This is a genomic window from Microbacterium ureisolvens, assembly GCF_015278315.1.
Lineage (GTDB): Bacteria > Actinomycetota > Actinomycetes > Actinomycetales > Microbacteriaceae > Microbacterium > Microbacterium ureisolvens.
Map to the genome: position 1 here is coordinate 339,888 of NZ_JADIJE010000004.1, position 56,808 is coordinate 396,695.

Here is a 56,808-nt window from a genome sequence, read left to right on the forward strand (position 1 = left end):
TGTGGGCGATGGGATCGCCCCACACCTCCAGACGCGTCCCGTGGATCGTCAGCACCCCGAGTCCGCGGTGTCGCGACACCACTGCTGCCACTGCTCGACGTATCGCTGGTGCTCGCTGTACGTGCTGGTGAAGATCGTCTCTCCGGTATGGAGGTTGACGGTGACGAAGTACAGCCAGGGACCGTCGGCCGGGTGCATGGCGGCGTCGATGGCGACGTCGCCGGGGTTGGCGATCGGCCCGACCGGGAGCCCGGTGTGGTAGTAGGTGTTCCACGGATTCGGGTCGTTGAGCGCCTCCTCGGAGGAGCTCACCGTTCCGTCGTGCATCTCGCCGTAGCCGTACTGCGCGGTGGAGTCCATCTGCAGCTTGCCGAACGTCTCCTGGTTGTTCGGGTCGAGACGGTTCTGGATGACGCGGGCCACCTTCTGCATGTCGACCTCGTAGCGCGCCTCGCGCTGGACGATCGAGGCTGTCGTGAGGATCTGCTGGCGCTGGTCGGCCGGCACGCCTGCGGCGTCGAGCGACTCGATGGTGCGATTCACGAGCGTCTGGATGGCGGACTGCGCGGTGACGCTGGGATCGAAGGTGTACGTCGCCGGGAACAGCCAGCCTTCGAGCGGCTGCCCGCCTGCCGCGACGATGGCCGGATCGACCGGCACGCCATAGGCGGCCGGGTCTGCGGCGGCCGCCTGCAGATCGGCGAGCGGGATGCCCGTGCCCTCGGAGAGTCGCTGCAGGGTCCCCTCGACCGTGAAGCCCTCCGGGATCTGCGCGGTGAACTCCTGCTTGTTCGCGGGGTCCAGGAGCATGGCCAGCGCGGCTTCGCTCGTCATCTGCTTCTGAAGCTTGTAGACGCCGGGCTGGAAAGTCGGGTTCTGCCCGCTCTTGATCAGGTAGTCGTAGAACGCGTCCGCCGTCTTGGTGACACCGGCGCTGTGCAGCGCCTCCGAGATCGGCTGGCCGGTGAAGCCGGACTCGATCGTGACGAAGGCCTCGCCGGTCGCCATTCCCGCCTCGTAGTCCTTCGGCTCCTCCCAGCCCATGACCTCGCGGATCTTGTCTTCGTACGTGGTCCACACGTACAGACCGCCGGCGGTGATGCCGCCGAGGATCAGCAGCACCACACCGAGTGCGATCCATCCGCCGATCCGGCGGCGCTTCTTGTTCTTCGGCGGGGGCACGTCTCCGATGTCCTCCGTCGAGGTGGAACCGCTGAAGAGGTCGTCGAGCGTCGCGCCCGACGCTGCGGCGGCAGGCTGCTCGTCAGCGTCGTCGAGCGGCCGGGACGTGACTGTCGCGCGGCCCGCCGACCCGGTCGCGGCGGTCGCCGCCGCGGCGGCCGAGGTTCCGCCCCGGCTGTACGGCATCGCGGGGCTCACGCCGGCGCCGGCGAAGATCCAGGGGTCGTCCTCGGTGGCGGGCTCGGGCAGGTCGATCGGCTGGGTCGGACGCGGGGTGCGCAGCGGCACCGGCTGGAAGCCGCTCCCCGGGGCGGGCTCGGCCGGTTCGGCCGGAGCGGGCGCCGCCGAAGCGGGCGCCGGAGCGGCGGGACCGCTCCCGACGATCGGCGTCGAGCCGGTGATGAGCGACTCCCACTGCGCGGAGCGGTCGACGGGCGCCTGCGGAGCGGCCGGGGCCGGAGCGGGCGCCGACGCCGTCGGCGTCTCCCCCGTCGCCGCCAGTCGGGCCGCCGCTTCGCGGGCGGCGCGACGCGACGAAGGGCGTGCTTCGCCGTCGGGCGTTGAGTCGGGCATCAGGCGGGCTCCTGGGAGACGGGGGTTCCGGGCGGTCGGCCGGTGTTCTTCTCGACGTCGAGCGCTTGCTGGAGCAGGACCACCGCGGCGACCTGGTCAACGATGCTACGCGACGATCGCTGGGATCTGCCCGAACTGCGCAATGCCGCGTGTGCTGAGACCGTCGACAGCCGCTCGTCGACGAGCCGCACGGGAAGAGCGGATGCCGCCGCCAACGCGGCCGCGAAGTCCCGCGCGTCCTGGGTCGAGGCGGTGTCCTCACCGCGCAGATTCATCGGAAGACCGACCAGCAGCTCGATCGCCGAGTGCTCCTCGGCGATGGCGACGATCCGCGCGACGGAGCCGTCGTCTCGCGGAACGGTCTCCACCGGCGTGGCCAGCAGTCCGTCGGGATCGCACTTCGCGACCCCGACGCGGGCCTTCCCCACATCGATGCCCAGCCGCGCGCCCCGGCGCCAACCGCTCATCGGCAGCTCCTGGCTCACGCGCCGAGCGCGTCCTTCACCGAGGTGAGCGCGGCAGGCAGGGCCGAGGCATCCGTCCCGCCGCCCTGCGCGACGTCGTCGCGCCCGCCGCCGCCGCCGCCGAGCACGCCCGCGGCGCCCTTGGCGAGCACACCCGCCTTGGCGCCGGCCGCGCGTGCGGCCTCGTTGGTCGCGACGATCACGACGGGGCGTTCGTTCACGACCGCGCCGAGGGCGACGACGGCCGCCTCGGAGCCCAGCCGCTCGCGCACCTGCAGCGCCAGCGAGCGGACGTCGTCGGCGGATGCCGCAGACCCGAGCGATTCGGCGACCACGAGCGTGTCCCCGACGCGGGTCGCGCCCGCCGCCAGCGCGGGCAGCCGGTCACCGAGTGCCTTCGCCTCGAACGCGGCGATCTTCTTCTCGGCCGCCTTGAGGCTGGCCTGGAGCTCGGCGATGCGCGCCGGGAGCTGCTCGCGCGGCGCCTTCAGCGAGGTCGTAAGGTGCGACACCAGTGCGCGCTCGGCGGCCAGCGACCGGAACGCGTCGAGCCCGACGAGAGCCTCGACGCGGCGGTTGGACGCGCCGACCGACGACTCGCCGACGAGGTTGATGAGGCCGACCTCGGCGCTGGTCGACACGTGGGTGCCCGCGCAGAGCTCGCGCGACCACGGACCGCCGATGTCGACCATGCGCACCGTGTCGCCGTACTTCTCGCCGAAGAGCGCCATCGCGCCGAGCGCCTTGGCCTCGTCCAGCGGCAGCACGCGCGTCGTGACCTCGAGATTGTCGCGCACCGCGTTGTTGGCGATCTCCTCGATCTCGGACTTCGTGGCGTCAGACAGTGCCTGTCCCCATGAGAAGTCGAAGCGCATGTAACCCGCGCGGTTGAGAGACCCCGCCTGCGTCGCGGTCTTGCCCAGCGTGTCGCGCAGCGCCGCGTGCACCAGGTGCGTCGCGGAGTGCGCCTGGCGGGCGGACCGCCGGTTCGCGGCGTCGACGACCGACGTCGCCGGCTGACCGATGCCCACCTCGCCGGTGGAGACCTCGACCGTGTGGCTCACCAGCCCCGGGACGGGCTTCTGCACGTCGAGCACCTCGAGCTCGAAGCCGGGGCCGACGATGACGCCCTTGTCGGCGACCTGTCCGCCGGACTCGGCGTACAGCGCGGTCTCGGCCAGGATGACCTCGGCGATCTGCCCGACGCTCGCGCGGTCGACCGAGACGCCGTCGACGAGGATGCCGAGGACGCGCGACTCCGTCTCGAGATCGGTGTAGCCGGTGAAGACGGTCTCACCCTTCGCGCGCAGGTCGCGATACACGCTGGTGTCGGCGAGCTGGCGCTTGCGCGCGCGGGCGTCGGCCTTCGCGCGGGCGCGCTGCTCCTGCATGAGCGTGTCGAACGCCGCGCGGTCGACGGTGAGGCCGGCCTCCTCGGCGATCTCGAGCGTGAGGTCGATCGGGAAGCCGTACGTGTCGTGCAGCAGGAAGGCCTCGGCGCCGGCGAGCGTCGTGCCGCCGGAGCCCTTGGTCTCGGCGAGCGACTCGTCGAGGATCGACTCGCCCGCCGCGAGCGTGCGCAGGAACGTCGACTCCTCCGCGAGCGCGTACTGCGAGATGCGCGCCCAGTCGGCCTCGACGACCGGGTAGGCGTCCTTCATGGCGTCGCGGGAGGCCGTGAACAGGACCTCGAAGGTCGGGCCGTCCACGCCGAGGAGCCGCATCGAGCGGATGGCACGGCGCATCAGGCGGCGAAGGATGTAGCCGCGGCCGTCGTTGGAGGGCGTCACGCCGTCCGACATGAGCATGAGCGAAGACCGGACGTGGTCGGCGACCACGCGGAAGCGGACGTCGTCGTCGTGGTTCGCCCCGTACGTGCGTCCCGACAGCTCCACGGCCTTGTCGAGCACCGGACGCACCTGGTCGGTCTCGTACATGTTGTCGACGCCCTGCTTGATGAACGCGATGCGCTCCAGGCCCATGCCGGTGTCGATGTTCTTGTTCGGCAGCTCGCCGACGATGTCGAAGTCGTACTTCGAGCGCACGTTGGTGATCTCGTACTGCATGAACACGAGGTTCCAGATCTCGACGTAGCGGTCGTCGTCGGTCGCGGGACCGCCGTCGATGCCGTACTCGGGACCGCGGTCGAAGAAGATCTCCGAGCAGGGGCCAGCGGGGCCCGGAAGCCCGGTGCTCCAGTAGTTCGTGTCCTTGCCGAGTCGCTGAATGCGGTCCGCGGGCAGCTCGGTGAGCTTCAGCCAGAGGTCGTGCGCCTCGTCGTCCTCTTCGTAGACGGTGACCCAGAGATCCTTCGGGTCGAAGCCGAGGCCGCCGTCCCTCTCCGGCGTGGTGAGCAGGTCCCACGCGTAGCGGATCGCGCCTTCCTTGAAGTAGTCGCCGAAAGACCAGTTTCCGAGCATCTGGAAGAACGTGCCGTGGCGCGGCGTCTTGCCGACCTCTTCGATGTCGTTGGTGCGGATGCACTTCTGGTTGTCGGCCGCCCGCGCGTACGGCGCGGGGACGTCGCCCGACAGGTAAGGGATGAACGGAACCATGCCGGCCACCGTGAACAGGAGCGCCGGGTCGTCGGTCACCAGCGATGCCGAGGGGACGATGGTGTGGCCGTTCTTCTCGAAGTAATCGAGGAAGCGCTGGGCGATCTCGGCGGTCTTCATTCGGGTCCTTGCGTGTGCGTGCGAGTGCGTGCGTGTTCGGGGTGTGTGTCGGTGAGACGGCTCGCGCCCGGCATGAGCGGGCGGGCGGGCGATCAGTCGGCGAGCTTGCGCGCGGCGTCGCCCACCGTGTCGGCGACGTTGCCGGCGGCATCGGATGCCGCGGCCAGGGCGCTCGAGGCGGCGTCGGCGGCGGCATCCCGCACATCGTCGACCAGACCCGCGAAGCGCGCCTCCTGCTCGCGATACGCGTCGCCCATGCGGTCGGTGAACTCCGTGATGCGGGCGTCGACATCGGCGAGGATTTCGTGGCCGCGCGGGTCCTTGTTGACCAGATGCGCGAGCACGAAACCGCCGGCGATGCCGAGCAGGAACCACAGGAGGTTCTTCATGTCACCACTTCCTCGCGGGCCGCCGGGGCGCGGCATCCACCCATCGTATGCGGAAACCGTGTCGATCATGCCGAACCGGGCATCCCGTCGCCGCCGGGGACGACGAAGGGCGCCGGGGTGATCCCGGCGCCCTTCGTGCGAACCGCGGCGCTTATCGCGCTGTGTTCCTCAGGACGCAGCGCTGACGCGCGTTCCTACGAACCGCGGCGCTTATCGCGCTGTGCTCTTCAGGACGCAACGCTGACGCGCGTTCTTGCGAACCGCGGCGCTTATCGCGCTGTGTTCTTCAGGACGCAGCGCTGACGCGCGTTCTTGCGAACCGCGGCGCTTATCGCGCTGCGTAGTACTCGACGACGAGCTGGACGTCGCAGACCACGGGAACCTCGGCGCGCTTGGGGCGACGCACGAGACGGGCCTGGAGCTTGTCGAGCTCGACCTCGAGGTAGGACGGAACCGGGGGCAGGACGTCGGCGTGACCGCCGGCAGCGGCCACCTGGAAGGGCTCGATGCCCTCCGACTTGGCCTTGACGTGGATGAGCTGACCCGGCTTCACGCGGAACGACGGGCGGTCGACGAGCTGGCCGTCCACGAGGATGTGGCGGTGCACGACGAGCTGACGCGCCTGCGCGGTGGTGCGGGCGAAGCCGGCGCGCAGGACGAGCGCGTCCAGGCGCATCTCGAGCTGCTCGACGAGGTTCTCACCCGTCAGGCCCTGGGTGCGGCGGGCCTCGTTGAACTGGATGCGCAGCTGCTTCTCGCGAATGCCGTACTGCTCGCGCAGACGCTGCTTCTCACGCAGGCGGACGGCGTAGTCGCTGTCGGCCTTGCGCTTGGTGCGGCCGTGCTCGCCCGGAGCGTAGGGACGCTTCTCGAGGTAGCGGGCAGCCTTGGGGGTGAGCGCGACGCCGAGGGCGCGCGACAGACGGACCTTGCGGCGGTCCTGGGACTTCGTAGCCACGAAGTGTTCCTTTCGATGACGCTGCCGTGTCTTTCACGGCTCGCGGACGTATCGCCCTGTCTTCGCCCTGTCCGGACTGCACGCCGGGGCATGCCGGAAGGTGGATGAAGAAGAGAGGGGATGCCCGAAAACTGCGTTTCGAGCCGCTCAAGTCTATCAGACCGGGGCTTTTGGCCCGACCGGGCTCACTTGCCGTCGAGGATGCGCCGGATCTTCTCGAGGCGCGCCTGCACATCGCGCTCGGCGCCGAGCGCCTTCGGCTCGTAATAGCGGCGCCCGCGCAGCTCGTCGGGCAGGTACTGCTGCGCGGCGATGCCGATGTCGGCGTCGTGGGGGTACACGTAGCCCTTGCCGTGACCGAGGCGCTTGGCACCCGGGTAGTGGGCGTCGCGCAGGTGCACCGGCACGCGTCCGAAGCCGCCGGAGCGCACGTCGGCGATCGCGGCGTCGATGGCGAGGTAGGCGGCATTGGACTTCGCGGTGGTGGCCAGGTACGCCGTCGCCTCCGCGAGCGGGATGCGGCCCTCGGGCATGCCGATGAACTGGACCGCATCGGCGGCGGCCACGGCGATGGGCAGCGCCTGGGGGTCGGCCAGGCCGATGTCTTCAGCGGCCGAGATGATCAGGCGCCGGGCGATGAAGCGCGGGTCCTCCCCTGCCTCGATCATGCGCGCCAGGTAATGCATCGCCGCATCGACGTCGGACCCGCGGATCGACTTGATGAACGCGCTGATGACGTCGTAGTGCTCGTCGCCCTGCCGGTCGTATCGCAGCAGCGCCCGGTCGACCGCCTGCGCGACGTGCTCCGACGAGATCTCGGGTGGGGCGTCGCGGGCGGTGGCGTCGTCGTCCTCATCGTCTTCGTCGTCCGCCTCGTCGGGAGTGGCGAGGGATGCCGCGGCCTCGAGCGCCGTGAGCGCTCGCCGTGCATCGCCCGAGGCCAGCCGCACGAGGGCGTCGCGGGCCTCGTCGCCGAGCACCACCGCGCCGGCCAGACCGCGTGCGTCGGAGACGGCGCGGTCGAGCAGCATCTTCAGGTCGTCGTCGGTCAGGGGCTTCAGCGTCAGCAGGAGCGATCGCGACAGCAGCGGCGAGATGACCGAGAACGACGGGTTCTCGGTGGTGGCGGCGATCAGCACGACCCAGCCGTTCTCGACGCCGGGCAGCAGCGCGTCCTGCTGGGCCTTCGTGAACCGGTGGATCTCGTCGAGGAACAGGATCGTCGACTGGCCGTACAGGTCACGCTGCGTGAGGGCCTCCTGCATGACCTCCCGCACGTCGCGGACGCCCGCCGTCACGGCCGACAGCTCCACGAACCGTCGCCCCGATGAGCGCGCGATCGCCTGTGCGAGCGTGGTCTTGCCGGTGCCGGGTGGCCCCCACAGGATGACCGAGGTCGCAGCACGGGCCGCGGCGTCCGGATTCGCGAGCGTGACCAGTGGGGAACCGGCGCGAAGCAGGTGGGATTGGCCGGCGACCTCCTCCAGAGAGGTGGGCCGCATGCGCACGGCGAGGGGCGTCAGCCCCTGGAAGAGCGCGGTCGGACTTGTCACCCCACCAGGCTATCCCGCGGTCGCGACACCGGATCGGGCGCGGGTTTTGGCCCCCGCCGTGCGGCCCCGTAGGATCAAGCCGCCCGGGCGCCGACCCGGACCGCACCGTCGCCGGCTCCTCAGCGGACCACCGTGCGCGAGGTGCAGGGTATACAGGAGGTCACGTGGCGACCGGTGGCAAGAACCGCGATGGGCGGGCCGCGCGCGAGCGCTCGCGCCTGTACGAGGCGCGACGTCGGTTCCACGACGACCAGGCACGACGCCGCACGCGGGACAACCTGATCGCGGGCATCGTCGGAGGCGTCCTGGTGCTGGGCCTCATCGGGTCGCAGACCGCCTACTTCCTCGCGGGCCCGGGCGCTCCTGCTCCGACGCCCACCTCGACGCCCGCGCCCACCGGCACGACGCCCGCGCCGAGCCCGACGGCGACCACGACGCCCGAGCCGACGGTCACGCCCACGCCCTGATATCGGCGGCTTCGCGTTCGCAAGGGCATCGGAGACGAGGCATCCGCCGTACTAGGCTGTGAGCCGTCCTACTCCCTACGACGGCGTATGCCGCGATGAGGTGCATCCCGTGACTGCCGCAGCAGACTCCCAGCCCGAGACCGACAACCCCGAGACCGCCGGTCCCGCCGACCACGAGGCCCCCGCCGACGCCTCGACGCCCGCTGACGTCGCGGACGACGCGGCCGCCGCGTCGTCCCTCGAGGCCGACGGGTCATCCGTCGAAGCCGACCCGCAGGCTGCCGCCGGTGAGGGCGAGCAGCCCGAGGCCGCAGTCGCGGACGCCGAGCTCTCGGCGACCCCGGAGCCGGCCGAGGGTGAGCCCGCCGCCGACATCGAGGCCGAGCCCGCCGCTCCCGAGGGCGTCGACGACGTCGCGATCGAGGTCGTCGAGGTCGACGTGATCGAGGTCGCCGACGAGACCGGGGTCGTCGCCGTCGAAGTGGTCGAGGTCGTCGTGGAGGAGGCCGCGCCGGTCTCCGCCGACGAGCCCTGGGGTCGCGTCGACGACGACGGAACCGTCTCGGTCCGCGAGGCCGGCGGCTGGCGCGTCGTGGGCCAGTTCCCCGACGGCTCGCCCGAGGAGGCGCTCGCCTACTTCGAGCGCAAGTACACGGACCTCGCGAGCGAGGTGACGCTGCTCGAGGTGCGCCACCGCCGCGGCGGCGCCTCCGCCTCCGACCTGCGCTCCACCGCTCGCACGATCAACGGCAAGCTCGACGGCGCTGCCGCGGTCGGCGACCTGGCGAGCCTGGTCGCCCGCGTGGCGGCGCTCACCCAGACGCTGGCCGCCGAGTCCGAGACCGAAGCGGTCGCTGCTCGCGAGGCGGTCGACGACGCCGTCAAGGCGCGCACCGAGCTCGTCGAGAAGGCCGAGGCGCTCGCTGCCCGCGACCCGCGCACCGTGCAGTGGAAGCAGGCGACGGCGGAGCTCAACTCGCTGTTCGACCAGTGGCAGTCGCAACAGCAGAACGGTCCGCGACTTCCGAAGTCGACCGCGCAGCAGCTGTGGAAGAGGTTCCGCGACGCGCGCGCCACCGTCGACAAGCACCGCCGCGCGTTCTACGCCGAACTCGACGAGGCCCACAAGGTGGTCCGCGACCGCAAGACGCGTCTGGTCGAGAAGGCCGAGGCGCTCTCCTCGAAGGGCGAGGACGGCATCCCCGCCTACCGCGAGCTTCTCGATCAGTGGAAGACCGCCGGCCGCGCCGGCAAGAAGGTCGACGACGCGCTGTGGGCACGGTTCAAGGCAGCCGGCGACGCCCTGTACGGAGCGCGGATCGAGCGCGAGACGGCGGATGCCGAGGCTTCGCGCGAGAAGATCGAGCAGAAGCGCGCCCTCCTCGAGGAGGCGAAGGTCGTCGCCGACGAGCGCGACCTCGCGAAGGCGCGCTCGATCCTCACCGGCGTCCAGCGCCGCTGGGACGAGATCGGCCGGATCTTCCCCCGCGACACCGAGCGTTCCCTCGACGACGAGCTGCGTCGCGTCGAGAACGCGCTGCGCTCGCGCGAGGACGCGGACTGGAAGCGCAACGATCCCGAGCAGAAGGCGCGCGCCAACGACATGACGCGGCAGCTCACCGACGCGATCCACAAGCTCGAGGACGAGCTCGAGGCGGCGAAGAAGTCGGGCGACAAGCGGGCCATCTCGGCAGCGACCGAGGCGCTCGAGGCTCGCAAGTCCTGGCTCAAGGCGCTCGGCGGCTGATCCTCTTCACCCGGCCGTCGCGGTGACGACGGCCGGGTTGTCCACAGGCGCCGGGATGCGGCATCCGTCGGCGCTCAGGGGTGCGGCAGACTGCCCCCGTGGCATCGCCCTTCCTCTACTTCGCAGACGACCGGCTCTCGCGCGCCGAGTTGACGGCGGCGTGTCTCGACGGCGACCTCGTCGCTCTCGGTGACGCGTACATGCCCGCGGACGCGGTCGAGACCGCCGCTCTGCGCGCGGGCTCGCTGGCCCCGATCCTGGGCGACACCCTCGCCGCCACGCACCTGTCGGCGGCGTGGGTGCACGGCGCCCTGACGGCGCCGCCGACGCGCCACACCGTGCAGCGCGCCGTCGCCCGTCGACTCGGCGTCGTGCCCGATCGGCGGCTGGTCTACCGAGACCTCGCCGTGGACGCGCGCGATCTGCAGCGGCTGGGCGGCGTGCTCGTGACGTCGCCGGCGCGTACCCTCGCCGACCTCGCGCGCGTGGAAGATCCCGATCACGCGATGGCGGCGCGGCTGCTGGCGGACGCGGATCCGGATGCCGTCACTCGCGCGATCGACGACCTCGAGGCGGGCGTCCTCCCCCACAAGAGGGCGGCCCTGGTGCTCCTGCGGTCGTTCGCGTCGGCCGTCAGGACGACGTGACGCGGTAGACGTCGTAGACCGCGTCGATGCGGCGCACCGCGTTGAGCACGCGGTCGAGGTGCACGATGTCGCCCATCTCGAAGACGAAGCGGCTGAGAGCCAGGCGGTCGTTGGTCGTGGAGACCGTGGCCGAGAGGATGTTCACGTGGTGCTCGCTGAGGACCCGCGTGACGTCGCTCAGCAGGCCCGACCGGTCGAGCGCCTCGACCTGGATCTGCACGAGGAAGACGCTCTTCGTGGTCGGCGCCCACTCGACGTCGATGAGGCGCTCGGGGTCCTCCATGAGCGACTTGACGTTCGTGCAGTCAGCGCGGTGCACCGACACACCGCTGCCGCGCGTGACGAAGCCGACCACCTGGTCGCCCGGGACCGGCGTGCAGCACTTGGCCAGCTTGACCAGGATGTCGGGGGCGCCCCGCACGAGCACGCCGGAGTCGCCGCCGCGCGGCGCGCGGGAGCGGCCCACCTGCGGCAGGTCGATCGGACCGGTCGCCGTGTCGTTCGCGGCGACGAGCGCGGTGACCTTCTCGATCACCGACTGCGTCGAGACGTGGCCTTCGCCCACCGCGGCGTACAGCGCCGACACGTCCTCATAGCGCAGCTGGTGGGCGACCTCGGTGAAAGAGTCCTGGTTCATCAGGCGCTGGAGTGGCAGGTTCTGCCGCCGCATCGCGCGGGCGATGGACTCCTTGCCCTGCTCGATGGCCTCTTCGCGCCGCTCCTTGGTGAACCAGCCGCGGATCTTGTTGCGTGCGCGGGTGCTCCTGACGAAGCCCAGCCAGTCCTGGCTGGGGCCCGCGTCGGGGTTCTTCGAGGTGAACACCTCGACGACGTCACCGCTCTTGAGCTCTGACTCCAGCGGCACCAGGCGGCCGTTGACTTTCGCGCCCATCGTGCGGTGGCCGACCTCGGTGTGCACCGCGTAGGCGAAGTCGACCGGGGTCGCGCCCGCCGGCAGACCGATGACACGGCCCTTCGGCGTGAAGACGTAGACCTCTTTTGCGCCGATCTCGAAGCGCAGCGAGTCGAGGAACTCCCCCGGGTCGGCCGTCTCGGCCTGCCAGTCCGAGATGTGCGCGAGCCAGGCCATGTCGGTGTCGACGGACTTCGAGTCCGTCTTGCCGCCGTTCATCTGCTCTTTGTACTTCCAGTGGGCCGCCACACCGTACTCGGCCTGCTGGTGCATCTCGTGGGTGCGGATCTGGATCTCGACCGTGCGCCCGCCCGGCCCGATCACCGTGGTGTGCAGCGACTGGTACAGGTTGAACTTCGGCGTCGCGATGTAGTCCTTGAAGCGACCGGGCAACGGTGTCCACCGGGCGTGGATGGCGCCGAGCACCGCGTAGCAGTCGCGCACGCTGCCCACGAGCACGCGGATGCCGATGAGGTCGTAGATGTCGTCGAACTCGCGGCCGCGCACGACCATCTTCTGGTACACCGAGTAGAGCTGCTTCGGGCGGCCCATGACGCGGCCGCGGATCCTGAGCTCGCGCAGGTCGGTGTCGACGGCGTCGATCACGTTGTGCACGTACTGCTCGCGCTGCGGCGTGCGCTGCTTCACGAGGCTGTCGATCTCGGCGTACAGCTTGGGGTGCAGGACGGCGAACGACAGGTCCTCGAGCTCGGACTTGATCGCCTGGATGCCGAGGCGGTGCGCCAGCGGCGCGTAGATCTCGAGCGTCTCGGTGGCCTTCTTGCGAGCCTTCTCAGGCGGCACGAACCCCCACGTGCGCGCGTTGTGCAGCCGGTCCGCGAGCTTGATGAGGAGCACCCGGATGTCGCGCGACATCGCGACGATCATCTTTCGGACGGTCTCGGCCTGCGCGCTCTCGCCGTACTTGACCTTGTCGAGCTTGGTCACTCCGTCGACGAGCATGGCGACCTCGTCGCCGAACTCGCTGGTGAGCATGTCGAGCGAGTACGCGGTGTCCTCAACGGTGTCGTGGAGGAGAGCCGCGGCGATCGCCCTCGGCCCGAGGCCGAGATCCGCGAGGATCTGCGCGACAGCGAGCGGATGCGTGATGTACGGCTCGCCGCTCTGACGGGCCTGACCCGAGTGCGCGTTCTCGGCGACCGAGTATGCCCGCTCGATGATCGTGAGGTCGCCCTTGGGGTGGTGCGTGCGCACCGTCCGGAGGAGCTGTTCGACGTCGTCGCGCCGCGCGGAACGCGAGAAGATCCGCGGCACCAGGCGGCGCAGGGACGAGGACTGGGCGGGAGGGACGGTCTCGGTCATACGATCCCCTCCCCTCCGCCGGACCTCACAATCCTACGCCCGCGCCGCGGACGCTCAGGCCGGGGTGCCGGCCAGCTCGCGCGCCGCCACCACGCGTGCGTCGCGCGTCTTGATCGACGGCTCGCTCTCGCGCAGGAGCGAATACAGCGGCGCGGCGACGAAGATCGTCGAGTACGCGGCCACGATCGTTCCCACGAAGATCGACAGCGACAGGTCGGTGAGCGTCTGCGCGCCGACCCAGATGAGGCCGATGAACAGGATCGCGCCGGTCGGCAGGATCGCCACGACGGTGGTGTTGATCGAGCGCACGAGCGTCTGGTTCACCGCGAGGTTCACCGACTCGCCGAACGTGCGACCGGACACCTCGCCGTCTTCGCTCGTATTCTCCCTGATCTTGTCGAACACGACCGTCGTGTCGTACAGCGCGTACGACAGGATCGTCAGGAAGCCGATGACGGCGGCCGGCGAGATCTCGAACCCGAACAGGGCGTAGATGCCGATCGTGATGATGAGCACGTCGACCAGGCCGATGATCGCCGACAGCGACATCTTCCACGTCCGGAAGTACAGCGCGAGGATGATGGCGGTCAGGGCGAGGAAGATCGCGAGCCCCCACAGCGACTGGCGGGTGACGTCGGCACCCCAGCTGGGACCGATGAAGGCGTAGCTGACTTCGCTCTCCGGCACGTCGTACGCCTCGGCGAGGGCCGCGGAGACCTCGCGGCTCTCGGCATCCGTCATCTGATCGGTCTGGACGCGGACCGCGTCCTCGCCGATCGTGACCACCTTGGTCGTGGCCTCGGGAACCACCGAGAGCACCGCGTCGGTCGCGAGCGACTGGTCGACCGGCGCGGTGACGCCGTTGACCGTGAACTGGGATCCGCCGGTGAACTCGATGGAGAACTGGATCGGGCGCAGGAGCGGCACCAGCGCCGAGCCGATCACGAGGATCGCGGCGATCAGGAACCACAGGTTGCGCCGGCCCACGAAGGGGAAGGATGTCTTGCCCGTGTAGAGGTCGTTGCCGAACTGGCTCATGGAGCGCATCAGTCGTCTCCCTCCTTGGCGGTCGTGCCGGGTTTGTCGGCGGCCGCCAACTCGGCCTGCTTGCGTTCGGCGATCGTCTGTCGGCGTGCGGCCTCACCGCGGGCCTTGGCGTTGCGGCGGCCGGCTGCGCCGCTCGCGAGCACCGGGTCGCGGAACTGCGCGCGGCCGCGGTACACGGCGCCGAGCGCAGTCGGGTCGAGCCCCGAGAGCGGATGCCCCGACCCGAAGAACCGGGTGCGCGCCAGCAGCTGCAGCACCGGGTGGGTGAACAGCACGAAGATGAGCACGTCGATCGCGGTCGTGAGACCCAGCGTGAAGGCGAAGCCCTTCACCGTCGAGTCGGCGAGGATGTACAGCACCACCGCCGCGAGGATGTTGATCGACTTCGAGATGTAGATCGTGCGCTTCGCGCGGCCCCAGCCGTCCTCGACGGCCGCGGTGATCGACTTGCCGTCGCGCAGCTCGTCGCGGATGCGCTCGAAGTAGACGATGAACGAGTCGGCCGTGAAGCCGATCGTCACGATGAGGCCGGCGACACCGGCGAGCGAGAGGCGGAAGCCCATGCGCCACGCGAGGATGCACAGCGTGACGTAGGTCAGCACCGCCATCACCGCGAGCGAGGCGATGATGATGAAGCCGAGGGCCCGGTAGACGATGAGCGAGTAGATCGCCACCAGCGCGAGACCGATGAGGCCGGCGATGAGGCCGATCTGCAGCTGCTGGGAACCGAGCGTGGCCGAGATCGAGTTCGAGCTCTCGACCGTGAAGCTCAGCGGCAGGGCGCCGTACTTCAGCTGGTCGGCCAGGACCTTCGCGGTCTCCTGCGTGAAGCTGCCCGTGATGCTCGGCTTGCCGTCGAGGATCACGCCGTTCATGGAGGGTGCCGACAGGACGTAGCCGTCGAGCACGAAGGCGAACTGGTTGAGCGGCGGGTCGGCACCGAAGAGACGCTGGCTGATCTCGCCGAAGGTCGCGGTGCCGTCGGAGTCGAACGAGAGGTTGACCGCCCACAGGCCGTTGTTCTGCTGGACGCCGAACGTCGCGTCGTCGATCGACGAGCCGTCGAGCTCGACCGGCCCGAGGATGTACTTGACGGTGCCGTCGGCGTCACAGGTGATGAGCGGCTCGTCGGCCGGGGCGTTCGCCGGGTCGTTGCTCGGGTCGGCGCAGTCGTAGGCGAGGAACTCCGCCTGGAGAGCCGGGGTGATCCACGCCGTGTCGCTGCCGTCGGTCGGCGCGGTCGTCGGCGTGGCCTGGAGGCTCGGGTCGGGCGTCGGGTACGGCGTCGCGTTGCCGTCCTCGCCGACGAACTCGGTGGCGGGGTCGCCCGCGTACAGCACCGCGCGCAGCTGGAGCTGCGCGGACGCCTCGATGCGGTTGCGCGTCTCCTCGTCGGCCTGGCCGGGGATCTGCACGACGATCTGGTTGCCGCCCTGAGTGGTGACATCGGCCTCGCCGACGCCCGAGGCGTCGACGCGCTGGCGGATGATCGTGACCGCCTGCTGCATCTGCTCCGCCGACGGGTCGGCGCCGTCCTCGGTCTGCGCCTCGAGGACGATCTGCGTGCCGCCCTGGAGGTCGAGGGCGAGCGCCGGGGTCCACGAGCTCTGTCCGAAGACGTAGACGCCGAGGGCGTTGATGCCGAACAGGAGCGCGGTGATCGCGAGGAGACCGGTCAGTGCGCGCCATGCATGCCGGACGGGAGTGGATGTCGCCACGTTTGTGCTTTCTCGAGACGCCCGAGGGCGGGCGGAGGGAAAGGGGTCAGCCCTGCGACTTGGTGCCCGACTCGGTGTCGGGGTCGCTCTTGTCCTTGGTGGCGCTCTGGTCGTCGCTGATCGAGGTGATGTCGCCGTTGGCGACGCCCTCGGCGTACTCGGCGTGGCTCTCCTCGGCGGCGAGGTACTCGTCCTCGGTGACCGCGCCGGTGCCCGGGGTGACCACGCGCAGGATCGCCTGGCTGTGCACCTTGATCTCGACGCCCGGGGCGAGCTCGACGATGGCGGGCTGGTCGAGGTTGTCGGCGTCGTACGAGACGATCGTGCCGTAGAGGCCGCCCTGCAGCAGCACCTCGGAGCCGGGGACCGTCTGACGCGCCTTCTCCTCCTGCTCCAGCTTCTGCTTCTGCATGCGGCGACGGGAGCTCCAGAACATGAAGACGAGGAGCACGACCAGCAGGATGATGAGGCCGTAGTTGCTCAGGAAGGTAGCGAGGTCCATGGGAGCCGGAAGCGCCTTTCGGGTCAGGCAGGCGCCGGGGCGGCGCTGCCTTGCAGGAGGAGGGTGGGCGAAAGCCTCCAGCGATTATAGGTCATCGAATCCCAGCACCGAGTCGACGGCCGGCACGCCCAGGTGGGCGTAGGCGTCGGGCATCGCGATGCGGCCGCGTGGCGTGCGCCCCATGAAGCCGATGCGGACGAGGTAGGGCTCGACCACCGATTCGATGGTGTCGGGCTCTTCGCCCACCGCGACGGCGAGTGTGCTGAGGCCGACGGGGCCGCCGCGGAAGCGGCGCACCAGCGCGTCGAGCACGGCTCTATCGAGCCGGTCGAGCCCGATGCGGTCGACGTCGTAGAGGTCGAGCGCCGCGTCCACCGCGGCGATGTCGGCGCCCGTGCGGCCGTGGACGACGAGGTAGTCCCGCACGCGGCGGAGCAGCCGGTTCGCGATGCGGGGCGTGCCGCGCGAGCGGCGGGCGATCTCGGCCCGCGCGGCGGGCGGGAGCGACACTCCGAGCATCACGGCGGAACGCTCGATCACGCGCTCGAGCTCTTCCGGCTCGTAGAACTCGAGGTGCGCCGTGAAGCCGAACCGGTCGCGCAGCGGATTGGGCAGCAGCCCCGACCTCGTCGTGGCGCCGACCAGGGTGAACGGCGACAGATCCAGCGGGATGCTGGTGGCGCCCGCACCCTTGCCGACCATGATGTCGATGCGGAAGTCCTCCATCGCGAGGTACAGCATCTCTTCGGCGGAGCGCGCCATGCGGTGCACCTCGTCGATGAAGAGCACTTCGCCCGGCGTGAGGCTGGAGAGCAGGGCCGCCAGGTCGCCGGCGTGCTGGATCGCCGGGCCGCTGGACAGTCGCAGCGGGCGGCCGCTCTCGTGGGCGACGATCATGGCGAGGGTGGTCTTGCCGAGTCCGGGAGGCCCGGACAGCAGGATGTGGTCGGCCGGGCGCTGCTGGATGCGGGCCGCGTCCAGCAGCAGCTGCATCTGCCCGCGGACCTTCTGCTGGCCGACGAATTCCGCGAGCGACGTCGGTCGCAGCGCGCCCTCGATCGCGAGCTCGGTCTCGTCGACAGGCTCGCCGGCCTCGCGCACGTCAACCACCGACCGTCTCCTTGCGTGCGGGGCCGAGCGTCGCGAGCGTGCGGCGCAGCAGCGCGGGGACCGACGCGCGGTCCGACTCGGGCGCGTCTGCGGCGACGGTGTCGACCGCCTCGGCCGCAACTCGCTCGGACCAGCCGAGGCCCACCAGCGCCTGCACGACCTGCGCGGGGATCCCGGCGGAGTCCACCGCACCGGTGCCGCTCGTGCCCGCCGGCCGCGTCACGGCGATCTTGCCGGCGAGCTGCAGCACGATCAGCTTGGCGGTCTTGGGGCCGATGCCCGACACCCGCCGGAACGGGGCGTCGTCGTCGGCGGCGACCGCGTCGGCGATCTGCGGCACCGTGAGCGTCGCCAGGACGCCGAGGGCGGACTTGGGCCCGACGCCCGTGACGCCGAGGAGCAGTCCGAAGACCGACAGCTCCTCGCGCGACTCGAAGCCGAACAGCGACAGCGCGTCTTCGCGGACGATGAGCGACGTGTGCAGCGTGACGGCGTCGCCCACATGCGTGGTGCGCGCCACCTGCGGGGTCACCGCCACGTGGAGGCCGACTCCTCCGACTTCGACGACGACCGCATCCGCATCGACGTGCACGGCGGTGCCGCGGACTGAGGAGATCATGCGTCGAGCCTACGGGGCGGTTCGGACGTTTGTTCGAGCGACACGCGCCCGTCACCGGCGCGCGAGTCGCTCGGCGTCCGCCCACGCGCGCTGCGCCGGCGTGAGCGACCCGGAGGCCTTCGCCGCGGCGGGCGCGCCGCGCCAGGCATGGCAGAGCGCCAGAGCGAGCGCGTCGGCGGCGTCGGCGGGCTTGGGCAGCTCCTCCAGGCGCAGCACGCGCGCCACCATCGTCTGCACCTGCCGCTTGTCGGCGTTGCCGTAGCCGGTGATCGCGGCCTTCACCTCGGACGGAGTATGGGTGGCGGCGGCCAGACCCCGCTCGCCGGCGACGAGCAGTGCGATGCCGCTCGCCTGGGCGGTGCCCATGACCGTCTGTCGGTTGTGCTGCGCGAACACGCGCTCGACGGCCACGACGTCGGGACCGTGCGCATCCAGGACCGCTCGCAGCCCCGTCGCGATCACCGCGAGCCGCTCCTCGATCGGCGCGCCGGGGTCGGAGCGCACGACGCCGACGTGCACGAGGCTCGCCGAGCGATCGGGCGCGACGTCGACGACGCCGACGCCGCAGCGCGTCAGACCGGGGTCGATGCCGAGCACGCGCAGCCGACCGCGGGAGGTTCCGGTTGCCACTCCCCCACGCTAGGCGAGGACGACGGATGCCGCGGCCAGGCGCGCCTGGCCGCGGCATCCGTCATCGATCAGTCTTCGTCGTTCTCGAGCTCGGCCTGCACGTCGGCGGTGAGGTCGAAGTTGCTGTAGACGTTCTGGACGTCGTCGCTGTCTTCGAGCGCGTCGATGAGGCGGAAGACCTTGCGCGCCGTGTCGGCGTCGACCTCGACCTTGAGGTTCGGCACGAACTCCACGTCGGCCGACTCGTAGTCGATGCCGGCGTCCTGGAGCGCGGAGCGGACCGTCACGAGGTCGGAGGCCTCGGTGATCACCTCGAAGCCCTGCGCGTGAGGCTCCACCTCTTCGGCGCCCGCCTCGAGGACGGCGAGCATGACGTCGTCCTCGCTCGTCCCCTCGCCGCCGACGACGATCACGCCCTTGCGCGTGAAGTTGTAGGCGACGCTGCCGGGGTCGGCCAGGGTCCCGCCGTTGCGGGTGAGCGCGGTGCGCACCTCGGCCGCCGCGCGGTTCTTGTTGTCGGTCAGACACTCGATCATGAGGGCTACGCCGTTCGGGCCGTAGCCCTCGTACATGATCGAGGAGTACTCGACCGACTCGCCGCCGATGCCGGCGCCGCGCTTGATCGCGCGGTCGATGTTGTCCTTGGGGACCGACGTCTTCTTCGCCTTGAGGACGGCGTCGAACAGGGTCGGGTTGCCCTGCAGGTCGGGTCCGCCGAGCTTGGCGGCCACTTCGATGTTCTTGATGAGCTTGGCCCACGACTTCGCACGGCGCGCGTCGATGACGGCCTTCTTGTGCTTGGTCGTCGCCCACTTGGAATGCCCGGACATGGTCCTCCTGAATTCGCGCTCGTCGGGGTGCGGGCGCGGGAACGCCTCGCCCCGACGGACTAGTTTATCCCCGAGCTAGAGCGCGAACTCGAAGCCGAAGCGCGACGACAGCAGCGCCACGAGGTCGCGCGGCACCTTCGTCAGGTATGCCGGCGCCGGCGCCAGCGTCTCGGCCGAGCCGATGAAGGGGAAGTACACCGGCCCCTCGGTGAGCTGCTCCACGCGGTCCCGCACCGCGACGATCTCGCCGCCGACGCGCCGCAGATTCGGCAGCGTGATCGGCGACGCGAGCCGCAGCGTATCGCTGATCGGCATGCGCCAGTGAGGCAGGTCGTCGCCGCGGCGGTCGCGCTGCTCCTCGCCCAGGGGTCCGAGCACCCGTCCCCACGCGGCGATGCCGGGAACGGAGAGCGTGCGGTCCCAGACGAACAGGGTGTCGCCGGGCTCGGTGAACCCGACGAGCTCATGCGACCACTCGAAGCGGCGGTCGCCCTGGGCCTTCGGGGCCGACAGCGCGTCGCCCACGACGCCGCGCGACGGCGCGATCATCCAGTAGCGCTCCTCGGGGTGCTCGCGCCACCAGTCGTTGATCGTCATGGGTCAGAATCTACCCCGCCACGTCGGCGGACTCCGTCAGCGGACGCGCTCGCGCACCATGTCGAGGAAGAGCGCGTGGAAGCGGTGCTCGCCGGTCACCTCGGGGTGGAATGCGGTGCCGAGCAGCGCGCCGTGGCGCACGGCCACGATCCGTCCGTCGTCCAGGCTCGCGAGGCGCTCGACACCGTCGCCCGCCTCCTCGACGAGCGGTGCGCGGATGAACACCGCATGCACCGGCGGGTCGTCGAGCACCGGCACGTCGAGGTCGACCTCGAACGAGTCGACCTGGCTGCCGAACGCGTTGCGCCGGACGGTGACGTCGAGGCCGCCGAAGGTCTGCTGACCCTCGATGCCGTCGGTGATGCGATCGGCGAGGAGGATGAGGCCCGCGCACGTGCCGTACACCGGGAGGCCGTCGGCGATCGCCTCGCGGATGGGCTCACGCATGCCGAAGGCTCGCGACAGCTTGTCGATCACGCTGGACTCGCCGCCGGGCAGCACGAGCCCGTCGACGGTCGCGAGCTCTTCCGGCCGGCGAACGGTCGTCGCGTCGGCGCCGAGGTCCGTGAGTACGCGCACGTGCTCACGGACGTCTCCCTGCAGCGCCAGCACGCCGACGCGGGGCCGGTCGGTCGTCACCAGCCGCGCTCGGCGAGCCGGTGCGGGGCTGCGAGGTCGCCCACGTTGATGCCGACCATCGCCTCGCCGAGGCCGCGCGACACGTCCGCGATGACCTTCGGGTCGTCGTAGAAGGTCGTCGCCTTGACGATGGCTGCTGCCCGCTGGGCGGGGTTGCCGGACTTGAAGATGCCCGACCCGACGAACACGCCGTCCGCGCCGAGCTGCATCATCATGGCCGCGTCGGCGGGTGTCGCGACGCCGCCGGCGACGAACAGCACGACGGGGAGCTTGCCCGTCTCGGCGATCTCGGCGACCAGCTCGTAGGGCGCCTGCAGCTCCTTGGCCGCGACGTACAGCTCGTCCTTGGTCATCGAGCGCAGCACGTTGATCTCGCTGGAGATCTTGCGGATGTGCTTGGTCGCCTCCGACACGTCGCCCGTGCCCGCCTCGCCCTTGGAGCGGATCATCGCGGCGCCCTCGTTGATGCGGCGCAGCGCCTCGCCGAGGTTGGTCGCACCGCACACGAAGGGAACCGCGAACTTCCACTTGTCGATGTGGTTGACGTAGTCGGCGGGCGAGAGCACCTCGGACTCGTCGATGTAGTCGACGCCGAGCTCCTGCAGAACCTGCGCCTCGACGAAGTGCCCGATGCGGGCCTTCGCCATGACCGGGATGGACACCGACGCGACGATGTCGTCGATGAGATCGGGATCGCTCATGCGGGCGACTCCGCCCTGTGCGCGGATATCGGCCGGGACCCGCTCGAGCGCCATGACGGCGACGGCGCCGGCGTCCTCGGCGATCTTCGCCTGATCGGCGGTGACGACGTCCATGATGACGCCGCCCTTGAGCATCTCGGCGAGTCCGCGCTTGACGCGGTCGGTTCCCGTGTCGGCAGCAGTGGTCACGAGCTTTCCCTTCGATCGGCGCGCGGAGCGCAAACGGGTGAGGACAATGCGGGTATTGGCCTAGGCCAAAAGATAGCATGGACCGCGCCCTACACTCGGGCGATGGCGGGGATGTGACGGAGGCTGGAATGGATCTCGATATCAGCGGTCGATCCGCGGCGGAGATCGCCGAGAGCCTTCGCGCGCTCATCGAGCGCGGCGACCTGCATCCCGGCGAAGCGATCCCGCCCGTCCGCGCTCTCGCCGAGCAGCTCGGGGTCAACCGCAACACCGTGGTGGCCGCGTACCGCCAGCTCGCCCAGGCCGGGGTCATCGTCACGCGCGGGCGCGGCGGTACCCGCGTCGCCGATCTCTCCCCCGTCGCCCAGGAGGGGTTCGCGGCGGGGAGCGTGCTGCGCGACGTCGGCACCGGCAACCCGGATCCCGAGCGGATCCCCGATCCGTCCTTCGCGCTGGCCGGCATGGCAGGACGCCCGGTGCTGTACGGCGAGCCTGTGATCGACCCGGGCCTGGAGGCCTGGGCGCGCGAATGGATGCGCGCGGACCTCGCGCCCGAAGCCGATATGCGCCTCACGATCACGAGCGGCGCCGCGGACGCCGTCGAGCGGCTGCTCGCGCAGGCGCTCACCCGCGACGACGCGGTCGCGCTCGAGGATCCGTGCTTCCTGACGAGCATCCACACCGTGCGCATCGGCGGCTACCGCCCGGTGCCCGTGCCGGTAGACGACGAGGGAATGACGGTCGCCGGACTGCGTGCCGCGCTCGAACTCGGCGTGCGCGCGGTCGTCCACACGCCCCGCGCGCAGAATCCCACGGGCGCCAGCCTCTCGGCGCGGCGAGCGGCAGAGCTCCGCGACGTGCTGCGCGAGCATCCGTACGTCCTCGTCATCGAGGACGACCACTTCTCCCTGTTGTCGCAGCGGCCGTTCCACTCGCTCATCGGCCCGGACCACCGGCGATGGGCATTGGTGAGGTCGGTCTCGAAGTTCCTCGGTCCCGACATGTGCCTCGCGGTGACCGCATCCGATCCCGAGACCGCCGAGCGGCTCGCGATGCGTCTCACCCCCGGCACGACCTGGGTGAGCCACCTGCTGCAGCGGCTCACCCACGCGCTGGTGACGGATGCCGGGACCATGGCGGCGATCGACCGCGCCGGCGCCCACTACGCCGAGCGCAATGCGGCGTTCGTCGATCTGCTCACGACCGCGGGCATCCCGGCCGACGCCGGCGACGGGCTGAATCTGTGGATCGCGCTCCCGGTACCCGCGCGGGCGGTGTCGGAGCAGCTGATGCGGCGAGGGTGGCTCGCCCGCCCCGGCGACGAGTTCGTGCTCGGTGACGACCGTGCGTCGGACCGGCTGCGTCTGACCGTGCACGACCTCGACGACGCCGATGCCCAGCGACTGGCCGCCGATGTGGCCGCCGCGGTGCGCGCCGCCGGTGGACGGCTCGCCACGCGGGAAGTGGCATGATCGAGCGGTGAAGATCCTCTCGATCCAGTCCGCGGTCGCCTACGGTCACGTCGGCAACTCCGCCGCCGTCTTCCCGCTTCAGCGCATCGGCGTCGAGGTCATGCCGGTCTACACGGTGAACTTCTCCAACCACACCGGCTACGGCGCCTGGCGCGGCCCGCTCATCGACCCGGACGACGTCCGCGACGTGATCACGGGCATCGAGGAGCGCGGCGTCTTCCCGCAGGTCGACGTCGTGCTCTCGGGGTACCAGGGCGGCGAGGGCATCGCCGACGTGATCCTCGAGGCCGTGGCCAAGGTCAAGCAGGCCAATCCCTCGGCGGTGTACGCGTGCGACCCGGTCATGGGCAACGCGAAGTCGGGCTGCTTCGTCGCCCCGGCGATCCCGGTGCTGCTGCGCGATCGTGTGGTGCCCGCAGCCGACATCATCACCCCGAACCAGTTCGAGCTCGGCTTCCTCACCGAGACCGATCCAGCCGACCTCGAGTCCACACTCGCCTCGGCGGACCTCGCCCGCGACATGGGTCCCCGCACCGTGCTCGTGACAAGCGTGGAGCGGCCCGACCGCCCCGAGGGCACGATCGAGATGCTCGCGGTGACGGACGACGGCGCCTGGATGGTGCAGACCCCGCACATCCCGATGAAGGCGAACGGCTCGGGCGACGTCACGGCGGCCCTCTTCACCGCCCATTACCGTCGCACGGGCGACGCGGCCGACGCCCTCGCGCGCACGACGTCGAGCGTGTACGACCTGCTCGAGCGCACCCACGCGTCGGGCGAGCGCGAGCTGCAGCTCGTCGAGTCGCAGGAGGCCTACGCTCACCCGCGCCTGCAGTTCGACGTCACCCGGGTGCGCTGAACCGGACGCTGTCGGATGACGGATGCCGCGGCATCCGTCATCACCGCGTCAGGCGTTCCAGGCGTCGAAGACGACCCGCCGCACGTCGCCGAGCAGCTGCGGCAGAGCCTTCGTCTTGGCGATGATCGGGAAGAAGTTCGCGTCCGAGCCCCACCGCGGCACGATGTGCTGGTGAAGATGCTCGTCGACGCCGGCTCCCGCCACGTGCCCCTGATTCATGCCGATGTTGAAGCCGTCGCAGCGCGAGACCTGACGGAGGACGCGCATGCCCTGCTGCGTGAGCAGGCCGATCTCGGCGACCTCGTCGTCGGTCGCCTGGTCGTACGTCGCGATGTGGCGGTACGGGCAGACCAGCAGGTGGCCGGAGTTGTACGGGAACAGGTTCAGCAGCGCATAGGCGGTGCGCCCCCGGAAGACGATGAGGCCTTCCTCGTCGGACTTGCGCGGCGCCTCGCAGAACGGGCACTCCTTGCGCAGCACCTCGGGACCCGCCTGGATGTACGCCATGCGGTGCGGGGTCCACAAGCGCTGGAACTCGTCGGGCACCCCCGGCAGCGTCGCGGCGTCGACGAGGGCGGAGTCGGCAGCGGTCTCCGCCGTGCCCTGCCCGCCCTCGTCCGGAGTCACGCGCCCTTCGACAGGCTCAGGAACCGCGACTTCGCGGTCGCGACTCCCCGCAAGCGGGTGGTCGCTCACGCGAAGTCCTCCGCGGTGTTCACCAGCGCGTGAGAGGCGATCGCCTCTCGCACGCGGCGCACGGCGTCGGCGATCGGCACGCCGTTCTCCTGCGAGCCGTCGCGGAAGCGGAACGACACCGTGCCGGCTGCCTGGTCCTGCGCGCCCGCGATGAGCTGCAGCGGCACCTTCTGGGTGGTGTGCGTGCGGATCTTCTTCTGCATGCGGTCGTCGGAGTGGTCGAGCTCTGCGCGCACACCCTCCGCCTTCAGCTGGTCGATGACCTCGCCCAGGTAGTCCGCGAAGTCCTCCGCGACGGGGATGCCGACAACCTGCACCGGCGACAGCCAGACCGGGAACGCCCCCGCGTAGTGCTCGAGCAGGATCGCGAAGAACCGCTCGATCGAGCCGAAGAGCGCGCGGTGGATCATGATCGGCCGCTTCTTCTGGCCGTCGCGGTCGGTGTACTCGAGCTCGAAGCGCTCGGGCAGGTTCGGATCGACCTGCACGGTGGACAGCTGCCAGGTGCGGCCGATGGCGTCGCGGGTCTTCAGGTCGATCTTCGGGCCGTAGAACGCCGCCTCTCCGGGAACCTCGGTCAGCTTCAGGCCGCTGGCGACCGCGACGTTGCGCAGCGCGTCGGTGGAGTACTCCCAGAACTCGTCGGAGCCGATCCACTTGTCCTTCTCGTCGTCGCGCATCGAGAGCTCCAGCTCGAAGTCGTCCAGCCCGAAGTCGCGCAGCATCGAGATCACGAACTCGAGGACGCGGGTCGCCTCCTCCTCCAGCTGCTCGGGCGTGACGAACAGATGCGAGTCGTCCTGGGTGAAGCCGCGCACGCGGGTGAGGCCGTGCAGCGCCCCCGAGAGCTCGTTGCGGTAGACGGTGCCGTTCTCGGCGAGCCGTATCGGCAGGTCGCGGTAGCTGCGCGCGCGCTCCTTGTAGATGAGGATGTGCATCGGGCAGTTCATCGGCTTCAGGTAGTAGTCCTGGCCGTGCTTGACGATCTCGCCGTGCTCGTCGCGCTCCTCGTCCATCACGATCGGCGGGAACATGCCCTCCTTGTACGTGACGAGGTGGTTCGAAGTGAGGAACAGGTCCTCCTTCGAGATGTGCGGCGTGTACACGTAGGTGTAGCCGCCCGCGATGTGGCGGCGACGCGCGTGCTGCTCCATCTCGCCGCGGACGATGCCGCCGCGGGGATGCCACACCGACAGGCCGGAGCCGATCTCGTCGGGGAAGGAGAAGAGGTCGAGGTCCTTGCCGAGCTTGCGGTGGTCGCGCTTGGCCGCCTCCTCGAGACGGGTCTGGTACGCGCGCAGCTCGTCCTTGGTCGGCCAGGCGGTGCCGTAGATCCGCTGGAGCTGCGGGTTCTTCTCGCTGCCCCGCCAGTAGGCGCCGGCGATCCGCTGCAGCGCCCAGCCGTTGCCGATCATGCGGGTGTTGGGCAGGTGTGGCCCGCGGCAGAGGTCCTTCCAGACCGTCTGACCGTCGCGGTCGACGTTGTCGTAGATGGTCAGCTCGCCGGCGCCGACCTCGACCGAGGCGCCCTCGGTCTTCTCGGCTCCCGCGCCCTTCAGCCCGATGAGCTCGAGCTTGAAGGGCTCGTCGACGAGCTCGACGCGCGCCTCCTCGTCGGTCACCACGCGGCGGACGAAGCGCTGGCCCTCGCGGATGATGCGGGCCATCTCCTTGTCGATGGCCTTGAGGTCCTCGGGCGTGAACGGGTGCTCGACGCCGAAGTCGTAGTAGAAGCCGTCGGTGATGGGCGGGCCGATGCCGAGGTTCGCCTGCGGGTTGATGCGCTGGACGGCCTGGGCGAGCACGTGCGCCGTGGAGTGGCGCAGGATCGCGAGCCCGTCGGGGCTGTCGATGGTGACGGGCTCGACGGCATCCGTCTCCTCCACCACCGTCGCGAGGTCCTTTAGTTCGCCGTTCACGCGAAGCGCGACCACGGAGCGGTCGGGGAACAGGGCGAAGCCGTCGGCGGGATAGGGCACAGCGTCAGTCACGGAAACTCTCCTGGGAATGGCTCGGATCAAGGCTACTCAGCTTCGGGCGCGCGACGCGCCCCGCCCGCTCAGGCGTCGAGCGTTCGCGTGTCGGTCTTGTATGCCGCAGCGGCGGTCGACCAGACGAGTTCCATCCTCCGAGTCTAGCCGGGGGGATCGTTCGTGCCCGGTATCGGGGTTGCTCCGTGCAGAGTCCGCCCCGACTCGCGGGGGCCCCGGGCGCTCGACGGTCACGTCGGCACCGAGGTGCTTCAGCGCCTCGCGGCGCGACAGCGGACTCAGCGGGCGGTGCGCGACGTACTCCCTCACCCATCCGGGTGCGATCCGGGCGTACTCGCGCAGAGCCCAGCCGATGGCCTTGCGGATGAAGAACTCGCGGTCGGCGATGTTGGGCTCGATGGTGTCGACGAGAACCGCCCGATCCGCACGGATGCCGCGGCCCAGCTGCGACAGGATCGCGATGCGCCTGATCCACATGTCGTGGGCGCGGGCCCACGCGTGGACGAGCGCGACCGTCGCCTCGGGGTGGGCGTCGTGCAGATCGGCGAGGCGGTGCGCGAGTTCGTCGGTGTAGTCCCACCACTGACCGGTGTGCACCATGTGCTCGATGACCGGAACGAGCGACGGTTCGCCGCGGAGGGGCCGGGCCAGCAGCGCCATCGCCGCGTACCGCTCCTCGCGGTGGCCCGCGGCATCCCACAGCTGGAGAGCCGTCTCGCGAAGGGCGGCGGCATCCGTCGTCCCCTTGGCGGCGTGCGTGGCGATCCTGCGCGCCTCCGGCACCCTCACCCCGAGGAACGGCATGGACGACTTCATGTACGCCTGCTGGCCGGCGGCCCGCGACGGATCGGCGGCGGCGCGCAGGCGATCCCGGATGTCACCGGCGAGCGCTGTGCTCATGCCCGACACGCTAGCGGTCCGCCGTGGAACGCACCGGGTCGACGTAGGGTCGAGGGGATGAGACGCGAGCACGTCGATTCGTCGGCGATCGATTCGGTCGGCTACGACCCCGATACCGCCGTGCTCGAGATCGCGTTCACGTCGGGCGAGCTCTACCGGTACTACGCGGTTCCGCCGTCGGTCCACCGCGGTCTGCTCGCGGCCGATAGCGCCGGGCGGTTCTTCGCGGAGCGCATCCGCCACGTCTATCCCGACGAGCACATCCGGCGCTGAGCAGCGCTTCGCACAAGTTGCGCTGCGGGACTCGACTCGCGGCCGCCTGCGGGTGTCGCATCGCGGCTGACGCCGCGAACGACGAAACCCCCGGAGAACCGGGGGTTTCAGGTGGTGGGCGATACTGGGATCGAACCAGTGACCTCTTCCGTGTCAGGGAAGCGCGCTACCGCTGCGCCAATCGCCCGAGTCGAGCTCCGGTCGGGACCGGGAGTGGAGGTGGCGACGGGATTCGAACCCGTGTAAACGGCTTTGCAGGCCGGTGCCTAGCCGCTCGGCCACGCCACCGCGTGTGGTTTGACCCCACGTGCCGTGATCTCCGGAGGAGATCCCTGCACTCGAGCGGATGACGAGACTCGAACTCGCGACCCTCACCTTGGCAAGGTGATGCGCTACCAACTGCGCTACATCCGCATTTCGTTTCCGGGATTCGCACCCCGGGCACTTGAAAGACTTTAGCCGATCCTCGGCGTCATGCAAAACCGGACGCACCCCGCGCGTGTCACACCGATGTGGTTCGAGCGAGCCTCCGGCATCCGCTAGTATCGTTACTCGTCCCCCTCGGGGGCACGGGCGATTGGCGCAGTTGGTAGCGCGCTTCCTTCACACGGAAGAGGTCATCAGTTCGAGTCTGGTATCGCCCACCGACAGGAAGACCCGGCCACCTCGGTGGCCGGGTCTTCTCGTTCTCGTCAGCTGCCGACGTCCCAGCCGTAGCGGCGGTGCAAGGCGTCGGCGACGCGCGCGAACCGGGTCAGGTCCAGTGCCGCCGCCTCGCGACGCATGCCGGCGCGATGCACGCTGTAGACCTGCTCGATGTCGATCCACGAAGGGCGTCCCTGCGCGTCCCACTCCCCCGTGCCCAGCGCGAGGAAGTCGCGGTCGCCGTCGTGCGCCTTGCTGGTGAGACGGACGGCGTACACGCGCTCTTCGCTCTGCCGGGCGATCACCAGGACGGGGCGGTCCTTCCCGCGTCCGTCGTTCTCGGCGTAAGGCACCCAGGTCCAGACGATCTCTCCGGCGTCCGGGTCGCCGTCACGGTCGGGCGCGTACGTGATGCGCAGCGCGTTCCGCGCGGGCGGGGCCACCTCCACGGTGGCGGTGGCGCCGCTGCGGCTCTCGAGCGGCGGTCTGGGCGCGGAGGCGGGCGGAGAGGGGCGGGAGGCGCGCTGCGGCCGGAAGAGGCCGCTCAGGATGCCGCGCAGCCCGTTTCGCTGAGTCACAGTCGTCATCCTAGGAGCGCCCGGGTGAACCCGGCCGCACACGGCGAAGGGCGCCGCGGTGGGGGGAACCGCGACGCCCCTTCGGGCCGTGCCGGATGTCTCAGGCGCGCGAGCCCTCGAGCACGTAGCCCTCCTCGCCGTGGACGACGGTGTCGATGCCGGCGACCTCGTCCTCGTTCTTGACGCGGAAGCCGAGCGTCTTCTCGATCACGAAGCCGATGCCGTACGCCAGCACGAACGAGTAGACCAGCACCGCGACGGCGGCGATCGCCTGCACGAGCAGCTGCGTGAGGTTGCCGCTGTAGATGAGGCCGGTGCTGTTGGCGAAGAAGCCGAGGTACAGCGTTCCGATGAGACCGCCGACCAGGTGGATGCCCACCACGTCGAGCGAGTCGTCGAAGCCCCACTTGTACTTGAGCTCGATCGCGAGGGCGCAGACCGCACCGGCGACGAGGCCGAGGACGATCGCCCAGATCGGGGTGAGCGACGCGCAGGCCGGGGTGATGGCGACCAGACCGGCGACGGCGCCCGAGGCGGCGCCCACCGAGGTCGGCTTGCCGTCCTTGACCTTCTCGACCACGAGCCAGGCGAGCAGGGCGGCGGCGGGCGCGGCGATGGTGTTCACGAACGCGAGCGCGGCGGTCCCGTCGGCGGCGAGCTCCGAGCCGGCGTTGAAGCCGAACCAGCCGAACCACAGCAGGCCCGCGCCCAGCAGCACGAACGGCGGGTTGTGCGGGACGTGGACGCCCTTCTGGAAGCCGAGGCGCTTGCCGAGCACGAGGGCCAGTGCGAGCGCGGCCGCACCGGCGTTGATGTGCACAGCGGTGCCGCCGGCGAAGTCGATCGCACCGACGCCGAACCACTCCTGCATGCCGTAGGTGATCCAGCCGCCGTAGGCGAAGCTGCCGTCCTCGGCGAGGCCGAAGTTGAAGACCCAGCTGGCGACCGGGAAGTAGACGATCGTCGCCCAGATCGCGGCGAAGATCATCCACGAGCCGAACTTCGCCCGGTCGGCGATGGCGCCGGAGACCAGCGCGACGGTGAGGATGGCGAACGTGGCCTGGAAGGCGACGAAGGCCAGCGGCGGGTAGGCGGCGCCCTCAGGCGTCTCGAGCAGGCTGGTCAGTCCGATGGCCGACCAGTCGATCGACCAGGGTGCGACGAGTCCGTCGGCGCTGGGGAAGGCGATTGCGTAGCCGTAGATCACCCACAGCACGCCGATGAGCCCCAGTGCTCCGAAGCTCAGCATCATCATGCTGATGACGCTCTTGGCCTTGACCAGGCCGCCGTAGAAGAACGCGAGACCGGGCGTCATCAACAAGACGAGCGCGGCCGCGATGAGCATGAATGCGGTGTTGCCTTGATCCATCTCGGTGGAGAACCTCTCTGCGGGTGACGCAGGTGTAGCGTCGGGTTCCCTCAGTGTGACGACGCCCCGTTTCGGCAGCGGGACGAGCCGTGTTTCCCCTTCGTTACGCGAGGCGTGCGTACGTAAACATCGTGTTTCGGCGCGCCGAATGCGTGCCGCGAATCCGGCGCGAGTCGCCCGGTCAGGCCAGTGTCGAGGCGACGAGCCGGGAGATCGCCCGCAGGTACTTCTTGCGGTAGCCGCCGGCCAGCATCTCCTCGGGGAAGACGAGATCCAGCGAGGTGCCGGTCGCGCGGATCGGCAGCTGCGCGTCGTAGACCCGGTCGATGAAGGCGACGAACCGCAAGGCCGCGGACTGGTCGGTGAACGGCGTCACCTCGCGCAGTCCCACGAGCGACAGATCCTCGATCAGTCGGATGTACCTCGACGGATGCACGTGCGCGAGGTGGGCGATGAGCGCGTCGAAGGTGTCGTCCGACGCGAGACCCGCGGCTGCGGCATCCGCGATCGCCGCTTCGTACTGCGGCGTGTCGAGCACGACGGCGTGGCCGTCCACCGCGCGGTGACGATAGTCGGTGCCGTCGATCCGGATCGTCTGGAAGCTCGAGGCCATCGCGTGGATCTCGCGCAGGAAGTCCTGCGCGGCGAACCGCCCCTCGCCCAGTGCGTTGGGAGGGGTGTTGGATGTCGCAGCCAGCCGTGTTCCAGATGCCACGAGTTCGCCCAGCAGGCGTGTCATGACCATCGTGTCGCCGGGGTCGTCGAGCTCGAACTCGTCGATGCACAGGAGGTCCGAGCCGCGGAACAGCTCGACGGTGTTCTGGTAGCCCAGCGCACCCACCAGCGCGGTGTACTCGATGAACGACCCGAAGTACTTCCTGCGCGCCGGCATCGCGTGGTAGACGGACGCCAGGAGGTGGGTCTTGCCGACGCCGAAGCCGCCGTCGAGGTACACGCCCGGCTTCAGCTCCGGTCGCTTGGCGCGGCGGAACAGACCGCCCTTGGCGGGCGCCGCGCTGCCCGAGAACGCCTGCAGCAGATCCTTCGCGGCCTGCTGCGACGGGTAGGCCGGATCGGCGCGATACGTCTCGAAGGTCGCGTCGGCGAACTGCGGCGGCGGAACCAGCGCGGCGACCATCTCGGCGCCGGCGAGCTGCGGGGCGCGCTCCGCGAGGTGGACGACGCCGGTGCGGGTGGCGGAGACGGTCATGCGGGTCCTGTGTCGGAGTGAGGGACTGCCTGTGACGGAGTCCTGCGTGCGGCTGTGACGGAGTCTTACTCGAGTGCTGTGCTCGTCCGGCTGGGAATCTAAGGTCGGAGGCGACGGTTCAACCCTAACCGTCGCCCGCGCGCGGCAGGTCCCGCTTGACACCGGATGACCGCCGCCCGCCTCGCACCCCGAATCCAGGAGACGCCATGGCCATCGAGACCGACACCTCGTCCGAGAAGTTCGCCGAGTACGCAGAGCCCGGTCGGCTCGTCACCGGCGACTGGCTGGAGGCGCATCTGGGTGAGCCGGGCCTGGTCGTGGTGGAGTCCGACGAGGACGTCCTGCTGTACGAGACGGGGCACATCCCCGGGGCGGTAAAGGTCGACTGGCACACCGAGCTGAACGACCCGGTCGTGCGCGACTACGTCGACGGCGAGGGCTTCGCGGCGCTGCTGAGCCGCAAGGGCATCTCGCGCGGTGACACCGTGGTGATCTACGGCGACAAGAACAACTGGTGGGCCGCGTACGCGCTGTGGGTGTTCTCCCTCTTCGGGCACGAAGACGTCAGGCTCCTGGACGGCGGGCGCGACAAGTGGATCGCCGAGGGGCGGCCGATCACGACGGATGCCTCGACCCCGGCGCCGACCGAATACCCCGTGGTGGAGCGCGACGACAGTGTGCTGCGGGCGTACAAGGACGACGTGCTGGCGCACCTCGGCCGCGGACCGCTCATCGACGTCCGCTCCCCCGAGGAGTACGACGGCACGCGCACTTCGGCGCCCGCGTATCCCGAGGAGGGCGCGCTCCGCGCCGGCCACATCCCGTCCGCGCAGAGCGTCCCGTGGGCGCGCGCGGTCGCGCCTGACGGCGGATTCAAGACGCGAGCCGAGCTCGACGCCATCTACCGCGGGGAGGTCGGCCTGGCCGACGACGACGCGATCGTCGCGTACTGCCGCATCGGCGAGCGCTCCAGCCACACCTGGTTCGTGCTCAAGCACCTCCTCGGGTTCGACGACGTCCGCAACTACGACGGCTCGTGGACCGAGTGGGGCAGCGCGGTCCGGGTGCCGATCGTCTCCGGCGCAGAGCCCGGCGAGGCGCCCGCGCGCTGAGCCGCGGCATCCGTCGGCATGGGAAAATGGACGGGATGACCGACGCCGCCCTGCACGACCGCCTCGCCGAGATCCGCGACGAGTTCCTCGAGCTGCCCGAACCCGACCGGCTGCAGCTTCTCCTGGAGTACTCGTACGAGCTCCCGCCCATCCCGGCGGAGTACGAGGGCCATCCGGAGCTGTGCGAGCGCGTAGTCGAGTGCCAGTCCCCGGTCTATATCGTCGTCGACGTCGACCCCGAGGGCATTGTCGCGATGCACGCCACCGCGCCGCCGGAGGCGCCGACCACCCGCGGGTTCGCGAGCATCCTCGCCCAGGGGCTCACCGGGCTGACGGTCGCGGAGGTGCTGGCCGTGCCCGTGGACTACCCCCAGACGCTGGGCCTCACCCGAGTGGTCTCGCCGCTGCGGATCTCGGGCATGACGGGCATGCTGCTGCGCGCGCAGCGCCAGGTGCGCACCAAGTCCGCCTGACGCCGAACGTCGCTACGCCGGGACGATCCCCTGTGCGCGCAGCCAGGTGCTGATGCTGTCGCTCCACCGCTCCTGGTCGTAGTTCCAGAGCTTGGTGTGCCGCGCCACCTCGAACACCTGCATCTCGACGAGGTCGGGCCGGGCGGCGACGAGGTCGTGGGAGGCGTCGGACGGGACGAATCCGTCGTCGTCGCTGTGGAGGATGAGGACCGGATGCCGCAGCTCGGCCGCTCGCGCCACGACGTCGAGCTGGTCGAGGCGGATCGCCGCGCCGGTGCGCGTCAACGGGGCGGCCCACTCGTTCTGCAGGGCCTCGATCGCCAGGCGGCTGACCGGCAGGGGCACGCGCTCGACGCGCGCCTGGTACGCCAGCACCACTCGCCAGTCGACGACCGGGGACTCGAGGATGAGACCGGCGATCGCGTCGCCGTGCGCCGAGTTGAGCGCGAGCTGCAGCGCGATCGCGCCGCCCATGGACCAGCCCATGATGATGATCCGGCGCGCGCCGCGCCGGCGGGCGAAACCGACCGCTGCGTCGACGTCGCGCCACTCCGTCGCCCCGAGCGCGTAGGTGCCGCTGCGGCTGCGCGGCGCCTCGCCGTCGTTGCGGTACGAGACCACGAGCGACGTGATGCCGAGGGCGTGGAAGACCGGGACGGCGCGGAGGCACTCCGCGCGGGTCGTCCCGCGTCCGTGCACCTGGATGACCCAGGTCTCCCCGGTGCCCGCGGCGAAGAGCCACGCCGGGCAGGGGCCGACGGTCGACCCGATCAGCTCGGGCGTGAAAGGCAGGTGAAGCTGCTCGGGGCGGTCGTAGTACCACCCGCTGAATGCGGCTTCCGGCTCCAGGCGCGCGTCGGAGGGGATGTGGGTCAGCAGCTTGCGCTTGACACTCGTGGCGTCCTCCGAGAGCACGGAGCCGAGCTTGATGTAGTCGGAGGTGCCGCTGGTGAACAGCCCGTAGCGTCCGGGAAGCCCGGTGTCTGCGGTGCGCGACAGCGTGATCGTCTGCGCCGCGGTGTCGAGCGCCAGGATGCGCGTGTCGTGCTCGCGACGCGCGGGCGTCACGACCTTGCGGGCCATGAGCACCGAGCCGGCGGCGAGGGCGCCGAGCACGCCGGCCAGAGCCACACTCAGCACCGTGAGCGCGGCCTTCACCCCGGCGACGAGAGCGGGAGTCCTGGACCCCCGTGCAGGACTGCGGGTTGCGCCGCCCATCGCGGCGCGCCTGGAGTCGACCATCGAGGCATCACTCTAGTCTGTCCGCGTGGCAGAGCAGCGTCCCCCCGCGGCCCCGGGCTCGTTCGAGCAGGCCGCCGAGTCGGTGCGCGAGATCCGCTTCCGCGACGACCTCACGGTTCGCGAGATCACCGCGCCGCAGGGGCTCGCGCCCCACGCGCTGGCGATCGCCGGCGACGTGCGCTCCTCCCCCGACGACGCGGCGTCGCCCTACGGCACCGGGCGCCTGGTCCTCCTCCACGACCCCGAGGAGCCGGCGCCCTGGAACGGACCGTGGCGCATCGTGTGCTTCGCGCAGGCGCCGCTGGAGCCCGAGATCGGCGTCGACCCCCTTCTCGCCGACGTCGCGTGGACCTGGCTGACCGACGCGCTGGAGTCCCGCCGTGCCGGCTTCCACTCGGCATCCGGAACCGCCACGAAGACCCTGTCCAAGGGATTCGGGAGTCTCGCCGCGGAAGGAGACGGGGCGCAGATCGAATTGCGGGCCTCCTGGTCACCGGAAGGCGCGATCGCTCCGCACGTGGAAGCATGGGCGGAGTTGGTTTGCATGCTGGCGGGACTCCCGCCCGGCTCGGAAGGGATCGCGATGCTCGGTTCTCGCAGGTCGCCACGTGGCTGATTACGACGTCATCGACGAGGTCGGCGGCGTCGCCGATGCCGCGCGCCGCCTCGCCGACGGAGAGGGCCCGGTCGCGGTCGACGTCGAGCGCGCCTCGGGCTTCCGGTACTCCCAGCGCGCGTACCTGGTGCAGGTGTACCGCCGCGGTGCCGGCGTCTTCCTCTTCGATCCCCCGCCGATCGGCGACTTCCGCGCCCTCGAGGATGCCATCGGCGCGCAGGAGTGGGTGCTGCACGCCGCAAGCCAGGATCTGCCGTCGCTGCGCGAGCTGGGCCTGGAGCCCGCGACGATCTTCGACACCGAGCTGGCCGCACGGCTCCTGGGCCACGAGCGGGTCGGTCTTGGCGCCGTCGTCGAGGACACGCTCGGGATCACGCTGGCGAAGGCCCACTCCGCCTCGGACTGGTCGACCAGGCCGCTGCCCCAGTCATGGCTGGAGTACGCGGCGCTGGATGTCGAGCACCTCGTGGACGTCCGCGACAAGCTGGTCGAAGAGCTCGTGGAGCAGGGCAAGACCGAGTTCGCCGCGGAGGAGTTCCGCGCGGTGCTCGAGCGCGAGCCCAAGCCGCCGCGGGAGGAGCCGTGGCGCCGCCTGTCGGGCCTGCACACCGTCCGCGGTCGCAAGGCGCTCGCCGTCGCTCGCGAGCTGTGGACTGCGCGCGAGGAGTACGCGCGCGAGGAGGACGTCGCGCCCGGCCGCCTCGTGCCCGACCGGGCGCTGGTGGCCGCGGTGCTCGCCGACCCGAAGACCAAGAGCGCACTGGCGGCGGTGAAGGAGTTCACCGGCCGTGCGAGCCGCTCGCAGCTGGACCGCTGGTGGGCGGCGATCGAAGCCGGACGCGCGGTCACGCAGCTCCCCCTCGAGCGCGCGAGCGGCGGCGACACGCTCCCGCCGCCTCGCGCCTGGGTGGATCGCAACCCGGAGGCCGATGCGAGGCTCAAGGCGGCTCGTCCCCTCGTGGAGCAGCGCGCCGAGGAACTGCGCATGCCGACGGAGAACCTGCTCACCCCCGAGCTGCTGCGCCGCGTGGCGTGGGCTCCGCCGGAGCCCGTCACCGCTGCATCCGTCGGCGAAGCGCTCCTCGCGCTCGGCGCGCGATCCTGGCAGGTTGCGCAGACTGCACAGGTGATCGCCGATGCCTTTGTGGGATCCGTGCAAGCGGTGTCGGAGGCGTCGGAAACCGCTTCGTAGGTTTCCCCCACCCGATTCCGGCCGTTTCCGCGGCCCTCCTAGGCTGGCGTCATCCCAACTTTTGGAGGCAGAGTGGCCGAGATTTCGGACGTCTTCTTCGTCGATGGCATGCGCACCCCGTTCGGGCGCGCCGGCGAGAAGGGCATGTACTGGAACACCCGAGCGGACGACCTCGCCGTCAAGGCGACGATCGGGCTCATGGAGCGCAATCCGGGCGTTCCCAAGGACCGCATCGATGACGTCGCGATCGCCGCGACGAGCCAGACCGGCGACCAGGGCCTGACCCTCGGACGCAGTGTGGCGATCCTCGCCGGGCTCCCCCAGACGGTGCCAGGGTTCGCCATCGACCGCATGTGCGCGGGCGCCATGACGAGCGTCACGACCATGGCCGGTTCCATCGGCATGGGCATGTACGACCTCGCCCTCGCGGGCGGCGTGGAGCACATGGGCCACCACCCGATCGGCGGCAACGCCGACCCGAACCCGCGGTTCGTCGCCGAGAAGATGGTCGACCCGGGCGCGCTCAACATGGGCGTGACGGCGGAGCGGATCTTCGACCGCTTCCCGCACCTGACCAAGGAGCGCTCGGACCGGTACGGCATGCTGAGCCAGCACAAGGTGCAGGCCGCCTACGACGCCGGCAAGATCCAGTCCGACCTCGTGCCCGTCGCGATCAAGGACGCCGAGGGTTCGTGGGGACTGGCCACCGAGGACGAGGGCCGCCGGCCGCAGACCACGATGGAAGACCTGGCGAACCTCAAGACGCCGTTCCGCCCGCACGGTCGCGTGACCGCCGGCACCTCCTCGCCCCTCACCGACGGTGCGACGATGTCGCTGCTCGCCGGCGGCGGGGCCGTGAAGGAACTGGGCCTCAAGCCCAAGATGAAGCTCGTCTCGTTCGCGTTCGCGGGCGTGCAGCCCGAGATCATGGGCATCGGTCCGATCCCCTCGACCGAGAAGGCGCTGAAGAAGGCCGGCCTCAAGATCGACGACATCGGCCTGTTCGAGCTGAACGAGGCCTTCGCGATCCAGGTGATCTCGCTCCTCGACCACTTCGGCATCGCCGACGACGACCCACGGGTCAACCCGTGGGGCGGCGCGATCGCGTTCGGCCACCCGCTGGCGGCCTCGGGCGTGCGCCTGATGATCCAGCTCGCGGCGCACTTCGCCGAGCGCCCCGACGTCCGCTACGGCCTCACCGCGATGTGCGTCGGCCTCGGCCAGGGCGGCTCGGTCATCTGGGAGAACCCCCACTTCGACGGAAAGAAGCGGAAGTAAAGCGCGGCATGACGAACTACGACGACATCGACTTCTCCCCCATCCTCGCCATGACGGACGGCGAGGTGATCACGCACTCGCGGGTGCGCGACATCCGCCTCGCCTCCGGAAAGGTGCTGGCGCTCGTCACGCTCGACAACGGCCGTGACCACACGCGACCCAACACCCTGGGGCCGGCGACGATGTTCCAGCTCGGCCAGACGCTCGAGGCCCTGAAGGCTCGTGCAGCGTCCGGTGAGATCCAGGCCGTCGGCATCACCGGCAAGCAGTACATCCTGGCCGCCGGCGCCGACCTGTCCGACATCAGCAAGGTCGGCTCGAAGGACAACGCCCGCATGGTCGCGCAGCTCGGGCACAAGGTGTTCGGCCAGCTGTCCGAGCTGGGCGTGCCCACCTTCGCCTTCGTCAACGGGCTCGCGCTCGGCGGCGGTCTCGAGATCGCGCTCAACTCGACCTATCGGACGGTGGATGCCTCGGCCGCGGCGATCGCGCTGCCCGAGGTGTTCCTCGGCATCATCCCCGGCTGGGGCGGTGCGTACCTGCTGCCGAACCTGATCGGCATCGAGAACGCGCTCGAGGTCGTGATCTCGAACCCGCTCAAGCAGAACCGGATGCTCAAGCCGCAGCAGGCGTTCGACTACGGCGTCGTCGACGCGATCTTCCCGGCCGCGAACTACCTCGAGGACTCCCTGGCGTGGGCCGACGGCGTCCTCGGCGGCAAGATCAAGGTCGACCGCAAGAACGAGCCCGGCAAGATCGAGCGCCTGACGAAGTGGCCGATCGCGATCAAGATGGCGCGCGGCATGCTCGAGTCGAAGATCGGCACCGTGCCGAAGTCGCCGTACGCGGCGCTCGACCTCCTCGACAAGGCCAAGAGCGGCACGAAGGCCGAAGGCTTCGCCCGTGAGGACGAGGCCCTCGCCGAGCTCGTCACCGGCGACCAGTTCGCGGCATCGATGTATGCCTTCGATCTGGTGCAGAAGCGCGCCAAGCGTCCCGTGGGCGCCCCTGACAAGGAGCTTGCGAAGAAGGTCACCAAGGTCGGCATCATCGGCGCCGGCCTCATGGCCAGCCAGTTCGCGCTGCTGTTCGTACGCAAGCTGCAGGTGCCCGTGCTCATCACCGACCTCGACCAGGCGCGCGTCGACAAGGGCGTGGCGTACATCCACGACGAGATCGGCAAGCTCGAGGCCAAGGGCCGCCTCGACGGCGACAGCGCCAACAAGCTGCGTGCGCTTGTGACCGGCACCACCGACAAGAGCCTTTACGCGGACTGCGACTTCGTGATCGAGGCCGTGTTCGAAGAGGTGGGCGTGAAGCAGCAGGTGTTCGGCGAGATCGAGCAGATCATCGCCGAGGACGCCGTCCTCGCCACCAACACCTCTTCGCTGTCGGTCGAGGAGATCGGTGCGAAGCTCAGCCACCCCGAGCGTCTCGTCGGCTTCCACTTCTTCAACCCGGTGGCGGTCATGCCGCTCATCGAGATCGTGAAGACCCCGGCTACCTCCGACGCCGCACTCTCCACGGCGTTCGTCGTCGCGAAGAACCTGGGCAAGAACGCGGTCCTCACCGCCGACGCCCCGGGCTTCGTCGTGAACCGTCTGCTGGCGAAGGTGATGGGCGAGGCGGCGCGCGCCGTCTACGAGGGCACCCCGGTGGCCGAGGTGGAGAAGGCGTTCGCGCCGCTGGGTCTCCCGATGGGTCCGTTCCAGCTCATCGATCTCGTGGGCTGGAAGGTCGCCGCCCACGTTCAGGACACGATGGTGCGTGCCTTCCCCGACCGGTTCTACGCGAACGAGAACTTCCACGCCCTCGCAGAACTGCCCGAGGTCGTCGAGAAGGACAAGGGCGGACGCGTGACCGGGTGGACGAAGGCGGCGGAGAAGGTGCTCAGGCCCGCGGTGGGCTCGTCGCCGGCGGGGGCCGATGAGATCCTCCGGCGCGTGCAGGACGGCCTCGCCCAGGAGATCAAGATCATGCTCGACGAGGGTGTCGTCCCCGAGGTGCAGGACATCGACCTGTGCCTGATCCTCGGCGCCGGCTGGCCCTTCATCGACGGCGGCGCCTCGCCGTATCTCGACCGCGAGGGGGCGTCGGAGCGCGTCTTCGGCGGCACCTTCCACCACCCGGTGATCAAGGGCATCGCGAGCTGAGCCCGGACCGCGCGTGAACGCGAGGGCGCATCCTCCTCGGTGGGTGCGCCCCTGCGTTTCTCCGCGCGGGCGGGCATAGGCTCGGAGCGTGCGGCGACCACATCGCGAGACGGCGGAGAATGCTTCCCCGCGCACGGATGCCGAGCCGATGGCGGCCACTCGCGAAGAGGTCCTGCGCGGCGCGCTGTGGGCGCTGCTCGCCTTCAACGTGCTCCTGCTCGTCGTCGTCATCGCGGCGGTGACCCCGGCAGCCTCGGAAGCCCTGGCCCGCGACGCAGGCTACGTCGTCTCGGCCCTCTGGCTCTGGATCCTCGTCGTCGGAACGAGCGCCATCGTCGGCCTGGGCGTGTCGATGCTCGTCGTGCTCGCTGGTCTGCCCGTCGCGTGGGCGCTCTCCCGGCGGCTACGGAGAGTGCGCTCCGTCGCCGCGCACCTCTGGGCGTGGGCCGCGCTCGGCGCCGCGATCGGCCTTCTCGCACTGCTCGTGTTCGCGATCGCATCCGCGAACTGGTCGACGGCCTTCCTCGGCCCACTGCTGCCGATCACGCTCGGAGTGACCACGTCGTCCGTGCTCTTCGGCTGGTGGCGGGCGTCTCGTCATGCACGGCGCGCGCTGCCGCCCGCCGAGCCGCGCAGTCCCATCGGGACCGACGAGGCGTTCGAGGACGCGCTCTAACGGCGCTCCTCGCGCGAACGGGCCAGGTCGGGCAGCGTCGGGATCTCGCTGGTGTGGGCGCCGCGAGCCACCGGGATGCGCGTGCCGAGCACCTGTGCCACGACGTCCTGCGCGATCTTCGCGGCCGTGAGGCCGGCATCCTCCAGGATCTGCTCGCGACTCGCGTGGTCGATGAACTCGTCGGGCACGCCCAGCTCGTCCACCGCCGTGTCCACGCCCGCCTCGCGCAGCACCTGTCGTACACGCGTGCCGATGCCGCCGACACGGATGCCGTCCTCGATGGTGATGACGAGGCGATGGGATGCCGCGAGCTCGACGATCGACGGCTGCACCGGCACGACCCAGCGGGGGTCGACCACGGTGGCGCCGATCCCCTGCGCCCGCAGACGCTCGGCGACGTCGACGGCGATGTGCGCCATCGGCCCGATGCCGACGAGCAGCACATCCTGGGCGTCGGAGCGGACGAGCACGTCGACGCCGTCGCGCAGCCGCTCGACGGCGGGCAGCTCGGGGCTCACGCCGCCCTTCGGGAAGCGGATCACTGTGGGCGCGTCGTCGACGGCCACCGCCTCCTGCAGCTCTTCGCGCAGGCGCACCTCGTCACGGGGCACGGCGATCCGGATGTGCGGCACGATCTGGAGCATCGCGAGGTCCCAGATGCCGTGGTGACTGGGACCGTCGGGCCCGGTGACCCCCGCGCGGTCCAGGACGAATGTGACTCCGGCGCGGTGCAGCGCGACATCCATCAGCACCTGGTCGAACGCGCGGTTCATGAAGGTCGCGTAGATCGCGACCACCGGGTGGAGGCCGCCGAAGGAGAGCCCGGCTGCGGAGGCCACGGCGTGCTGCTCGGCGATGCCGACGTCGTACACGCGGTCGGGGAATCGCTGCGCGAACGGGAGCAGGCCGGTGGGGCGCAGCATCGCCGCGGTCATCGCGATGACGTCGTCGCGCTGCTCGCCGACGGTCACCAGTTCGTCGGCGAACACATCGGTCCACGCGACGCCTCCCGACGCGCCCAGCGCCTCACCCGTGATCGGGTCGATCTTCCCGACGGCGTGGAACTGGTCCGCCTCGTCCGAGAGGGCGGGCGCATAGCCACGGCCCTTCTCGGTGATGGCGTGGACGATGACCGGCGCGCCGTACTCCTTGGCGAGCTCGAGCGTCTCGATGAGCGTCGGCAGGTCGTGCCCGTCGACGGGCCCGAGGTACTTGATGTCGAGGTTCGAGTACAGGGCGGCGTTGTTGGTGAACCGCGACAGGAAGCCGTGGGTGCCGCCTCGCACTCCGCGGTACACGGCGCGGGCCGCCGGGCCGAGCTTGCGGAAGAGCGTGTCGGAGCCGCGGTGCAGGTTGCGGTACGAGTCGGCGGTGCGCACGCGATTGAGGTAGCGCGCCATGCCGCCGATCGTCGGGGCGTAGGAGCGGCCGTTGTCGTTGACGACGATGACGAGGTTGCGGTCGTTGTCGTCGGAGATGTTGTTCAGCGCCTCCCACGTCATGCCGCCGGTGAGAGCGCCGTCGCCGACCACGGCCACCACGTGCCGGTCCTTGCGGCCGGTGCGCGTCAGCGCGCGCGAGACGCCGTCCGCCCAGCTGAGCGAGCTCGACGCGTGCGAGGACTCGACGACGTCGTGGGGGCTCTCCGACCGCTGGGGGTAGCCGGCCAGCCCCTCGCGGGCCCGGAGCTTCGAGAAGTCCTGGCGACCGGTCAGCAGCTTGTGGACGTAGGACTGGTGCCCGGTGTCGAAGATCATCGGATCGTTCGGCGAGTCGAACACGCGATGAAGCGCGATGGTCAGCTCGACGACGCCGAGGTTGGGGCCCAGGTGACCGCCTGTGCGTGCGACGTTCTCGACGAGGAAGCCGCGGATCTCCTCCGCGAGCTGCTCGAGCTCATCGAGGCTCAGCGCGTCGAGGTCGCGGGGTCCGGTGATGGACGACAGCAACGACATCCCCCTCCTGTTCGGCCCCGGAAGGGCCCTGCAAGTCTACCCGCGGCATGAGGGAGGGACCGGATGCCGCGGCATCCGGTCCCCCGTGAATCAGCTGTCAGACCAGCGAGCGCAGCACGTACTGCAGGATGCCGCCGTTGCGGTAGTAGTCCGCCTCACCGGGCGTGTCGATGCGCACGACCGCGTCGAAGGCCACCGTCTGCTTGCCCTCGGGAGAGAACTCGCTCGGCTCGGCGGTGACGCGCACCGTCTTCGGGGTGACGCCCTCGTTGAGCTGCTCCAGGCCCTCGATCGAGACGATCTCGGTGCCGTCCAGGCCCAGCGACTTCCAGCTCTCGCCGGCCGGGAACTGCAGCGGGACGACGCCCATGCCGATGAGGTTGGAGCGGTGGATGCGCTCGAAGCTCTCGGTGATGACCGCCTTCACGCCCAGCAGGCTCGTGCCCTTGGCCGCCCAGTCGCGCGATGAGCCGGAGCCGTACTCCTTGCCGCCGAACACGACGAGCGGGGTGCCCTGCGCCTGGTAGTTCTGGCTGGCGTCGTAGATGTACGACTGCGGGCCGCCCTCCTGGGTGAAGTCGCGGGTGAAGCCGCCCTCGACGATCTGGCCGTCGTTGACGGCGGCGACCAGCTCGTTCTTCAGGCGGATGTTCGCGAACGTGCCGCGGATCATGACCTCGTGGTTGCCGCGGCGCGAGCCGTAGGAGTTGAAGTCCTTCTGCGCGACGCCGTGCTCGGTCAGGTACTGCGCGGCGGGCGTGCCGGCCTTGATGTTCCCCGCGGGCGAGATGTGGTCGGTCGTCACCGAGTCGCCGAGGGTCGCCATGACGCGCGCGCCGGTGATGTCGGTGACCGGGGTCAGCTCCATCTGCATGCCGTCGAAGTAGGGCGCCTTGCGCACGTAGGTCGAGTCCTCGTCCCACTCGAAGACGGGGCCGGTCGGCGTCGGCAGGTTCTTCCACCGCTCGTCGCCCTCGAACACCGTGGCGTACTGGGTGATGAACTGCTCGCGCGAGATCGACGTGTCGATGATCTGCTGCACCTCATCCGGCGACGGCCAGATGTCCTTGAGGAACACGTCGTTGCCGTCGGTGTCCTTGCCGAGCGGGTCGGTCTCGAAGTCGAAGTTCATCGAGCCCGCCAGCGCGTACGCCACCACGAGGGGCGGCGAGGCGAGGTAGTTCATCTTCACGTCGGGGCTGATGCGGCCCTCGAAGTTGCGGTTGCCCGAGAGCACCGCCGTCACGGCGAGGTCGTGCTCGTTGATCGCCTCGGAGACCTCCTCGATGAGCGGACCCGAGTTGCCGATGCAGATCGTGCAGCCGTAGCCGACCGTGAAGAAGTCCAGTCCCTCGAGCGCCTTGTCGAGCCCCGACTTCTCGTAGTAGTCGGTGACGACCTTCGAGCCCGGGCCGAGCGTCGTCTTGACCCACGGCTTGCGCTTGAGGCCCTTGTCGACGGCCTTCTTGGCCAGCAGGCCCGCCGCGATCATGACCGACGGGTTGGAGGTGTTCGTGCACGACGTGATGGCCGCGAGGGTCACAGCGCCGTTGTCGAGGATGTAGGCCTCGCCGTCGGGCGTGGTGACCTTGACGGGCTTGGAGGCGGATGCCGGCGCGCCGCTATTGATGTGGACCGGGCGGGTGGTCGGCTCCTCCTCGCCGGGAACGGCGCCGGGGTCGGATGCCGGGAACGAGTGCTTCGACTCGAGGTCCACGATGTCGTCCGAGGTGGAGGCCGTCGCGTAGTTCACGATGTCCTTCTCGAACTGCGCCTTCGCTTCGGAGAGCAGGATGCGGTCCTGCGGGCGCTTGGGGCCGGCGATCGAGGGGACGACCGTCGAGAGGTCGAGCTCCATGTACTCGCTGAAGACGAGCTCGCGGGCCGGGTCGTGCCAGAGCGACTGCTCCTTGGCGTACGCCTCGACGAGCGCGACGGTCTGCTCGTCGCGGCCGGTGAGGCGCAGGTAGTCGAGCGTGACGTCGTCGATGGGGAACATCGCGGCGGTCGAGCCGAACTCGGGGCTCATGTTGCCGATCGTGGCGCGGTTCGCCAGCGGAACCGAGGCGACGCCCTCGCCGTAGAACTCGACGAACTTGCCGACCACGCCGTGCTTGCGCAGCATGTCGGTGATCGTGAGCACGACGTCGGTCGCCGTGACGCCGGCGGGGATCGAGCCGGTGAGCTTGAAGCCCACCACGCGCGGGATGAGCATCGAGACGGGCTGGCCCAGCATCGCGGCCTCGGCCTCGATGCCGCCGACGCCCCATCCGAGCACACCCAGGCCGTTGACCATGGTCGTGTGCGAGTCGGTGCCGACGCAGGTGTCGGGGTAGGCGCGGAGCACGCCGCCCACCTCGCGGTCGTAGATGACCTTGGCGAGGTGCTCGATGTTCACCTGGTGCACGATGCCGGTGCCCGGCGGGACGACCTTGAAGTCGTCGAACGCCGTCTGGCCCCAGCGGAGGAACTGATACCGCTCGCCGTTGCGCTCGTACTCGATCTCGACGTTGCGCTCGAGGGCGTCCTCGCGGCCGAACAGGTCGGCGATGACCGAGTGGTCGATGACCATCTCGGCCGGCGAGAGCGGGTTGATCTTGCTGGGGTCGCCACCGAGGGCGGTGACGGCCTCGCGCATGGTGGCGAGGTCGACGATGCAGGGCACGCCGGTGAAGTCCTGCATCACGACGCGTGCCGGCGTGAACTGGATCTCGGTGTCGGGATCGGCGTCGGGGTTCCACGAGCCGAGTGCCTGGATCTGCTCCTTGGTGACGTTGGCACCGTCCTCGGTGCGCAGCAGATTCTCCAGCAGCACCTTGAGGCTGAACGGGAGCTTCTCGTAGCCCGCGACCGTGTCGATGCGGAAGATCTCGTAGTCGGTGCTGCCGACCGTCAGGGTGCTCTTCGCACCGAAGCTGTCAACCGTGGACACGTCTGTCTCCTTCGTCGGCGGCGGGATCGTGCCGGAGTCCGGCATCCCCATCTTCCCCCGCGCCGAAGCCCTCGGCTAGTGAGGTCGACCTAACGGTTCGGAGGAAAACTATCTTGATGTCAAGATAAATGTATCACTTCGGAGCGCGAGGGTAGAGCGCACGCACGGCGAGCCATGTGACCGCGATCATCGGCGCGAACAGCGGCAGCCCCATGATCAGCTTCACGGTGCCGAGCGCGGCGACGTCGCCGGCGAAGTAGAGCGGCACCTGCACGATCAGTCGCAGCGCGAACAGGCCCGCCCACGCGATCGACAGCCAGAAGAAGACGCGACGCTTGCGCTTGTCGGCCCGCCAGGCGGTGCCCTCCCCCATGAGGAATCCGACGGCGAGGCCGATGAGGGGCCAGCCCACCAGCGCCGACACGAGGAACGCCGTGCCGTAGAGGGTGTTGGTGAGGAAGCCGGGGATGAAGCTGTCCTCTCCCCTGCCCGTCCACAGCGACAGTCCTGCGGCTGCGGCGGCGGCGACCAGGCCGCCGATGGCCGCGCTCGCGGACTGTCGCTGGATGAGGCGCACGACGGTGAAGATCGCGGCGAGCCCGACCGAGAGCCCGAGGCTCAGGAGGAGATTGCCCGAGCGCACATCCGGGTCGGGGTCGTAGGTCGCCGTCCACGCGACGAGGAAGACGACGCCCGGAAGGACGGACTCGAGGATGCCGCGCCAGCCGCCCATCGCGGCCCAGACGACGTGTCCGGTGCTCTTGCCCTCCGCCGGATCCAGACCCGCGCGACGCGCGGCGTCGCCCAGTGCGGCGCCGAGCACCTCGGATGCCGAGGGTGCGGCATCCGTCGTCCCGTCCGAGGGGACGATGCGGTCGTCCGCGGGGCGATCCGCCGCGTCGCCGGGGCGAGAGGTGTCGCTCACGCCGTGCCCGGCGTCGCCGGCATCCGCAGCGGGATCAGGTCGCGCGGAGGCATCGGGGAGGATCCGCGCACGACCACGATCGAGCGGAACAGATCCTCGACGGCGGCCGCCGCTTCCACGTCGGCCGTGGCCGAGCCGCCGATCACGCCGCGCAGGAACCAGCGGGGCCCGTCCACGCCGACGAAGCGCGCCAGGCGCTTGCCGGCGGTGCCGTCGGGTCCGGCGACCACGGGGACCTCGGCGAGCAGCTCGGGGCCGAGCGGGCCCTCACGCTCCTCGACCCGCCCGCCCTGCTGGCGGATCTGCTGGCGGATCTGTTCGCGGGTCTCGTCCCACAGCCCTGCCGAGCGCGGTGCCGCGAACGGCTGCACCTGCAGGGTCGAGCCGGAATAGTCCAGTCCGACAGCGACGATGCGCTTGGTCTGCTCCTCGACCTCGAGGCGCAGGTTCAGGCCCTCGCGCGGCAGGATCTTGATCCCGCCGAGGTCGATGTACGGCCGCACCGGGTTGGCCTCGGACTCGTCGAACGGGCCGGTGGTCGCGCGGTCGTCGGGTGCGACCTTGCGAGGCCCTTCGGGGGTGGAGGCATCGGTCATGCCAGGACTCCGTCCTTTTCGTCTTGGTCGCGGGAAGCCCCCTGCGAGAACTCACCGGCGCTCGTCGTCGGCTCCGCCGCGCCCCCGTCGTAGCCCGTGGAGCCGAAGCCGCCCTCGCCCCGCACGCTGTCGGGCAGGGTTTCGACAGGGAGGAATACGGCGCGAGGCACCGGCATCACGATCAGCTGAGCGATGCGGTCGCCCACCGAGATGTCGTGTGCGTGGTCGCGGTCGGTGTTCAGGAGGATCACCTTGATCTCGCCGCGATAACCGGCGTCGATCGTGCCGGGGGCGTTGACGATGGTGATGCCGTGCTTGGCGGCCAGGCCGCTGCGCGGCACCACGAAGGCCACGTGACCCTCGGGGAGCGCGATGCGAACTCCGGTTCCGACGAGCGCGCGGTCGCCTGGCTCGAGACGCACGGCCTCGGCGGCGACGAGGTCGGCTCCCGCATCCCCCGGGTGCGCGTACACCGGAACATCGGGGGCGATAATGGGGACGTCCACCGTTTCAGTCACCCAACGAGGGTAATGCAGAACTCAATGCGTCATGCCGGTGCCCGCAGCGTCCGCACCGACGGCTATCGGGAGCGGCTCGGGCCCTCGCTGTGGATCCTCGTCGCGGCAGCCGTCGCGGCGCCGATGGCGGCGCTGGTCGTCACCCCGATCGACACGACGGTCGCGCTGCTGGTGGGCGCCGGTGTCGGCATCCTTCTCATCGCGGTCCTGATCGCGGCGGCGCCGATCGTCGAGGTGCGCGACGGCGAGCTGCGCGCCGGCCGGGCGCACATCGACGTGGGATTCCTCGGGGCGCCCGAGGTGCACCTCGGTGACGATGCGCGACACGCGCGCGGGGCGGGCCTTCACCCGCGGTCGTGGCATCTCATCCGAGGCGGGATCGACGGAGTCGTCGTCATCCCCGTGACGGATGCGGACGATCCGACGACCGCGTGGGTGATCTCCTCGCGGACGCCGGATCGACTTGCCGCCGCTGTGCGGCGGGCTCAGCTCACGCGGCGCACTCCGAGCAGATAGGCCCGTCAGCGGTCTCGTGGTCGAGCTGCGAGCGGTGCTTCACGAGGAAGCAGTTCGAACAGGTGAACTCGTCCTCCTGAGCGGGGAGGACGACGACGTCGAGCTCGAGGTCCGAGAGGTCGGCACCGGGGAGCTCGAAGCCCGATGGGTTGTCGGCGTCCTCCACATCGACCGCGCCCGAGAGCTTGTCGGGAACGCGCTCCTTGAGCGCCTCGATCGACTCGCTGTCGTCCTCGGTCTTGCGGGGGGCGTCGTAATCGGTGGCCATGCGTGAAGATCTCAACTTCCGGGTATTCGCGGTTGCGCTCGCCCTTGCGGGCGGCGATAGTTTGCACGACGCCTCCTCTTTTCGCAAATGCGATCCGACGTCTTCCACGCCGTGCGCTCGCGTGAAACTCGCGGCACGCGCGGGATATTCCCGGCCCTCCCGTTGCGCTGTGACAGCATGGGGCGGACAGGCGGGCTCGAAAGCCTGAGTCCGCTCGACAAAGCGCAGCCGAGCGCCGGCACGAGAAGCAGGGAGCGTCCGCATGGAACAGCTCAAGGTCATCGGAACCGAGGACGACAAGCTCATCCTGGCGACCGAGTCGGGCGAGCGATTCTCGCTCGACGTCGACGACGTGCTCCGTGTCGAGCTGCGCAAGGCCCGGCGCGAGCGCGAGGCCGAGCCCCAGACGCCCCGCCCGAGCCCGCGCGAGATCCAGGCGCACATCCGGTCCGGCCTGTCCGCGCGAGAGGTGGCGGAGCTGCTCGGCGCGCGGGTGGAGGATGTGGTGCGGTTCGAGGGTCCCGTGCTCGCCGAACGCGAGCACGTCGTCGGCCAGGCCCTGGCGGTGCCCGTGCTCCTCGGCGGCGACTTCGACGGCGACGGCCAGACCACGTTCGGCTCCGCGGTGCGGGCGAAACTCGCCGAGGCCGGCGCGATCGGCGAGCGCTGGACCAGCTGGAAGGAGCAGACCGGCTGGACGGTGAAGCTCGAGTTCACCTCCAACGACATCGGCCACGACGCGCGATGGGGCTTCGACCCGCGGCGCAGCACGCTTTCGCCGCTGAACGCCGACGCCATCCAGCTGTCGCGCCAGGGCTCGTTGCCCGAGGGGCTCATCCCGCGGCTCCGTGCGCTGGATTCCGTTCCCCCCAAGGACGACTCCCGCTTCGACAGCGGCGCGTTCGGTCCTCGCCGGCTGCCCGACGCCGACATCGAATCGCCGGAGATCCACGCTCCCGCGGCCCCGGCGGTGCAGGAGGCGGCCATCAAGCGGGCGAGCGACCCGCCCCTGGCGACGTCGGCCGAGACGGCCGACCTGCTCGAGGCGCTGCGCCGGCGACGCGGCCAGCGCGAGCCGCTGCCGGGCGCTGAGGAGGCCGCGGCGGCGTCCCGCGGCTCCGCTCCGGTCGCGCTCTTCGACGCGCTCGAGCCCGGCTACGACGAGTCGGCGGCGGAAGAGGAGCCCGCGGCATCCGACTACAAGGCGCCGACCCCGGCGGCCGTCGCCGAAGCAGGGCGCCGCAAGGGACGCACGTCGATGCCGTCGTGGGACGAGATCGTCTTCGGCGCACGCTCCGAGGACTGATCCGCCGGATCGAACACGCGGGGCGCGGGGTGCGCCGGTGGCTGGATCACGCGAACGCGCCGAGCCGGATGAGCGGCACCACCCGCTCCTCGTCGGTGAGCGACCCGTGCTGCCCGATCATCTTCTGCGGCGCCTTGTCGGCGAGGCGGTCATCGTAGTACGCGACGCCGGACCGCGCGGCCACGATGATGTCGCCCAATCGGCCGGCGACCGCCGGATCGACCGCCCCGACGAGCCCTGAGGCTTCCAGCTCGGCCCGTGAGAGGACCCACGAGCGGGCTGCCTCCGACTCACGCCACCGCGCGAGCGCGGCGTCCGCGTGCCCGGGCTCGGCGTACAGGTGCAGCATGCGCGGTTCGCCGCCGATGAGCCGGATCCCCTCCAGCAGCGCGTCGCCGTCTTCGAGCAGCAGCTGGCGGTGCCGCGGCACGTCGATCATGCCGTGATCGGAGGTGACCACGACCCCGGTGCGGGGGTCGAGGGCCGTCGCGAGCCGCCGGGCCGCGGCATCCACCCGTTCCAGCGCCGCCACCCACTCGTCGGACTGCCAGCCGCGCTTGTGGCCGATGCCGTCGAGCTCGGGGGCGTACAGATACGTGAGGGATCCCGGATGCCGCGCCGCGAGCTCGGCCGCCAGCTCGACGCGATCGTCGAGGTCGTCGGCGCCATGGAACTCGGCCTCGCCGAGCGTCGCCACGGTGAAGCCGGTGCGCTCGTACTCGTCGCGGGACACCGCGAAGAAAGGGCGTCCGAGGGTGGACGACAGCGGGGCCGCGCGCTGGAAGGACAGCGGCAGACCCTCATTGTCCCACCCGCGCAGCTGGTTGACGACGTCATCGGTACCGGGGACCCGGGCGCGGTAGCCCACGATCCCGTGCTCTCCGGGAAGCGCGCCGGTGAGCAGGCTCGTGAGTGCGGCCGCCGTCGTCGACGGGAACACGGTGCGCGCGGCGTCCTTCTTCCCCCTCGCCTCGGCGAGGAAGCGCGCGTGGCCGGCCCGCGCGGACAGGTTGTGCGCGCCCAGGCCGTCGATCACCCACACGATGGCGCTGCGTGCCGGTGCGAACCACTCCGATCCGCCGCTCAGCGCCGCCGACATCTCGGTCACGACACGGGTGAGGCTCCGGGCGCGCGGCGGGTCCGCGGGTAGGCTGAGGGACATCGGGGCCAGTCTCGCACACCGCGACCGCGCCCCCTCGCTCCCGCCGTCACCCGAGGCTTCATCGTCACATGCCCGCTTCCCGCACCGATTCCCCCGCCGACCACGGACGCATCGAGGACGTCGACGTCTCTTCGGAGATGCAGACGTCGTTCCTCGAGTACGCGTACTCGGTCATCTACTCGCGCGCGCTGCCGGACGCCCGCGACGGGTTGAAGCCGGTGCAGCGGCGCATCCTCTTCCAGATGGCCGACATGGGACTGCGCCCCGACCGCGGCCACGTCAAGAGCGCGCGCGTCGTCGGCGAGGTCATGGGGAAGCTGCACCCTCACGGTGACGCCCCCATCTACGACGCGCTGGTGCGACTGGCTCAGCCCTTCTCGCTGCGCGTGCCGCTGGTCGACGGTCATGGCAACTTCGGGTCGCTGGACGACGGTCCCGCTGCACCCCGCTACACCGAGGCGCGGCTGGCCGCGCCGGCGCTCGCCCTCACCGAGAACCTCGACGAAGATGTCGTCGACTTCATCCCCAACTACGACGGCCAGTTCCAGCAGCCCGAGGTGCTGCCGGCCGCGTTCCCCAATCTGCTGGTCAACGGCACGACCGGCATCGCGGTGGGCATGGCGACCAATATGGCGCCGCACAACCTCATCGAGGTGGTCGGTGCGGCGACGCACCTGCTCGAGAACCCCGAGGCGACGGTCGAAGAGCTCATGGAGTTCGTGCCCGGCCCCGACCTCCCGGGCGGCGGGATCATCGTGGGCCTCGACGGCATCAAGGACGCCTACACCAACGGCCGCGGCAGCTTCCGCACGCGCGCGAAGGTCTCCATCGAGTCCCTCGGCCCGCGCCGCACCGGTCTGGTCGTCACCGAACTGCCGTACCTGGTCGGTCCTGAGCGCGTGATCGAGAAGATCAAGGACGCCGTCAACGCGAAGAAGCTCCAGGGCATCGCTGACGTCACCGATCTCACCGACCGGCACAACGGACTGCGCCTGGTCATCGGCATCAAGACCGGCTTCGACCCGCAGGCGGTGCTGGAGCACCTCTACCGTCTGACGCCGCTCGAGGACTCGTTCAGCATCAACAACGTCGCACTCGTCGAGGGGCAGCCCCAGACGCTCGGCCTGCGCGAGCTCCTCCGGGTCTACCTCGACCACCGCATCAACGTCGTCACGCGGCGCAGCCGCTACCGGCTCGCCCGCCGCAACGAGCGCCTGCACCTCGTCGAGGGCCTCCTCATCGCGATCCTCGACATCGACGAGGTCATCCAGGTGATTCGCACGTCGGACGACGGCGAGCAGGCGCGCGCCCGCCTCATGAGCGTCTTCGACCTGTCGGAGCCGCAGGCCGAGTACATCCTCGAGCTCCGGCTGCGCCGCCTCACGAAGTTCTCGCGCATCGAGCTCGAGGCCGAGCGCGACAACCTCAAAAAGGAGATCGCGCAGCTCGAGGAGCTGCTCGGCAGCGATGTGCTGCTGCGGGCGCAGGTGGCGCACGAATTGGATGCCGCGGCCGAGGCCTTCGGCACGCCGCGGCGCACTCTCCTGCTCAACGGCGGCCCCGTGCAGCCGCGTTCGCGCGCGGCCGCGGCCGCAGCCGACCTGCAGATCGCCGACGCTCCGTGCCGCGTGTTCCTCTCGGCGACGGGCCGCATGGTCCGCGCCGAGCTCGTGGCCGACGCCCCCGGCGGCGGCATCGTGGCACCCTCGCGTCGCTCGAAGCACGACGCCATCCGCTCGGCCGTCGACACCACGACCCGCGGCGACCTCGGTGCGGTGACCAGTCACGGCCGGCTCGTCCGCTTCTCCCCCGTCGACCTGCCCTCGGTGCCGGCCAACTCCGTCCAGCTCGCGGCCGGCACGCGCGCGGACCAGTACCTCGGTCTCTCGGGCGGCGAGCACCTCGTCGCCATCGTGCCGCTCGCCGACACCCCGCCGATCGCGCTGGGCACGGCGCAGGGCGTGGTCAAGCGCGTCGCCGCCGGCGAGCTCGGCAACAAGCACGACATCGAGATCATCGCGCTGAAGGACGGCGACCGCGTGGTCGGCGCGGCGCCCGCCTCCGACGGCGCGGAGCTCGTCTTCGTCGCGAGCGACGCCCAGCTGCTGCGCTTCGACGCCTCGTCGGTGCGTCCCCAGGGCCGCTCCGCCGGCGGCATGGCAGGCATCCGGCTGACCGACGGCGCGCAGGTCATCGCGTTCGATGTGGTCGGACCCTCCGAATTCGACGCGGTCGTGGTGACGATCGCGGGCTCGACGACCGCTCTGGCGGGCACCGACGCGGGCAGCGGCAAGGTGTCGCTGTTCAGCGAGTTCCCCGCGAAGGGGCGCGCCACCGGCGGCGTCCGGGCGCAGCGGTTCCTCAAGGGCGAAGACGCGCTCACCGTCGCTTGGGTCGGCACCGATCCGCGTGCCCTCGGCGCCGACGGCTCCACGCGCGCGCTGCCGCAGTCCGGTGCCAAGCGCGACGCGTCGGGCGCGCCGCTCGACGGCGTCGTGGGCGCAGTCGGCACCGGCGTGCGCTGACGGAACGGCTCGTCTCACACCGATCGGCGAGACGAGCCGGCGCGGGCCACGCGGCGCTACGCGTCGATGCGCTCGCGTGCCAGGCGGTCGCTGGAGTCGATGATGAACTCCTTGCGCGGCGCGACGTCGTTGCCCATGAGCAGTTCGAAGACGGATGCCGCAGCCTCGGCATCCTGCATCCGCACGCGTCGGAGGGTACGGCCGGCGCGGTCCATGGTGGTCGTCGCCAACTGGTCGGCGTCCATCTCACCCAGCCCCTTGTAGCGCTGCACCGGCTCCTGCCAGCGCTTGCCCGCCTTGGTGAGCTTGGTGAGCAGGCCGTGCAGCTCGGCCTCGGAGTACGTGTAGACGGTGTCGTTCGGCTTGGAGCCGGGGTTCATCACCACGACGCGGTGCAGCGGCGGAACCGCCGCGAACACGCGGCCCTCCTCGATCAGCGGCCGCATGTACCGGAAGAACAGCGTGAGCAGCAGCGTGCGGATGTGCGCGCCGTCGACGTCGGCGTCGCTCATCAGGATGATCTTGCCGTAGCGCGCGGTGTCGAGGTCGAACGAGCGGCCAGATCCGGCCCCGATCACCTGGATGATCGCCGCGCACTCGGCGTTGGACAGCATGTCGCTGATCGACGCCTTCTGCACGTTGAGGATCTTTCCGCGGATCGGCAGGAGCGCCTGGAACTCGCTGTTGCGCGCGAGCTTGGCCGTGCCCAGAGCCGAGTCGCCCTCCACGATGAACAGCTCCGACTCGCCGACGTCGTTCGATCGGCAGTCCGCGAGCTTCGCCGGCAGCGAGGACGACTCCAGGGCGTTCTTGCGACGCTGCGTCTCTTTGTGCGTGCGCGCCGAGATGCGCGCCTTCATCTCGGAGACGAGCTTGTCCAGCAGCAGCGCCGTCTGCGCCTTGTCGTCGCGCTTGGGCGAGGTGAACCGGGCGGTGAGCTCGCGCGTGACCACGTTCGAGACGATCTGGCGGACCGCCGGCGTGCCGAGCACCTCCTTGGTCTGCCCCTCGAACTGCGGCTCGGGCAGCCGCACCGTCAGCACGGCGGTGAGGCCGGCGAGGATGTCGTCCTTGTCGAGCTTGTCGTTGCCCACCTTGAGACGCCGCGCGTTCTGCGCGACCTGATCGCGCAGCACCTTCATGAGGCCCTGCTCGAACCCCTGCTGGTGCGTGCCGCCCTTGGGCGTGGCGATGATGTTGACGAACGAGCGCGACACCGTCTCGTAGCCGGTTCCCCACCTGACGGCGATGTCGACGTGGCATTCGCGCTCGACCTCGGTGGGAACCATCGCGCCGGAGGGCTGCAGCACCGGAACGGTCTCGGTGAACTTCCCCTCTCCGGTGAGACGCCACGTGTCGGTGACGCCGGAGTCGGGCGCGAGGAAGTCGGCGAACTCCGAGATGCCGCCGTCGAAGCGGTAGCTCGTCTCCACGGGCTCCCCGGTCTCGGTGCCCGGTCGCTCGTCGCGGATGACGATCTCGAGCCCCGGCACGAGGAAGGCGGTCTGCCGTGCGCGCTGCTCCAGCTCCTGGAGGTTGAACGCGGCGTCCTTGGTGAAGATCTGGCGGTCGGCCCAGTACCGGATGCGGGTGCCGGTGGCGCCCTTCGGTGCGCGGCCGGCGACTCGCAGCTCGCTGCGGTCCTCGAACGGGGTGAACCCGGAATCGGGACTGCCGTTGGCGAAGACCCCGGGCTCGCCTCGGTGGAACGACATCGCCCAGGTCTTGCCGCCGCGGTCGACCTCGACGTCGAGTCGCTCCGACAGGGCGTTGACGACCGAGGCCCCCACGCCGTGCAGGCCGCCGGAGGCCGCGTACGAGCCGCCGCCGAACTTGCCGCCGGCGTGGAGCTTGGTGAAGACGACCTCCACGCCCGAGAGGCCCGTGCGCGGCTCGATGTCGACGGGGATGCCGCGGGCGCGGTCGCGCACCTCGACGCTGCCGTCGGCATGCAGCACGATGTCGATGCGCGAGCCGTGACCGGCGAGGGCTTCGTCGACGGAGTTGTCGATGATCTCCCACAGGCAGTGCATCAGACCGCGCGAGTCGGTCGAGCCGATGTACATGCCCGGGCGCTTCCGGACCGCTTCGAGCCCTTCGAGCACCTGGAGATGATGGGCGGAGTACTCGGCGGTCACAATCTCCCATCGTAATCGTGGCGCCCGACAGCCCCGGGCAGACACGCGTTCGGCGCAGCAGCGCTACGCGCACAGCGAAATGTCATCCATTCGCGGCATTCTCGGAACATCGGCGTGGTTGTATTTCATGACCGCGAGAGAGTTCTACGCATACGAGGAGGCACCGAAATGACCACGCTATCGACACCCACCGAGACCGGCGCCGTCCTCGAGTACCGCCTGACCGCGATGGACCGCTGCGATTCGTGCGGCGCCCAGGCCTACATCGCCGCCGAGGTCAACGGCAGCGAGCTGCTGTTCTGCGCCCACCACGGCCGCAAGTACGAAGAGAAGCTGCGCGCCGTCGCCACGTCGTGGCACGACGAGACCGCCCGCCTGGCCGAGTGACGGCCGCGCCGCTCACCGCGACGAGTATTCGCGCGGGACGAGCGGCGACACCCTGAGCGCGATCTCCTCGCCGATCGTTCCGATGAGTTCTGCGAGGTCCGTGGCGGTTCCCTCCCCCCGCGCGCCCGGCCCGTAGACGGACACGACGTCGCCGACCGCCGCCCCCGGCCACGCCTGCACGAGGGACTCCGCGGCGCCGACGGCGACCAGCAGGCGCGGACCCGCGGGCGTGCCGACCACCGCCCGGTGACCCAACGACGTCGGCAATCCATCGAGGGCGCCGATGTCGACCGTTACGGACTCCGCTCCGACCCCGACGACGTCGGCTTCCAGCCGCGCCGCGGGGATGAGCCCCAGGTCGGCGGCGGACGGACCGCCCGCGGAGCGGATGCCGTAACAGAACGCCCCGACGCGGACCATGTCGTAGCGGAACTCGGGGCGGGCGAACGAGGCCGCGCTGGCCGCGAGGTGGCGCATCGACGGACGCAGGCCCGCTGCCTCGGCCTGCGCGAGCGCCTCCTCGTAGACCCGGCGGGCGTCGTCGTCCTCGGCGTCCGAGGCCTCGGCGATGTGGCTCCAGACGCCGACCACGTCGATCAGGCCGGCGGCCTGCAGTTCGGCGGCGCGCGCGACGAACTCGGGCCAGCGCTCCGGTCGCACGCCGTTGCGGTGCAGCCCGGTGTCGATCTTGAGATGCACCCGCGCGGGCTCATCCGCCCCCGCGGCGACCTCGGCCAGCTCTTCGAGGAGGCCGGCGTCGCCGACACCCAGGTCGAGCCGCGCGGCGATGGCGGATTCGAGATCGGCGCGCGACGCCGCGATCCACGCGAAGATGCGCGGCCCCGGCCCGACGGCCGCGCGGACCGCGGCGCCGGTGCGCGCATCGAAGGCGCCGAACCAGGTCACCCCTGCCGCCGCGGCCGTCTGTACGACGTGCTCCAGCCCGTGGCCATACGCATCGTCCTTCACCACGAGCATGAACTCGGCGGGGGCGACGGTCGACCGGACCCGGGCGATGTTGGATCGCAGTGCTGCGAGGTCCACGTGAAGGCGCGCGGTCACCGGGCCTCCTCTCGGGAGGCCCGCAGGCCGACCGCGGTGATCAGCTCGTGGTCGCGCAGGCCCGTCGCGCGGATCCAGTCCGACAGCGAGGGCTCTCCGTCGCGCGGATCGCCGAGGAAGAGCACCTCGTCGCCCCGCCGAACGCGCGCCTCGCCGATCTCGATCACGCATACGTCCATCGCGACCCTCCCGATAATCGGGTGCCTGTCCCCCGCGCGCGCGACCTCGACGGCGCCGCCGAGCGAACGGACGATGCCCTGCGCGTACCCGCCTGTCACGAGCGCCACTCGGGTGTCCTCCGACGCTCGGA

Annotated in this window: 52 protein-coding genes and 4 tRNA genes (2 of these 56 running past the window's edge); 18 read left to right on the forward strand and 38 right to left on the reverse strand. The window is 70.3% G+C overall.

Annotation, left to right across the window (positions count from 1 at the left end; all coding sequences use genetic code 11):
• The 7 genes from IM767_RS08950 to IM767_RS08980 all read right to left on the reverse strand — a co-directional run.
• Positions 1–82 carry the start of a shikimate dehydrogenase family protein gene (locus IM767_RS08950; RefSeq protein WP_339327391.1) on the reverse strand. It extends 797 nt beyond the left edge of the window, so only the first 82 of its 879 coding nucleotides appear in the window; the start codon lies at positions 80–82; its stop codon lies beyond the left edge, outside the window.
• On the reverse strand, positions 49–1,755 hold the full coding sequence (gene mltG / locus IM767_RS08955) for an endolytic transglycosylase MltG (protein ID WP_109209470.1): 1,707 nt from the start codon (positions 1,753–1,755) through the stop codon (positions 49–51). The genes IM767_RS08950 and mltG overlap by 34 nt, the downstream gene beginning before the upstream one ends.
• Positions 1,755–2,222, reverse strand: coding sequence for a Holliday junction resolvase RuvX (ruvX, locus tag IM767_RS08960; RefSeq protein ID WP_109209471.1), 468 nt, complete (start codon positions 2,220–2,222; stop codon positions 1,755–1,757). The genes mltG and ruvX overlap by 1 nt, the downstream gene beginning before the upstream one ends.
• 14 nt (positions 2,223–2,236) lie before the next feature.
• Positions 2,237–4,894: an alanine--tRNA ligase gene (gene alaS / locus IM767_RS08965; protein ID WP_109209472.1), complete on the reverse strand. Its 2,658-nt coding sequence runs from the start codon at positions 4,892–4,894 to the stop codon at positions 2,237–2,239.
• A 92-nt stretch (positions 4,895–4,986) separates the two neighbouring features.
• Positions 4,987–5,283, reverse strand: a complete 297-nt coding sequence (locus IM767_RS08970) for an ATPase (RefSeq protein ID WP_109209473.1) — start codon at positions 5,281–5,283, stop codon at positions 4,987–4,989.
• 328 nt (positions 5,284–5,611) lie between these two features.
• The gene (rpsD, locus tag IM767_RS08975; RefSeq protein ID WP_109209474.1) at positions 5,612–6,241 is read right to left on the reverse strand and encodes a 30S ribosomal protein S4; all 630 of its coding nucleotides are present in this window, start codon (positions 6,239–6,241) and stop codon (positions 5,612–5,614) included.
• A 185-nt stretch (positions 6,242–6,426) separates the two neighbouring features.
• Positions 6,427–7,794 carry a replication-associated recombination protein A gene (locus IM767_RS08980; protein WP_109209475.1) on the reverse strand — a complete coding sequence of 456 codons (1,368 nt, stop codon included), beginning with the start codon at positions 7,792–7,794 and terminating at the stop codon, positions 6,427–6,429.
• Positions 7,795–7,958: 164 nt separating this feature from the next.
• On the opposite strand from IM767_RS08980, the gene IM767_RS08985 reads away from it, so the two are divergent.
• The 3 genes from IM767_RS08985 (at position 7,959) to IM767_RS08995 (ending at position 10,655) form a co-directional block, all read left to right on the forward strand.
• Positions 7,959–8,261: a dioxygenase gene (locus IM767_RS08985; protein WP_109209476.1), complete on the forward strand. Its 303-nt coding sequence runs from the start codon at positions 7,959–7,961 to the stop codon at positions 8,259–8,261.
• 109 nt (positions 8,262–8,370) lie between these two features.
• Positions 8,371–10,008: a DUF349 domain-containing protein gene (locus IM767_RS08990; protein WP_194398842.1), complete on the forward strand. Its 1,638-nt coding sequence runs from the start codon at positions 8,371–8,373 to the stop codon at positions 10,006–10,008.
• A gap of 98 nt (positions 10,009–10,106) precedes the next feature.
• Positions 10,107–10,655 carry a type IV toxin-antitoxin system AbiEi family antitoxin gene (locus IM767_RS08995; protein WP_109209477.1) on the forward strand — a complete coding sequence of 183 codons (549 nt, stop codon included), beginning with the start codon at positions 10,107–10,109 and terminating at the stop codon, positions 10,653–10,655.
• On the opposite strand, the gene IM767_RS09000 is transcribed toward IM767_RS08995, so the two are convergent.
• From IM767_RS09000 to pdxS, 11 genes are all read right to left on the reverse strand, one after another.
• On the reverse strand, positions 10,642–12,891 hold the full coding sequence (locus IM767_RS09000) for a RelA/SpoT family protein (RefSeq protein ID WP_109209478.1): 2,250 nt from the start codon (positions 12,889–12,891) through the stop codon (positions 10,642–10,644). The two genes, IM767_RS08995 and IM767_RS09000, sit on opposite strands and share 14 nt — an antisense overlap.
• 54 nt (positions 12,892–12,945) lie before the next feature.
• Entirely contained in the window at positions 12,946–13,938 is a 993-nt protein-coding gene (gene secF, locus IM767_RS09005) for a protein translocase subunit SecF (RefSeq protein ID WP_109209479.1), read from the reverse strand.
• Positions 13,938–15,656, reverse strand: coding sequence for a protein translocase subunit SecD (secD, locus tag IM767_RS09010; protein WP_109209480.1), 1,719 nt, complete (start codon positions 15,654–15,656; stop codon positions 13,938–13,940). Before secD ends, secF begins: the two co-directional genes overlap by 1 nt.
• Before the next feature lie 46 nt (positions 15,657–15,702).
• Positions 15,703–16,158 (reverse strand): preprotein translocase subunit YajC, encoded by a 456-nt coding sequence (locus IM767_RS09015; protein WP_109209481.1) that lies wholly within the window; start codon positions 16,156–16,158, stop codon positions 15,703–15,705.
• Between the two features lie 84 nt (positions 16,159–16,242).
• Entirely contained in the window at positions 16,243–17,268 is a 1,026-nt protein-coding gene (ruvB, locus tag IM767_RS09020; protein WP_109209482.1) for a Holliday junction branch migration DNA helicase RuvB, read from the reverse strand.
• Positions 17,261–17,887 (reverse strand): Holliday junction branch migration protein RuvA, encoded by a 627-nt coding sequence (gene ruvA, locus IM767_RS09025; protein WP_109209483.1) that lies wholly within the window; start codon positions 17,885–17,887, stop codon positions 17,261–17,263. Before ruvA ends, ruvB begins: the two co-directional genes overlap by 8 nt.
• Positions 17,888–17,938: 51 nt before the next feature.
• Complete coding sequence (gene ruvC / locus IM767_RS09030; protein ID WP_194398843.1) at positions 17,939–18,517, reverse strand: crossover junction endodeoxyribonuclease RuvC; 579 nt, start codon at positions 18,515–18,517, stop codon at positions 17,939–17,941.
• Between the two features lie 68 nt (positions 18,518–18,585).
• A complete protein-coding gene (locus IM767_RS09035; protein WP_109209484.1) occupies positions 18,586–19,347 on the reverse strand; it encodes a YebC/PmpR family DNA-binding transcriptional regulator in 762 nt (253 codons plus the stop codon).
• Positions 19,348–19,422: 75 nt separating this feature from the next.
• Complete coding sequence (locus IM767_RS09040) at positions 19,423–19,944, reverse strand: hypothetical protein (RefSeq protein WP_109209485.1); 522 nt, start codon at positions 19,942–19,944, stop codon at positions 19,423–19,425.
• A gap of 36 nt (positions 19,945–19,980) precedes the next feature.
• Positions 19,981–20,586 (reverse strand): pyridoxal 5'-phosphate synthase glutaminase subunit PdxT, encoded by a 606-nt coding sequence (pdxT, locus tag IM767_RS09045; RefSeq protein WP_109209527.1) that lies wholly within the window; start codon positions 20,584–20,586, stop codon positions 19,981–19,983.
• Positions 20,580–21,473 (reverse strand): pyridoxal 5'-phosphate synthase lyase subunit PdxS, encoded by an 894-nt coding sequence (gene pdxS, locus IM767_RS09050; RefSeq protein ID WP_109209486.1) that lies wholly within the window; start codon positions 21,471–21,473, stop codon positions 20,580–20,582. The genes pdxT and pdxS overlap by 7 nt, the downstream gene beginning before the upstream one ends.
• 128 nt (positions 21,474–21,601) lie before the next feature.
• On the opposite strand from pdxS, the gene IM767_RS09055 reads away from it, so the two are divergent.
• Together IM767_RS09055 and pdxY are read left to right on the forward strand one after the other, a co-directional pair.
• Positions 21,602–22,945: an aminotransferase class I/II-fold pyridoxal phosphate-dependent enzyme gene (locus tag IM767_RS09055; protein ID WP_109209487.1), complete on the forward strand. Its 1,344-nt coding sequence runs from the start codon at positions 21,602–21,604 to the stop codon at positions 22,943–22,945.
• A 7-nt stretch (positions 22,946–22,952) separates the two neighbouring features.
• Positions 22,953–23,804, forward strand: coding sequence for a pyridoxal kinase PdxY (pdxY, locus tag IM767_RS09060; RefSeq protein ID WP_109209488.1), 852 nt, complete (start codon positions 22,953–22,955; stop codon positions 23,802–23,804).
• A gap of 48 nt (positions 23,805–23,852) precedes the next feature.
• On the opposite strand, the gene IM767_RS09065 is transcribed toward pdxY, so the two are convergent.
• The 3 genes from IM767_RS09065 to IM767_RS09075 all read right to left on the reverse strand — a co-directional run bounded on the left by IM767_RS09065 (position 23,853) and on the right by IM767_RS09075 (position 27,391).
• Positions 23,853–24,431, reverse strand: coding sequence for an HIT family protein (locus tag IM767_RS09065; protein WP_422613770.1), 579 nt, complete (start codon positions 24,429–24,431; stop codon positions 23,853–23,855).
• 65 nt (positions 24,432–24,496) lie between these two features.
• Entirely contained in the window at positions 24,497–26,491 is a 1,995-nt protein-coding gene (thrS, locus tag IM767_RS09070) for a threonine--tRNA ligase (protein WP_239453212.1), read from the reverse strand.
• A 36-nt stretch (positions 26,492–26,527) separates the two neighbouring features.
• Positions 26,528–27,391 carry a DNA alkylation repair protein gene (locus IM767_RS09075; RefSeq protein WP_109209530.1) on the reverse strand — a complete coding sequence of 288 codons (864 nt, stop codon included), beginning with the start codon at positions 27,389–27,391 and terminating at the stop codon, positions 26,528–26,530.
• 57 nt (positions 27,392–27,448) lie between these two features.
• Between IM767_RS09075 and IM767_RS09080 the strand changes: the two genes are divergently transcribed.
• Positions 27,449–27,664, forward strand: a complete 216-nt coding sequence (locus IM767_RS09080) for a KTSC domain-containing protein (RefSeq protein WP_109209489.1) — start codon at positions 27,449–27,451, stop codon at positions 27,662–27,664.
• Between the two features lie 112 nt (positions 27,665–27,776).
• On the opposite strand, the gene IM767_RS09085 is transcribed toward IM767_RS09080, so the two are convergent.
• The 3 genes from IM767_RS09085 to IM767_RS09095 all read right to left on the reverse strand — a co-directional run bounded on the left by IM767_RS09085 (position 27,777) and on the right by IM767_RS09095 (position 28,078).
• Positions 27,777–27,851: transfer RNA gene (locus IM767_RS09085), tRNA-Val, on the reverse strand.
• 27 nt (positions 27,852–27,878) lie between these two features.
• Positions 27,879–27,952: transfer RNA gene (locus tag IM767_RS09090), tRNA-Cys, on the reverse strand.
• A 53-nt stretch (positions 27,953–28,005) separates the two neighbouring features.
• Positions 28,006–28,078 (reverse strand) — tRNA-Gly (locus IM767_RS09095).
• Between the two features lie 157 nt (positions 28,079–28,235).
• On the opposite strand from IM767_RS09095, the gene IM767_RS09100 reads away from it, so the two are divergent.
• Positions 28,236–28,308, forward strand: a tRNA-Val gene (locus IM767_RS09100).
• Between the two features lie 48 nt (positions 28,309–28,356).
• Here the strand turns inward: IM767_RS09100 and IM767_RS09105 are convergent.
• The 3 genes from IM767_RS09105 to zapE all read right to left on the reverse strand — a co-directional run bounded on the left by IM767_RS09105 (position 28,357) and on the right by zapE (position 31,466).
• On the reverse strand, positions 28,357–28,887 hold the full coding sequence (locus IM767_RS09105) for a type II toxin-antitoxin system PemK/MazF family toxin (protein ID WP_239453213.1): 531 nt from the start codon (positions 28,885–28,887) through the stop codon (positions 28,357–28,359).
• Between the two features lie 100 nt (positions 28,888–28,987).
• Positions 28,988–30,256, reverse strand: coding sequence for an ammonium transporter (locus IM767_RS09110; protein WP_194398844.1), 1,269 nt, complete (start codon positions 30,254–30,256; stop codon positions 28,988–28,990).
• Positions 30,257–30,437: 181 nt separating this feature from the next.
• Positions 30,438–31,466: a cell division protein ZapE gene (zapE, locus tag IM767_RS09115; RefSeq protein WP_109212186.1), complete on the reverse strand. Its 1,029-nt coding sequence runs from the start codon at positions 31,464–31,466 to the stop codon at positions 30,438–30,440.
• Between the two features lie 206 nt (positions 31,467–31,672).
• On the opposite strand from zapE, the gene IM767_RS09120 reads away from it, so the two are divergent.
• Both IM767_RS09120 and IM767_RS09125 read left to right on the forward strand, forming a co-directional pair.
• Entirely contained in the window at positions 31,673–32,578 is a 906-nt protein-coding gene (locus tag IM767_RS09120; RefSeq protein WP_109212187.1) for a sulfurtransferase, read from the forward strand.
• Positions 32,579–32,613: 35 nt separating this feature from the next.
• The gene (locus tag IM767_RS09125) at positions 32,614–33,051 is read left to right on the forward strand and encodes a SufE family protein (protein ID WP_109212213.1); all 438 of its coding nucleotides are present in this window, start codon (positions 32,614–32,616) and stop codon (positions 33,049–33,051) included.
• Positions 33,052–33,063: 12 nt separating this feature from the next.
• Here IM767_RS09125 and IM767_RS09130 read toward each other — a convergent pair whose 3' ends face one another.
• Complete coding sequence (locus IM767_RS09130; RefSeq protein ID WP_109212188.1) at positions 33,064–34,293, reverse strand: alpha/beta hydrolase; 1,230 nt, start codon at positions 34,291–34,293, stop codon at positions 33,064–33,066.
• A 25-nt stretch (positions 34,294–34,318) separates the two neighbouring features.
• Here IM767_RS09130 and IM767_RS09135 point away from each other — a divergent pair, with 25 nt between their 5' ends.
• The 5 genes from IM767_RS09135 to IM767_RS09155 all read left to right on the forward strand — a co-directional run bounded on the left by IM767_RS09135 (position 34,319) and on the right by IM767_RS09155 (position 40,208).
• A complete protein-coding gene (locus tag IM767_RS09135) occupies positions 34,319–34,909 on the forward strand; it encodes a DUF3000 domain-containing protein (RefSeq protein ID WP_109212189.1) in 591 nt (196 codons plus the stop codon).
• Positions 34,902–36,101, forward strand: coding sequence for a ribonuclease D (locus IM767_RS09140; RefSeq protein ID WP_109212190.1), 1,200 nt, complete (start codon positions 34,902–34,904; stop codon positions 36,099–36,101). The genes IM767_RS09135 and IM767_RS09140 overlap by 8 nt, the downstream gene beginning before the upstream one ends.
• Positions 36,102–36,173: 72 nt before the next feature.
• Entirely contained in the window at positions 36,174–37,379 is a 1,206-nt protein-coding gene (locus IM767_RS09145; RefSeq protein ID WP_109212191.1) for a thiolase family protein, read from the forward strand.
• Between the two features lie 8 nt (positions 37,380–37,387).
• Complete coding sequence (locus tag IM767_RS09150) at positions 37,388–39,532, forward strand: 3-hydroxyacyl-CoA dehydrogenase NAD-binding domain-containing protein (protein ID WP_109212192.1); 2,145 nt, start codon at positions 37,388–37,390, stop codon at positions 39,530–39,532.
• Positions 39,533–39,620: 88 nt separating this feature from the next.
• Positions 39,621–40,208: a hypothetical protein gene (locus IM767_RS09155; RefSeq protein WP_162564408.1), complete on the forward strand. Its 588-nt coding sequence runs from the start codon at positions 39,621–39,623 to the stop codon at positions 40,206–40,208.
• On the opposite strand, the gene dxs is transcribed toward IM767_RS09155, so the two are convergent.
• The 5 genes from dxs to dut form a co-directional block, all read right to left on the reverse strand.
• Positions 40,205–42,163, reverse strand: coding sequence for a 1-deoxy-D-xylulose-5-phosphate synthase (gene dxs, locus IM767_RS09160; protein WP_109212194.1), 1,959 nt, complete (start codon positions 42,161–42,163; stop codon positions 40,205–40,207). The genes IM767_RS09155 and dxs overlap by 4 nt on opposite strands.
• Positions 42,164–42,260: 97 nt before the next feature.
• Entirely contained in the window at positions 42,261–45,140 is a 2,880-nt protein-coding gene (locus IM767_RS09165) for an aconitate hydratase (protein ID WP_194398845.1), read from the reverse strand.
• Between the two features lie 88 nt (positions 45,141–45,228).
• The gene (locus IM767_RS09170; protein ID WP_109212196.1) at positions 45,229–46,020 is read right to left on the reverse strand and encodes a DUF3159 domain-containing protein; all 792 of its coding nucleotides are present in this window, start codon (positions 46,018–46,020) and stop codon (positions 45,229–45,231) included.
• A complete protein-coding gene (locus IM767_RS09175) occupies positions 46,017–46,616 on the reverse strand; it encodes a DUF3710 domain-containing protein (RefSeq protein ID WP_109212197.1) in 600 nt (199 codons plus the stop codon). Before IM767_RS09175 ends, IM767_RS09170 begins: the two co-directional genes overlap by 4 nt.
• Entirely contained in the window at positions 46,613–47,134 is a 522-nt protein-coding gene (gene dut / locus IM767_RS09180; RefSeq protein ID WP_194398846.1) for a dUTP diphosphatase, read from the reverse strand. Before dut ends, IM767_RS09175 begins: the two co-directional genes overlap by 4 nt.
• A gap of 12 nt (positions 47,135–47,146) precedes the next feature.
• On the opposite strand from dut, the gene IM767_RS09185 reads away from it, so the two are divergent.
• Positions 47,147–47,650: a DUF3093 domain-containing protein gene (locus IM767_RS09185; protein WP_109212199.1), complete on the forward strand. Its 504-nt coding sequence runs from the start codon at positions 47,147–47,149 to the stop codon at positions 47,648–47,650.
• On the opposite strand, the gene IM767_RS09190 is transcribed toward IM767_RS09185, so the two are convergent.
• Entirely contained in the window at positions 47,625–47,918 is a 294-nt protein-coding gene (locus IM767_RS09190; RefSeq protein ID WP_109212200.1) for a DUF4193 domain-containing protein, read from the reverse strand. The two genes, IM767_RS09185 and IM767_RS09190, sit on opposite strands and share 26 nt — an antisense overlap.
• 262 nt (positions 47,919–48,180) lie before the next feature.
• Between IM767_RS09190 and sepH the strand changes: the two genes are divergently transcribed.
• The gene (sepH, locus tag IM767_RS09195) at positions 48,181–49,224 is read left to right on the forward strand and encodes a septation protein SepH (RefSeq protein ID WP_109212201.1); all 1,044 of its coding nucleotides are present in this window, start codon (positions 48,181–48,183) and stop codon (positions 49,222–49,224) included.
• Positions 49,225–49,270: 46 nt separating this feature from the next.
• Here sepH and IM767_RS09200 read toward each other — a convergent pair whose 3' ends face one another.
• Positions 49,271–50,386 carry an alkaline phosphatase family protein gene (locus tag IM767_RS09200; protein WP_109212202.1) on the reverse strand — a complete coding sequence of 372 codons (1,116 nt, stop codon included), beginning with the start codon at positions 50,384–50,386 and terminating at the stop codon, positions 49,271–49,273.
• Between the two features lie 68 nt (positions 50,387–50,454).
• Between IM767_RS09200 and IM767_RS09205 the strand changes: the two genes are divergently transcribed.
• Entirely contained in the window at positions 50,455–52,911 is a 2,457-nt protein-coding gene (locus IM767_RS09205) for a DNA gyrase/topoisomerase IV subunit A (protein ID WP_109212203.1), read from the forward strand.
• A gap of 56 nt (positions 52,912–52,967) precedes the next feature.
• Here IM767_RS09205 and IM767_RS09210 read toward each other — a convergent pair whose 3' ends face one another.
• Positions 52,968–55,049 (reverse strand): DNA gyrase/topoisomerase IV subunit B, encoded by a 2,082-nt coding sequence (locus IM767_RS09210; RefSeq protein ID WP_422613771.1) that lies wholly within the window; start codon positions 55,047–55,049, stop codon positions 52,968–52,970.
• 168 nt (positions 55,050–55,217) lie between these two features.
• Here IM767_RS09210 and IM767_RS09215 point away from each other — a divergent pair, with 168 nt between their 5' ends.
• A complete protein-coding gene (locus IM767_RS09215; RefSeq protein ID WP_109212204.1) occupies positions 55,218–55,436 on the forward strand; it encodes a DUF7455 domain-containing protein in 219 nt (72 codons plus the stop codon).
• A 12-nt stretch (positions 55,437–55,448) separates the two neighbouring features.
• On the opposite strand, the gene IM767_RS09220 is transcribed toward IM767_RS09215, so the two are convergent.
• Positions 55,449–56,498, reverse strand: a complete 1,050-nt coding sequence (locus IM767_RS09220; RefSeq protein ID WP_109212205.1) for an alanine racemase — start codon at positions 56,496–56,498, stop codon at positions 55,449–55,451.
• Positions 56,495–56,808, reverse strand: partial view of an alanine racemase C-terminal domain-containing protein gene (locus tag IM767_RS09225; RefSeq protein ID WP_239453515.1) — the 3' end only. The gene runs 415 nt beyond the window's last position; 314 of the gene's 729 nt are visible here — the last part of the coding sequence; the start codon falls outside the window, past its right edge; it ends in the stop codon at positions 56,495–56,497. The genes IM767_RS09220 and IM767_RS09225 overlap by 4 nt, the downstream gene beginning before the upstream one ends.

What these genes read in the sequence shown, in the direction of transcription:
- IM767_RS09040 (WP_109209485.1), bottom strand. Translation starts at nt 19,944, where the DNA reads ATGACGATCAACGACTGGTGGCGCGAGCACCCCGAGGAGCGCTACTGG.
- IM767_RS09165 (WP_194398845.1), bottom strand. Translation starts at nt 45,140, where the DNA reads ATGCCGGACTCCGGCACGATCCCGCCGCCGACGAAGGAGACAGACGTG.
- IM767_RS09150 (WP_109212192.1), top strand. Translation starts at nt 37,388, where the DNA reads ATGACGAACTACGACGACATCGACTTCTCCCCCATCCTCGCCATGACG.
- alaS (WP_109209472.1), bottom strand. Translation starts at nt 4,894, where the DNA reads ATGAAGACCGCCGAGATCGCCCAGCGCTTCCTCGATTACTTCGAGAAG.
- IM767_RS09130 (WP_109212188.1), bottom strand. Translation starts at nt 34,293, where the DNA reads ATGGTCGACTCCAGGCGCGCCGCGATGGGCGGCGCAACCCGCAGTCCT.
- IM767_RS09125 (WP_109212213.1), top strand. Translation starts at nt 32,614, where the DNA reads ATGACCGACGCCGCCCTGCACGACCGCCTCGCCGAGATCCGCGACGAG.
- IM767_RS09200 (WP_109212202.1), bottom strand. Translation starts at nt 50,386, where the DNA reads ATGTCCCTCAGCCTACCCGCGGACCCGCCGCGCGCCCGGAGCCTCACC.
- IM767_RS09080 (WP_109209489.1), top strand. Translation starts at nt 27,449, where the DNA reads ATGAGACGCGAGCACGTCGATTCGTCGGCGATCGATTCGGTCGGCTAC.
- ruvX (WP_109209471.1), bottom strand. Translation starts at nt 2,222, where the DNA reads ATGAGCGGTTGGCGCCGGGGCGCGCGGCTGGGCATCGATGTGGGGAAG.
- IM767_RS09035 (WP_109209484.1), bottom strand. Translation starts at nt 19,347, where the DNA reads ATGTCCGGGCATTCCAAGTGGGCGACGACCAAGCACAAGAAGGCCGTC.
- IM767_RS09120 (WP_109212187.1), top strand. Translation starts at nt 31,673, where the DNA reads ATGGCCATCGAGACCGACACCTCGTCCGAGAAGTTCGCCGAGTACGCA.
- IM767_RS09175 (WP_109212197.1), bottom strand. Translation starts at nt 46,616, where the DNA reads ATGACCGATGCCTCCACCCCCGAAGGGCCTCGCAAGGTCGCACCCGAC.
- IM767_RS08970 (WP_109209473.1), bottom strand. Translation starts at nt 5,283, where the DNA reads ATGAAGAACCTCCTGTGGTTCCTGCTCGGCATCGCCGGCGGTTTCGTG.
- IM767_RS09205 (WP_109212203.1), top strand. Translation starts at nt 50,455, where the DNA reads ATGCCCGCTTCCCGCACCGATTCCCCCGCCGACCACGGACGCATCGAG.
- IM767_RS09075 (WP_109209530.1), bottom strand. Translation starts at nt 27,391, where the DNA reads ATGAGCACAGCGCTCGCCGGTGACATCCGGGATCGCCTGCGCGCCGCC.
- IM767_RS09110 (WP_194398844.1), bottom strand. Translation starts at nt 30,256, where the DNA reads ATGGATCAAGGCAACACCGCATTCATGCTCATCGCGGCCGCGCTCGTC.
- IM767_RS09190 (WP_109212200.1), bottom strand. Translation starts at nt 47,918, where the DNA reads ATGGCCACCGATTACGACGCCCCCCGCAAGACCGAGGACGACAGCGAG.
- IM767_RS09000 (WP_109209478.1), bottom strand. Translation starts at nt 12,891, where the DNA reads ATGACCGAGACCGTCCCTCCCGCCCAGTCCTCGTCCCTGCGCCGCCTG.
- sepH (WP_109212201.1), top strand. Translation starts at nt 48,181, where the DNA reads ATGGAACAGCTCAAGGTCATCGGAACCGAGGACGACAAGCTCATCCTG.
- secF (WP_109209479.1), bottom strand. Translation starts at nt 13,938, where the DNA reads ATGCGCTCCATGAGCCAGTTCGGCAACGACCTCTACACGGGCAAGACA.
- zapE (WP_109212186.1), bottom strand. Translation starts at nt 31,466, where the DNA reads ATGACCGTCTCCGCCACCCGCACCGGCGTCGTCCACCTCGCGGAGCGC.
- IM767_RS09185 (WP_109212199.1), top strand. Translation starts at nt 47,147, where the DNA reads ATGCAGAACTCAATGCGTCATGCCGGTGCCCGCAGCGTCCGCACCGAC.
- dxs (WP_109212194.1), bottom strand. Translation starts at nt 42,163, where the DNA reads ATGTCGTTGCTGTCGTCCATCACCGGACCCCGCGACCTCGACGCGCTG.
- ruvA (WP_109209483.1), bottom strand. Translation starts at nt 17,887, where the DNA reads ATGATCTCCTCAGTCCGCGGCACCGCCGTGCACGTCGATGCGGATGCG.
- IM767_RS09015 (WP_109209481.1), bottom strand. Translation starts at nt 16,158, where the DNA reads ATGGACCTCGCTACCTTCCTGAGCAACTACGGCCTCATCATCCTGCTG.
- IM767_RS09055 (WP_109209487.1), top strand. Translation starts at nt 21,602, where the DNA reads ATGGATCTCGATATCAGCGGTCGATCCGCGGCGGAGATCGCCGAGAGC.
- IM767_RS09215 (WP_109212204.1), top strand. Translation starts at nt 55,218, where the DNA reads ATGACCACGCTATCGACACCCACCGAGACCGGCGCCGTCCTCGAGTAC.
- mltG (WP_109209470.1), bottom strand. Translation starts at nt 1,755, where the DNA reads ATGCCCGACTCAACGCCCGACGGCGAAGCACGCCCTTCGTCGCGTCGC.